Source organism: Pseudomonas sp. P4_C1 (assembly GCF_056402155.1).
Genome location: NZ_JBFUHY010000010.1, coordinates 1 through 57,671 on the forward strand (window position 1 = coordinate 1; position 57,671 = coordinate 57,671).

A 57,671-nucleotide genomic window follows, 5' to 3' on the forward strand; every position below is an offset into this window, starting at 1 on the left:
GGGATGCTGAAGGGGCATTCGGCGTCATTGCCGGTTTTTTGATTGACGGTTTCGTGGAGCCTCTATTGGTTCGCGATTTTTTTAGCAGGAAAATCACGGCGAAGAGCGGTACATATATATTCAACAGCGATCGGCCGGCGCGCACCGCCGGCCAATTGCAATAGCCTTACGCAGTCAGGTCAAAAATCCGCTGCGCCGTCCGGCCATCAATCGTATGGCGCCAGATGGCGATGTGCTCTCGACCGGCCTGTTCGTCCCGGCGCTGGGCTGAAATACCTGTTCCGCTCTGCTCGAGGGTTTTGAGATGAGCGCCCATGACCGTGAAGTTCAGTGCAGGGCTGTCCTTCCTGTCGTAGTGGAAATGAGCGTGCCACAACGGCTCTCCGGTATGGCTGTCGTTGAGTGAGTAGATGTCGAGAAAGTGTTTTTCCTTACCTTTGCCACGGGCCACTCGGTTGTGGGTTCTGACCGCGCTGATGTGCCCCACGTTGATCAGATACGCCAGACGGTCCGCACTCAGAAAGGCTTTGTCCTTGTAAAGCCGGATGCGGATATCCTCGCCTTCGGTACGCAAACGCTGACTGTCGTGCCTCAGGCGCTGGACGAGGCCGTCGATAGTCTCCCCGGTTGGATTCGGAGCGTGTTCGAGCTGTCGGGCCAGGTTGTCGAGCGCTTCGGCCTTGCCGCCGAGAAATTCGACGATATTGGTGGCGTTGCGTTTGGCCCGTTCATCCCGCCTGGCTTTGTTCAGGTGCACGTCGAACCGGTCCAGCCGCCGGGTGGCTCGTGCCATCAGCTCGGGCAGTGCACGGTTTTGCACGGGTTGTACTTGGCGCCATTCACCCTCCCGGCGCTCGTAGGTTCGCAGGACCTTTGTCGAGTGGTTAGTGTCGATCACATCAATCAGCTCTTCGCCGGTCACGGTGCGACGCGGTTGACCGACACTGATCTTGTAGACACCGTGGTGTTTGGCGCGAAACATTCGTCTGGGCATCGGTGCCGGCCCGGTTCTCGCTTGCACGGGAACAAAGTCGAAATCAATCGGTTGATCCTGTGCTGGTAACGCCGAGGTGCTTTCCCTGTCTCGGTGATAACGTCCTATCTGTTTTTCAAGGATATGTTCGAAGGCCTGGACAGCATCGACTATTTCTCGCTGGGAATTGATGTGGGCTGGGCCGGGTGGCAGCGTCAGATTTTCATAGGAGTCTCTAATCGCTGAGCACTGCTCGATCAGGCTGCCCAATACGGCAATGCGTGCGTTTTCCGGAATATTGTCGATATCCCGGAATGCGAATGTTGTTTCGATAAAAGAGAACGCGAGATTAACGGGAAAGAAGTTACCGTCGACGGGAACATCGGTCAGTAATAGACTTTTTGCCTGGATCCAGTAGGCTGTGAATTCGTGAATTTCTGTAGGGTAGTACCCGAGTTCGGCCAACTCGCTCGCCGAGGTACGCGATTTGTTCAGTATGTCGTCTGCAATATCCTGGCGTTTTTGCATAATCGCCAATCTGTTAGCCAAGTAGGTAGCCGTCGCTCGGTGGACTTCGAAGAAATCAGTATAGGACTCGATATTCAATTGTTTGCGCCGTTGGTTGACCGTCAGGAGATCGGTATAAAGTTCGACTCTCTTCTTCTGATGAGCATGCAGTTCCTCCAGGTAAATATTCTTTCCTCTATGGCGGAGGTGCGAATCTCGATTATTCAGGTAGAAATTCACGAAGTTTTCCAAAGCCGTCAGTTGCCGACGTAGCGAGACTTCGAGCAGGACAATCAAGCTCTTTTCGCCTTCGGTGCCTTCTGCTGCTCCCGCATCGGAGCGGAGTCTGTCCGTATGCGCTATAGCCTGTTCAATTGTCTCGACATGAGTATGCAAACCTCGCAAAAGATCAGCCAAAGGAAGCAGCGTCGGTCGGTCTGGCGTTGTCCGACGCATTCCGCCCGCGCCAGTGATAATGAGTCCCGACCAGCCGTTCTGCCTGTCGAAAACAATCGGCTCTGACCTTCCCGGGCGCGTCGCGACATACAGGTTGTGGTCGTCCAGGGCGACGGGATCCTCTGCCCGGACGAGGCGCATCACCGGAGCCTGCGGCGAGGAGGCCTCAAGATCATGCAGGGCTTGATAGGCGCGGTCTTCGATGACCACGTAGAGTTTGCCATCGTGCCGATACAGTCCGTCGCTGCCCGGTTCCGTGCCGGTGAAGTCCAGTCTCGTGCGAAAGGCCTCCAGGCGGGTGGCGGTCAATGGGTAGGTGGTTGACTCAAGGTCGTCCACCCGATGCCAGAGGTTGCTCTCGGGGTCGCGCACGAGCACCGGGCCTGACGCTTGCAGTTCGCTCGGCAGCTTGGCCCGGTACAGGCCGGTGTCCGGATCTGCAGTGATATGCACGATGCCACCACCCGGCACATCGACATACTGGCGTCCCTTGAACGTTCTGAAACCCAGGGCGTCGGGCGCGGGAAGCTGAGCCGCCGAGGCGAGCCAATAATGCTCCAGCGGACGCGGTGCCGACGGGAGGGCAGGCACCGGGACGGAAGGTAGCTCGCTGGCCGTTACGGGCGGTGCTGGCGTGATGGCATCGAGGTCGACATTTCCCGGTGTCCCGGTCCCTTTGGGAGGGATTCGCGGATTCGTCGTGACTGGCAAGCCGAAATCGACACGCGGCAGGGTGTCGGGCAACGGGGTGTGTCCGTCCGAGGGTGGCTTGGGATGGGGGTGGACATCGACGGTGACTATGCCTTTGGGTGGCGGTTTGGGTGACATGGGTTTTCATCCTTGAGCGGTTGCCGCATCAGCTTCCATGAACGGGATGATGATGGGGGCAGTTGGCGTCATTGCCGTTTTTGCGCTTCACGGAGCTGTAAAGCGCGTATCGTCCGGGTCAGGTGTGCGGGAGCGTTGGATCGAAGAGAAACCGACCATTGTTGTCGGAATTGGTCAAATTTTGTGCTATATTCCGCGCCCGCGATTTTTCATCTCAACACCGGTCATCGACATGCAAGCAGCCAAGCCGTTATTTGACTATCCAAAATATTGGGCCGAATGTTTCGGGCCAGCGCCGTTCCTGCCCATGAGCAGGGAGGAGATGGATCAGCTCGGCTGGGATTCCTGCGACATCATCATCGTTACCGGTGATGCCTACGTCGATCACCCGTCGTTCGGCATGGCGATTATCGGCCGGCTGCTGGAGTCCCAGGGCTTCCGCGTCGGGATCATTGCCCAGCCGAACTGGCAGTCCAAAGACGACTTCATGAAGCTCGGTGAGCCGAACCTGTTCTTCGGTGTTGCGGCCGGCAACATGGACTCGATGATCAACCGCTACACCGCGGACAAGAAGATTCGTTCCGACGACGCCTACACGCCGGGTGGCCTGGCGGGCAAGCGTCCTGACCGCGCCAGCCTGGTCTACAGCCAGCGCTGCAAGGAAGCCTACAAACACGTGCCGATCGTGCTCGGCGGCATCGAAGCTTCCCTGCGCCGTATCGCCCACTACGACTACTGGCAGGACCGTGTGCGCAACTCGATCCTGATCGATGCCAGCGCCGACATCCTGCTTTACGGCAACGCCGAGCGAGCCATCGTCGAAGTCGCCCAGCGTTTGTCCTATGGTCACAAGATCGAAGACATCACCGACGTGCGCGGTACCGCGTTCATCCGTCGTGACACGCCACAAGGCTGGTACGAAGTCGATTCCACGCGCATCGACCGTCCGGGCAAGATCGACAAGATCATCAACCCGTACGTCAACACCCAGGACACCCAGGCCTGCGCCATCGAGCAGGAAAAAGGTCCGGTCGAGGATCCGCAGGAAGCCAAGGTCGTGCAGATCCTGGCCAGCCCGCGCATGACCCGCGACAAGACCGTGATACGTCTGCCGTCGGTGGAAAAAGTCCGCAACGATGCGGTGCTCTACGCACACGCCAACCGCGTGCTGCACCTGGAAACCAACCCGGGCAACGCCCGCGCCCTGGTGCAGAAGCACGGTGAAGTGGACGTCTGGTTCAACCCGCCACCGATTCCGATGACCACCGAAGAAATGGACTACGTGTTCGGTATGCCTTACGCGCGCATTCCGCACCCGGCGTACGGCAAGGAGAAAATCCCGGCCTACGACATGATCCGTTTCTCGGTGAACATCATGCGTGGCTGCTTCGGCGGCTGCACCTTCTGTTCGATCACCGAGCACGAAGGCCGAATCATTCAGAACCGTTCCCACGAGTCGATCATTCGAGAAATCGAAGAGATTCGTGACAAGGTCCCGGGTTTTACCGGCGTGATCTCCGACCTTGGCGGGCCGACCGCGAACATGTACCGCATTGCCTGCAAGAGCCCGGAAATCGAATCCGCGTGCCGCAAGCCATCGTGCGTGTTCCCAGGCATCTGCCCGAACCTGAACACCGACCACTCGGCACTGATCCAGTTGTACCGCAGTGCGCGCGAGTTGCCGGGTGTGAAGAAGATCCTGATCGCTTCCGGCCTGCGTTATGACCTGGCGGTCGAATCGCCGGAATACGTCAAGGAGCTGGTGACCCACCACGTCGGTGGTTACCTGAAGATCGCCCCGGAACACACCGAGGAAGGCCCGCTCAACCAGATGATGAAACCGGGCATCGGCAGCTATGACAAGTTCAAGCGCATGTTCGAGAAGTACTCCAAGGAAGCGGGCAAGGAGCAGTACCTGATTCCGTACTTCATCGCCGCCCACCCGGGCACCACCGATGAAGACATGATGAACCTGGCCCTGTGGCTCAAGGGCAATGGCTTCCGTGCCGACCAGGTACAGGCGTTCTACCCGTCGCCGATGGCCACCGCCACCGCGATGTACCACTCGGGCAAGAACCCGCTGCGCAAGGTCACCTACAAGAGTGACGCAGTGACCATCGTCAAGAGCGAAGAGCAGCGTCGTCTGCACAAGGCGTTCTTGCGTTATCACGACCCGAAAGGCTGGCCAATGCTGCGTGAAGCGTTGACCCGCATGGGTCGTGCCGACCTGATCGGGCCGGGCAAGAACCAGTTGATCCCGCTGCACCAGCCGTCCACCGACAGCTACCAGAGCGCCCGTCGCAAGAACTCGACGCCAGCTGGCAGCCACAAGGTTGCAGGGGAAAAGACCACCAAGATCCTCACCCAGCACACCGGCCTGCCACCACGCGCCAGCGATGGCGGTAATCCGTGGGACAAGCGTGAACAGGCCAAGGCGGCGGCATTCGCCCGCAACCAGCAGGCGGCCAAGGAGCGCAAGGACGCGGCCAAGGGCAAGGGCCCCAAACCGACCCGCAAGCCGGTCGTACCGCGCTAAGCCTCGCTTGAGCTGAACAGAACGCCAACCTTCGGGTTGGCGTTTTGCATTCAGGGCCTGGACGAGCCTTTGTAGGAGCGGGCTTGCCCGCGAAGAGGCCGGAACTGCCAACCAATTTCTGTCTGATCGCCACATTTATGTGCACCTGCGTCAAACCATTTTCCTGCATCGCCCGATTTTGGTGCTGTACTGCCTCAGGCAACCGAAGAAAGCGCCAGCATTGCTGGATGGCATAAGTCTTGCCCGCTTTCCCATACGCTCAAGGCTCGCAGGAGGCACGCCGTGTCGATTCATGTCGCATTGCACCACGTCACGCATTACCGCTATGACCGCGCTGTTGAGCTCGGCCCGCAGATCGTTCGCCTGCGTCCCGCCGCTCACAGCCGCACGCGGATTCTGTCCTATGCGTTGAAAGTCTCGCCCGAGCAGCATTTCATCAACTGGCAGCAGGACCCTCAGGGCAATTACCTGGCGCGGCTGGTGTTCCCGGAGAAAACCGAGGAATTGCGAATCGAGGTCGATCTGCTGGCAGAAATGGCGATCTTCAATCCGTTCGACTTCTTCCTCGAGCCCTATGCGGAAAAGATCCCCTTCGCCTATGCCGCGGATGAGCGCAAGGAACTGGCGCCGTACCTGGAAACCTTGCCCCTGACGCCGAAGTTCAAGGCTTATCTGGACGGCATCGACCGCACACCGTTGCCCGCCGTGGATTTTCTCGTCGCACTCAACCAGCGCCTGAGCGAAGACATCGACTACCTGATCCGCATGGAGCCCGGTGTACAAACACCTGAGCACACCCTCGACCAAGCCTCCGGTTCGTGCCGCGACTCCGCTTGGTTGCTGGTGCAACTGCTGCGCAACCTGGGGCTGGCGGCGCGTTTCGTATCGGGTTACCTGATCCAGCTGACCGCCGACGTCAAAAGTCTCGACGGTCCGTCCGGCACCGACGTGGATTTCACCGACCTGCATGCCTGGTGCGAGGTGTACTTGCCTGGTGCCGGCTGGATCGGCCTGGATGCGACTTCCGGGCTGTTTGCCGGTGAAGGGCATATTCCGTTGGCCTGTAGTCCCGATCCGTCTTCTGCGGCCCCGATCAGTGGCCTGGTGGAACCCTGCGAGTGCGAATTCAGCCACGAAATGTCCGTGGAGCGGATTTGGGAAGCACCGCGGGTCACCAAGCCCTACACCGACGACCAGTGGCTGGCGATTCAAGCCTTGGGCCGGCAGATCGATGCCGACCTGCTGGAAGGCGATGTGCGCCTGACCATGGGCGGCGAGCCGACCTTTGTGTCCATCGATGATCCGGACGGCGCCGAGTGGAATACCGCGGCACTGGGGCCGGATAAACGGCGGTTGTCCGCCGAACTGTTCCAGCGCATGCGTAAACACTACGCGCCCAAGGGGCTGGTGCATTTCGGGCAGGGCAAGTGGTACCCCGGCGAGCAACTGCCGCGCTGGTCGCTCAATTGCTATTGGCGCCGTGACGGCGTGCCGATCTGGCACAACAGCGCGCTGATCGCCGATGAGCAGGAAGACTACGGCGCGGATGGCGCACTGGCCGGGCGTTTTCTGGCGAGCGTCGCCGAACGCCTGAAGATTCCGACACGCTTTGTGTTTGCGGCCTACGAAGATAATTTCTATTACCTCTGGCGCGAAGGGATGTTGCCGCAAAACGTCAGCGCTGAAGACTCGCGTCTGGAGGATCCGCTGGAGCGGGCCCGCCTGCGCAAAGTGTTCAGCCAAGGGCTGGACAAGGTCATCGGCCAGGTTCTGCCGCTGGCGCGCACCGCCAAGGGCGACCAGTGGCAGAGCGGGCGCTGGTATCTGCGCGACGAGCACTGCCGTCTGGTGCCGGGGGACTCGCCGCTGGGTTATCGCTTGCCGCTGGGGTCGCAGCCGTGGGTGACAGCGGCGGAATATCCGTTCATCCATCCGCAAGACCCGAATCAAGACTTCCCGTCGTTGCCCGATACCGCGCAACTGCAAAATCAAAGTGAAGCTGCCGAGGTGCAAGAGCGCGCGCCGAAGCTCGATGAATCCGCCGACTGGCTGACCCGCACCGCCTTCTGTGCCGAGGCGCGGGAAGGCCGGTTGTACTTGTTCATGCCGCCGCTGGAGCGGGTCGAGGATTACCTCGAACTGGTCGCTGCCATCGAAGCCACAGCCGAAGAGCTGATGTGCCCGGTGTTGCTGGAGGGCTACGAGCCGCCGAGCGACCCACGCCTGAGCAACTTTCGCATCACCCCGGATCCGGGGGTGATCGAGGTCAATGTGCAGCCGTCTGCGACCTGGGATGAATTGGTCGAGCGCACCGAATTTCTCTACGAAGAAGCGCGCCAGACCCGACTGACCACCGAGAAATTCATGATCGACGGCCGGCATACCGGTACGGGTGGCGGTAACCATTTCGTGCTGGGTGGCGCGACCCCGGGGGACTCACCGTTTCTGCGTCGCCCGGATCTGCTGCGCAGCCTGATCAGCTACTGGCACAACCATCCGTCGCTGTCCTACCTGTTTTCCGGATTGTTCATCGGCCCGACGTCCCAGGCGCCGCGCGTCGATGAAGCACGCAACGATGCCTTGTACGAACTGGAAATTGCTTTCGCACAAATGCCTGAAGCGGGTGAGGAATGCCCGCCATGGCTGGTGGATCGATTGCTGCGTAATCTGCTGATCGATGTGACGGGCAACACTCATCGCGCCGAGTTCTGCATCGACAAACTCTATTCGCCGGACGGTGCCACCGGGCGCCTCGGATTGCTGGAACTGCGTGCGTTCGAGATGCCGCCCCATGCCCGCATGAGCCTGGCGCAACAATTGTTGCTGCGGGCGCTGGTCGCGCGGTTCTGGCGCGAGCCCTATGCGCCGCCGAAGCTGGCGCGCTGGGGCACGGAGCTGCACGATCGCTTTCTGTTGCCGCACTTTATCGAGCAAGATTTCGCCGATGTCATCGTTGACCTCAACGCCGCCGGTTATCCGGTGCGGGCCGAATGGTTCGCCGCGCATCTGGAGTTCCGATTTCCCAAGGTTGGCGACTACGCCGTCAGTGGCATTGCACTGGAGTTGCGCCAGGCGCTCGAGCCTTGGCACGTGTTGGGCGAAGAGGGCGCCATGGGCGGCACGGTGCGTTACGTGGATTCGTCACTGGAGCGTTTGCAGGTCAAGCTCAGCGGCTTGCCGCCCCAGCGTTATCTGCTGACCTGCAACGGCATTCCGGTGCCATTGCAGCCCACCGGGCGTGTAGGCGAATTCGTCGCGGGGGTGAGATTTCGTGCCTGGCAACCGGCCAACTGTCTGCAACCGACCATCCCGGTCCACGCGCCGCTGGTGTTCGACCTGCTCGACACCTGGATGCAGCGCTCGCTGGGCGGTTGCCAGTATCACGTCGCCCATCCGGGCGGGCGCAACTACGACAGCTTGCCGGTGAACGCCAATGAAGCGGAGAGCCGGCGAATGGCGCGCTTCTTCCGCATCGGACACACGCCAGGGAAACTTCCTATGCCCAATCTGGAAATTAGCGACGAGCTGCCGATGACGCTCGATTTACGACGTTTCTAAACCGTACGCGACGCTCGGATTTTTCGTATATCCGGGCGTCACGAGCCTGCGTTAGTCTGACCGTTCATTGCTGTCTGCCGAGCTTTCCATGCCTGACCTGCTAGACCGCTACCCGCTGACGGCGGGCACCTATCACGAACTGCTCGATGACACCGGGACCGTGCGCCCGCACTGGCGCCGACTGTTCGAGCAGTTGCAACGCAGCACGCCGGCGCAACTGGTGCAGCGTCAGGCCCTGCTGACCCGGCAAATCCAGGAGAACGGCGTTACCTATAACGTTTATGCCGATCCCAAAGGCGCGGACCGGCCGTGGGAACTGGACCTGCTGCCCCATGTCATCGCGGCTGATGAGTGGCAACAGTTATCGGCCGGCATCGCTCAGCGGGCGCGATTGCTCAATGCCGTGCTGGCTGATCTTTACGGTCCGCAACGGCTGATTGCCGAAGGTCTTTTGCCCGCCGAGCTGGTGTTCGGTCACAACAACTTCCTTTGGCCCTGTCAGGGCATCAGCCCGCCTGATGGGGCCTTTCTGCATCTGTATGCCGTGGATCTGGCGCGCACATCCGATGGCCGCTGGTGGGTGACGGCGGATCGTACCCAGGCGCCTTCGGGAGCCGGGTATGCGCTGGAAAACCGCACGATTGTGTCCCGGGCCTTTCCCGAGCTGTACCGCGACCTGAAAGTGCAGCACCTGGCCGGGTTCTTTCGCACCTTGCAGGAAACCCTCGCTCGTCAGGCCCCGAACGACGGGGACGCACCGTTGGTGGTGCTGCTGACGCCAGGGCGTTTCAACGAAAGCTATTTTGAACATTTGTACCTCGCTCGCCAGCTCGGCTACCCACTGGTGGAGGGCGGCGACCTCACGGTGCGCGATGCGACGGTCTACCTGAAGACCCTGAGTGGTCTGCGCCGGGTTCACGCGATCATGCGCCGGCTCGACGATGATTTCTGCGACCCGCTGGAGCTGCGCACCGACTCAGCCCTCGGCGTGCCGGGCCTGCTGGAAGCGGTGCGGCAGGGGCGGGTGCTGGTGGCCAACGCCCTGGGCAGTGGTGTGCTGGAATCGCCGGGGTTGTTGGGGTTTCTGCCGAAGATCAATCAATTCCTGTTCGGCGAAGAGCTGATCCTGCCGTCCATCGCCACTTGGTGGTGCGGCGAAGCGTCGGTATTGGCCCAGGCCCTGGAAAAACTGCCGGAGTTGCTGATCAAACCGGCGTTTCCGTCCCAAAGCTTTGCACCGGTATTTGGCCGTGATTTGGGTGAAAAACAGCGCCAGGAACTCGCCGAGCGTATGCAGGCACGGCCTTACGCTTATGTGGCGCAAGAACTTGCGCAATTGTCCCAGGCGCCGATCTGGCAAGCCGAAGACGGTCAACTGCAGCCCCGTGCCATCGGCATGCGCGTGTATGCGGTGGCCAGCCACGAGGGTTACCGGGTGCTGCCCGGTGGCTTGACCCGGGTCGCCGCGCAAGCCGATGCCGAAGTGGTGTCGATGCAGCGCGGCGGCGCCAGTAAAGACACCTGGGTGCTGGGCGATCGTGCGCCCAGCGGCGAACAATGGAAGGCCCAGCGCAATATTGGCGTGCATGACCTGGTGCGGCGCGATCCATACCTGCCGTCGCGGGTGGTAGAAAACCTGTTCTGGTTTGGCCGTTACTGCGAGCGTTGCGACGACAGCGCCCGTTTGCTGCGCATCATGCTGGCGCGCTATGTCGATGGCGACGACCCGCAAGCCCTGCAGGCAGCGGTGGACCTCGGCGAACGACTGATGCTGTTGCCCGAGGAGGGCGAATTGCCGGAGCGCCTGTTGGCGGCGCTGCTCGGCGATGACTGGCCGTTCAGCCTGCGTTCCAACCTGCAACGCTTGCAGTGGGCTGCTTCACAGGTGCGCGGTAAACTCTCGCGGGAAAACTGGCAGGCATTGGTGGAGTTGCAGCGTGAAGCCATGGAGCTGGAGACCGAAGAGCCGGATTTCGGTGAGTTGCTGGATTTCCTCAACCGTCTGGTGATGTCCCTGGCGGCGCTGTCCGGCTTTGCCCTGGACGACATGACCCGGGACGAAGGCTGGCGTTTCCTGATGATTGGCCGGCGGATCGAGCGCCTGCAATTTCTCAGCGGCAGCCTGGCGGCGTTCCTTCGGGGCGCCGGGGCTTTCGACCAGGCCGGGCTGGAATGGCTGCTGGAACTGGGCAACAGCAGCATCACCTACCGTTCTCGATACCTGGCGGTGGCGCAGCTGATCCCGGTGCTCGACCTGTTGTTGCTCGACGAGCAGAACCCTCACGCCGTGTTGTTCCAGTTGAAACTGGTGACCCGCACCCTCAAACGGCTCAATGATGACTTTGGCGTACCGCGTGAAGCAGCGCTGCCGCAATTGGTAGAGCGTCTGGCACGATTCGATCTGGGCTGCCTGGAAAACCCGCTGTTCGGCGACGCGAGTGTTCGCGCCGCCATCGAGGGGCTGGCCGCGCTGCTGCAGGAGATCGCCGACGCTAGCGGGCAAGTTTCCGATCGTCTGGCGCTGCGGCATTTCGCCCATGTCGACGATGTCAGCCAGCGCACGGTGTCCGTCTGATGAGTGCTCACTACCAGATTTTCCACGACACCCATTATCACTATGACAGTCCGGTGTCCCTGGCCCAGCAACTGGCGCATTTGTGGCCGCGGCCTTGTGCCTGGCAACGCTGCACCGACCAGCAATTACAGATCAGTCCGTTGCCAACTTCGCGTCGCGATGAGCAGGATGTATTCGGCAATCCGCTGACCCGGCTGGCGTTCGAGCGTCCCCACGATGAATTGCTGGTCAACGCCAGCCTCACGATCGAAGTGTTGCCCCGGCCTGTGCTGGACCTCAATCGGTCTGCGGCGTGGGAAAACACTCGAAGCGCGCTGACCTACAGCAGCCAACCGCTGTCGCCCGAATTGCTCGAAGCCTGCCGATACCGGTTTGAATCGCCGTATGTGCATTTGAAGAGAAACTTTGTCGAGTTCTCGCAAAGCTGTTTTCCGCCCGGTCGACCGTTACTGCTCGGCGTGCAGGCGCTGATGGAGAAAATCTTCAGCGAGTTCACCTTCGATGCCGATGCGACCCAGGTGGCGACGCCGCTGGTGGAAGTGCTGGAGCGTCGGCGCGGGGTCTGCCAGGACTTTGCTCACCTGATGCTCGCTTGCGTGCGTTCCCGAGGGTTGGCGGCGCGCTATATCAGCGGCTACCTGCTGACCCAGCCACCGCCGGGGCAGCCACGGTTGATTGGTGCTGATGCATCCCACGCCTGGGTTTCGGTGTTTTGCCCGGTGCTGGGGTGGGTGGATTTCGATCCGACCAACAATGTGCAACCGGCACTGGAGCACATCACCCTGGCCTGGGGCCGGGATTTTTCCGATGTGTCGCCGTTGCGGGGGGTGATTCTGGGTGGGGGTAATCACGATCCGGAAGTTCGGGTAACGGTGATGCCACTGGAGTAACAGGGATCAAAATGTGGGAGCGAGCTTGCTCGCGATAACGGACTGGCAGTCAAAGAAATGTTGGATGCAGGGACGCTATCGCGAGCAAGCTCGCTCCCACAGGGAATTGCGGTGTTTTGGAGTCATTCGACTGGCCTGTGAGGGTCGGCAGCAAAGCTGCCAACCCTGGACACAGATCCTGTGGGCCTGATCAGATCAACCGGCCCGGAGGTTCTCAGGCGTCGGGCGCCGAGTCTTTTGGTGCATCAACATCGTCTTCTGCCGCCACTTCACCCTCAGGGTTCAGTGCCGCTTCTTCAGCTGTAGCTTTCTTGCGCTGAAGCTTTTCCTCTTTCTTCTGCTCCTTGGCCAAGTCTCTCTGACGTTTGGCGAAGGAATAATTGGGTTTGGCCATGGGCGATCCTCTGGGGTCGAAGGTGAGGTTGAGCGGCGCATATTCTGCCTTGTATCGGTGCCAAGCCGTTAGCTGGGTTTTTGCTCGGCCCATTTTGGCGCTATGGACGGTTGCCAGGCATCCAGGGCATCGAGCAGGGTTTGCGGTGATTCRCTCACTTGCAGCATGTCACGGTGCTGCTCGCGAACGAAGCCTTCGCCGACGATGTGATCGAGAAAAGACGTCAATTTGCTGTAGAAACCGTTCACTTCCAGCAAACCCAGCGGTTTGCCGTGGTAGCCGAGCTGGCCCCAGGTCCAGACTTCGAACAGCTCTTCCAGGGTGCCAAGGCCACCGGGCAGTGCGATAAAGGCATCGCTGAGCTCGGCCATCCGCGCCTTGCGCGCGTGCATGCCATCGACGACTTCCAGGCGAGTCAGGCCGCTGTGGCCGATTTCCTTGTCCTTGAGGCTTTGCGGGATGATGCCGATCACTTCACCACCGGCCGCCAGGGCCGCATCAGCGACGATGCCCATCAAGCCCACGGCGCCGCCGCCATAAACGAGGGTCAGCTTGCGTTCGGCCAACGCCCGGCCAAGGGCCACGGCTGCTTCGCGGTAAGCCGGGTTGGTGCCGGTGCTGGCACCACAAAACACACAAACGGATGTTAAAGACATGCCTTGCTCCATGGTCGATCAGGATCACAGAGTAAAGGCAGGCGCACGGCACTCCAAGGGCTAGACTTCGAGTTCTGGAGTTTCGTACGTACCGCTGGCGCCGCAGGCGTAGGCGGCGAGCAAACTGCACAACAGGCTGTTGATCGACATGACAGGCGTTCCATTTGAAGGGGGACGGCCTGATGATAGGCCCGGACCAGACACTTGGCCGGTAGAAATTTCGCATCGGTGTCATAGCCCGAAAGTTGTATACAATTTTTGATTCAAGTCATATGAACTTGCGAAGTTTTCAGGCAGTCTTCTGTTCATTCGCGATTTCGTTAACCCTGCCTTGGAGATTCACCATGTTTGCCAAACTTGTTGCGGTATCCCTGTTGACACTGGCCAGCAGCCAATTGATGGCTGCAGAGTGCAAAGTCACTGTCGACTCCACCGACCAGATGTCTTTCGACACGAAGGCCATTGAAATCGACAAGAGCTGCAAGACGTTTACCGTAGAACTCAAGCACTCCGGCAGCTTGCCGAAGAACGTCATGGGCCATAACTGGGTGCTGAGTAAAGAAGCCGACATGCAGCCGATCGCCACCGACGGCCTGAGCGCCGGCATCGACAAGAACTACCTGAAAGAAGGCGATGCTCGCATCATCGCTCACACCAAGATCATCGGCGCTGGAGAGACAGACTCGGTGACCTTCGATGTGTCCAAGCTGAATGCCGCTGAAAAGTATGGTTTCTTCTGCTCGTTCCCGGGCCACATCTCGATGATGAAAGGCACCGTGACCCTGAAGTAAGACTGTCCACGGCGTTATCGTTCATCGCGAGCAGGCTCGCTCCTACAGGTACTGCGCTGTCCTTGTAGGAGTGAGCCTGCTCGCGAATGGGCCATCTGCATCAATAAATGTGTTGGCCAAAGAAAAAGCCCGCTGAGGATCACTCCTCAGCGGGCTTTTTCATTCACTCACGCCTCAAGGCGCGAACGGCATCACCCGCTTGTGCTGGGTCTTGTTGTACGTATCAACAATGATCCTGAACGCCACTTCACGCACCGGGTTGCCATGCAGGAAGGCGTCGATCTCGGCGTAGGTCACGCCGTGGGAAGCTTCGTCCGGTTTGCCGGGCGACAGGTCCTCAAGGTCGGCGGTCGGGACTTTCTCCACCAGCGACTCCGGCGCACCGAAGCTGCGGGCAATCGCCCGCACCTGGTTCTTCACCAGGCCGCTGAGCGGTGCCAGGTCGCAGGCGCCGTCACCGAACTTGGTGAAGAAGCCCATCACCGCTTCCGCCGCGTGATCGGTGCCGATCACCAGGCCATGGGTTGCGCCGGCGATGGTGTACTGGGCGACCATGCGCATGCGCGCCTTGGTGTTGCCGAGCACGAAGTCCACCGACACCGCATGTTTGCCTTCGAAGGCCGCCACTTCATTGGCCAGGGCTTTGACCGCCGGGCCGATGTTCACGGTGTGGCGTTCGTCCGGCTTGATGAAATCCACCGAAGCCTGGGCGTCGTGCTCATCGAACTGGGTTTCGTAGGGCAGGCGCACGGCGATGAATTTGTAGGCGGCATCACCACTGCGCTGGCGCAGTTCACGGACGGCCTGTTGGGCCAACAGACCGGCGGTCAGGGAGTCGACCCCGCCACTGATGCCCAGCACCAGGGTCTTGAGCCCGGAATTGACCAGGCAGTCCTGAATGAAGGTCACCCGCCGGGCGACTTCGGCCTCAAGGGCGGCTTCGTCGGCGAATGGCGGCTGGACCTTGAGCTGTTCAGCAATCTCACGCTGTACGGCTTGCATGAATTCACTCCTTGCTTGATGTACTTGAAAGGGCGGCAGGAACCTGGAAAACGTGTCGCAGGTAAGCGACGAAATTCGGGTCTTTGCAGTGTGTCTTGCCTGGCTCGTCGGAGATCTTCGCCACCGGCTGGCCGTTGCAGGCGGCCATTTTAAGCACGATGCTCATCGGTTCGACACCCGGAATATCACAGGTCAGGTTGGTGCCGATGCCGAAGCTGACATTGATCCGACCGCGCAGCGCCCGGAATATCTCCAGGGACTTGGGCAGGGTCAGACTGTCGGAGAACGTCAGTGTCTTGCTCATCGGGTCGATGCCGAGCTTGTGATAGTGGGCGATGGCTTTTTCCGCCCAAACCACCGGATCGCCCGAGTCGTGGCGTAAACCGTCGAAAAGCTTGGCGAAAAACAGATCGAAATCGCCTAGGAAGGCATCAATGGTGATGCAGTCGGTCAGGGCAATCCCCAGCAGGCCACGGTATTCGCGGACCCAGCAATCGAGTGCGGCGATCTGGCTGTCGATCAGCCGCGGGCCGAGTTGCTGGTGCGCCATGATCCACTCGTGGGCCATGGTGCCCAGCGGTTTCATGTCCAGCTCCCGGGACAGGTGCACGTTGCTGGTGCCGACGAAGCGTCCGGGGAAATCGTGCTTGAGCACATTCACCACTTCTTCCTGCACCCGATACGAGAAGCGACGGCGCGTGCCGAAATCGGCCACCTGCAATTCGGACAATTCATCACTGCTGGCGTTGGCACTCAGCCAGTCGAACTTGCGGTAGAGCTGCTCGCGGGCCTGCTCCAGTACGATTTCGCGGTAGCGATAGCGGTTGCGCACCTCGCTGACCAGCGCCAGCAGCGGCACTTCGAACAGGATCACATGCAGCCAGGGGCCCCGCAGGCGGATAAACAGTTCGCCGTTTTCGAGGCCAGTGTGGATGTAGCGCAGGTTGAAGCGGAACAACCCGAGAAAACGCAGGAAATCCGGCTTCAGGAAGCTGATGCGTTCCAGGAAGCTCAATTGATCGGCACTCAGGCTCAGTTCGGCCAGGCGCTCGATCTGGAAACGGATTTCCGCCAGGTACGGGCGCAAGTCCTCACCATTACGGCAACGAAACTCCCATTCGACTTCGACGTTCGGGTAGTTGTGCAGCACCGCCTGCATCATCGTCAGTTTGTAGAAGTCGGTGTCGAGCAGGTTCTGCACGATGCGATCGGCAAACACACTCTCGCTCATAACGGGAATCTCCAGCGTTGCAGCGGTATTGATCAATGGCGCTAGTGGCGCATATCAGTAGCAAGGAATGCCAGCGATTTCTTGGAACGCGGCGGATCCCTGTGGGAGCGAGCTTGCTCGCGATAGCGGACTGACAGTCAATTGAAGCATTGAATGTGATGACGCCATCGCGAGCAAGCTCGCTCCCACAGGGATTGTGCAGGGGGCCTAATGTTGCACCGCATCCGGGCTATCGATCTGCTCCAGCATCCACTTCACGAAGTCCCGCACCTTGGGCACTTCCGCGGAATGCTCCGGGTACGCAAGGTAATAGGCATCGGTGCTGGGCATTGCATGCTGCCAGGGAATGACCAGCTTGCCGTCAGCCAGTTCCTCTTCCACCAGAAACCGTGGTAACAACGCCACGCCGCAGCCAACCTGGGCGGCGCGGATGCACATGTAAAAGGTTTCGAAACGCGGGCCGTGGTAGCTGTGCTCGGTGTGGTAGCCCTGATGCTCGAACCAGTCGTGCCAGGCCTGGGGGCGGGAGGCGTTTTGCAGCAGTACCAGATCGGACAGTTGCGTCGGATCGGTGAACGGTTGGGCAGGCAAGCTGCCCGGGGCACATACAGGAACAAGCTCTTCGCCGAACAGCTTCAGGCATTCGGTGCCCGGTCGTGAACCCTGGCCGAAATAGAACGCCAGATCGCTGCGACCTTGCAACAGGTCGTCGGCTTCCTGTTCGCTGCACAGGTCCAAGTGGATCGACGGGTGCCGCAGGCGCCAGCCTTTCAGGCGCGGCACCAGCCAGCGCGCGCCAAAGGTGGGTGGCGTCGAAACCCGCAGGACTTCTGTTTCGCCGCCGTAGGAGCGCAGGTAATGGGTCGACATCTCGACCTGCGTGAGGATTTTTCGTACCTCAACCAGGTACAGGTCGCCCGCCGGCGTCATCTGCAGGCGGCGGCGCACCCGGCGAAACAGCAGGTGCTGCAACAGCTCTTCGAGTTGCGCAACCTGTTTGCTCACGGCGCTTTGGGTCAGGTTCAACTCTTCGGCGGCCCGGGTGAAGCTCAAGTGCCGGGTGACGGCCTCGAAGCACTGCAACGCAGCGATCGATGGCAAGTAGCGTTTATTCAGCATGGGCGGTCCTTGGTTCTTGTTTCTTATTGCCAGCAATGCACAGCATGAATAAACGGAATGATATCTCTCTTAAAGGTCGTTTGTTGAGTAACCTCCGGGCAGCTAAAACTACAGGTCTGATCAGCCGTGGATTTCCGGCTGCACATGTTCTGTCTTTTGCTTGAGGAGTGACCCATGGTTGCCGCATTGCTTGATCGTCTAGGTGTGAACCCGGCCCTGTACCAGAACGGCAAAGTGCCGGTGCACTCGCCGATCGATGGCAGCAGGATCGCTGCCGTGAACTGGGAAGGCGCTGCTGAAGTCGAGCAGCACATCAGTCGCGCAGATCATGCGTTCGAACTGTGGCGCAAGGTTCCGGCACCGCGTCGCGGCGAGCTGGTGCGGCAACTGGGTGACATCCTGCGTGAATACAAGGCCGACCTCGGCGAGCTGGTGTCCTGGGAGGCTGGCAAGATCACCCAGGAAGGCCTGGGTGAAGTTCAGGAAATGATCGACATCTGCGACTTCGCCGTCGGTCTGTCGCGCCAGTTGTACGGCTTGACCATCGCCTCCGAGCGTCCTGGCCACCACATGCGCGAAACCTGGCATCCGCTGGGCGTCGTCGGCGTGATCAGTGCGTTCAACTTCCCGGTCGCAGTCTGGGCCTGGAACGCCACGCTGGCGCTGGTCTGCGGCAACCCGGTGATCTGGAAACCGTCGGAAAAAACTCCACTGACCGCACTGGCCTGCCAGGCGCTGTTCGATCGCGTACTGAAGAATTTCAGCGACGCGCCACCGCACCTGAGCCAGGTGATTATTGGCGGTCGCGATGCCGGCGAAGCCCTGGTCGATGATCCGCGTGTCGCGCTGGTCAGCGCAACCGGCAGCACCCGCATGGGCCGCGAAGTGGCGCCGAAAATCGCCGCACGTTTCGCCCGCAGCATTCTGGAACTGGGCGGCAACAACGCAATGATCCTCGGCCCGAGCGCCGACCTGGACATGGCCGTTCGCGCGATCCTGTTCAGCGCTGTCGGCACCGCCGGTCAGCGCTGCACCACCCTGCGTCGATTGATCGCCCATGAGTCGGTGAAAGAAGAAATCGTCACCCGCCTGAAAGCCGCGTACTCGAAAGTGCGTATCGGCCATCCGCTGGAAGGCAATCTGGTCGGCCCGTTGATTGACAAACAAAGCTTCGAAAACATGCAGGACGCGCTGGAGCAGGCCTTGAGTGAAGGCGGCCGGGTGTTTGGCGGTGAGCGTCAGTTGGAAGACAAGTTCCCGAATGCCTACTACGTGTCGCCAGCCATCGTCGAAATGCCGGAGCAGAGCGATGTGGTCTGCCACGAAACCTTCGCCCCGATCCTGTACGTGGTCGGTTACAGCGATTTCCAGGAAGCCCTGCGCCTGAACAACGCTGTGCCACAAGGCCTGTCCTCGTGCATCTTCACCACCGACGTGCGTGAAGCCGAGCAGTTCATGTCGGCGGTGGGCAGCGACTGTGGCATCGCCAACGTCAATATCGGCCCGAGCGGCGCTGAAATCGGTGGTGCATTTGGTGGCGAGAAAGAAACCGGCGGCGGTCGTGAGTCCGGCTCCGATGCATGGCGCGGCTACATGCGCCGCCAGACCAACACCGTGAACTATTCGCTGGAATTGCCGTTGGCGCAGGGTATTACATTTGACTAAATCTCACGTCGAACGGTGATCCCCCTGTAGGAGCGAGCCGGCTCCGGGCGGCGTTCCGACGATAGCGGTTTGTCAGTCACATCATTGTTGAATGTGCTGGTGCTATCGCGAGCAGGCTCACTCCTACATTTTGAACTGTGTGTTTGTTGGGTTTCTGTTGGAGTCTGGCAATGCCGTTACGCGAAGAGTGTCTGTGGGAAAAACTGACGCCGCAAAGGCCGGACAATTCGGCCCTCAAGGGTGAGGTCACGGTGGATGTCTGCGTCATCGGCGCCGGATTTACCGGATTGTCGGCGGCGGTGCATCTGCTGGAGCAAGGCAAGACCGTTTGTGTGCTGGAGGCCCATCGCGCCGGCCATGGTGGTTCGGGGCGTAACGTCGGGCTGGTCAACGCCGGGATGTGGATTCCGCCGGACGAGATCGAAGCCGGGTTCGGCAAGGAGGTCGGCAGCCAGCTCAACCGCATGCTGGGGGCGGCGCCATCCCTGGTGTTCAGCCTTGTGGACAAGTACAACATCGATTGCCAGTTGCGCCGCGAAGGCACGCTGCACATGGCGCATAACGCCCGTGGCGAAGCCGACTTGCGCAGTCGTGAAGAACAATGGAAACGCCGCGGGGCGCCGGTGGAGTTGTTGACAGGTCAAGCCTGCGAACAAGCGACGGGCACGAAAAAGATCGCCGCTGCGCTGCTCGATCGCCGTGCCGGCACGCTCAACCCGATGGCCTACACCACGGGGCTGGCCAAAGCGGCCATCGGTTTCGGTGGGCAGTTGTTCGATCATTCCCCGGTCACCCGCCTCGAACGTCAGGGCCAGCGCTGGTCTGTGCAAACCGCCCAGGGCTCGGTCATGGCCGAGAAAGTGGTGATTGCCTCCAATGCCTACACCGAAGGCGACTGGACGGAACTGCGGCGCAATTTCTTCCCCGGTTACTACTATCAGGTGGCCTCGGTGCCGCTGACCGAGGAAGCAGCCCGGCAAATTCTGCCCGGGGGCCAGGGTTCCTGGGACACCCGCCAAGTGCTGAGCAGCATCCGTCGGGATAAAGACGGTCGCCTGCTGCTTGGCAGTCTGGGTAATGGCAATCAGAAACCGGCCTGGTTCCTCAAGGCCTGGGCCGATCGCGTGCAGCAACATTACTTCCCTTACCTGAAACCGGTGGAATGGGAGTGCACCTGGACCGGTTGCATCGCTTTCACCCCCGATCATTTGATGCGCCTGTTCGAGCCGGCGCCCGGTTTGGTGGCAGTCACCGGCTACAACGGCCGGGGCGTGACCACGGGTACGGTGGTCGGCAAGGCCTTCGCCGATTACCTGTGTAACGGAAATCCTCAATCGCTACCGATTCCCTTTGCTCCCATGCAGCCATTGGCCGGGGTGGGGTTGCGCAGCTGTCTGTATGAGGCGGGATTCTCGCTGTATCACGCAGGCCAGTGCCTGCGGATCGTGATCTGAAGGTTGATTTTTGCAGTGGGAAGCGGCGCTTTTTCGATCTGCGGCTAGCCTGTAGTGGTGCGGGTTGTAGCAGTCCCGCACCAGCAGTGTGCACTTCGGTGACGCACGTTGTTACAGGCTGGTTGCACGTCGTTTAAAGCCGCGGTTGCAATGATGGCGCAGGCGGGTTGCGCCTCAAAAAAATAATGGTTCTACCTTCCGCGGTTTAGACGGTTGCACGCCCAATGAAAATGGGCCCGAAACAGTCGAAATAACAAGAAAGCAGCGACTTTTTTCAGAATAAAAAACCGATGGCACGGCCCTTGCTCTGAGCATTCATTGAAGTCGCAGTGCCAATTAAAAAAACCATGGAGCACCACCTCATGTCCCAGACGTTTTACAAGAAAGGCTTTCTGGCCCTCGCAGTGGCAACTGCGCTGGGTGTTTCTGCGTTTGCTCAGGCTGACATCAAGATCGGCGTAGCGGGACCAATGACGGGCGCCAACGCGGCATTTGGCGAACAGTACATGAAGGGTGCACAGGCGGCGGCCGATGCGGTCAACGCAGCGGGCGGCGTGAACGGGGAAAAAATCGTACTGGTCAAGGGCGATGACGCCTGCGAACCGAAGCAGGCTGTGACAGTCGCCAAGGACCTGACCGAAAAGAAAGTCGTTGGTGTGGTAGGTCACTTCTGCTCCTCGTCGACCATCCCTGCCTCCGAGATCTACGACGAAGCCGGCATCATCACGATCACCCCGGGTTCCACCAACCCCAAGGTGACCGAGCGCGGCCTGAGTGCCATGTTCCGCATGTGCGGGCGTGACGACCAGCAAGGTATCGTGGCTGGCGACTATGTCGTCGACGTGCTCAAGGGCAAGAAAGTCGCCGTACTGCACGACAAGGACACCTACGGTCAGGGCCTGGCGGATGCGACCAAGGCTCAGCTGGAAAAACGCGGCGTGAAACCGGTGCTGTACGAGGGTCTGACCCGCGGCGAGAAAGACTTCAGCGCCGTCGTCACCAAGATCCGTGCGGCCGGTGCCGACGTGGTCTACTTCGGCGGCTTGCACCCGGAAGCCGGTCCACTGGTTCGGCAACTGCGTGAACAGGGCCTCAAAGACGTCAAGTTCATGTCCGATGACGGCATCGTGACTGACGAACTGGTGACCACCGCCGGTGGCCCGCAGAACGTTGATGGCGTACTGATGACCTTCGGCGCCGACCCACGTCTGCTGCCAGACAGCAAGACTGTGGTAGATGCTTTCCGCAAGGCCGGCACCGAACCTGAAGGCTACACCCTGTACGCCTACGCTTCGGTCCAGACCCTGGCCGCAGCCTTCAATGGCGCCAAGTCCAACAAGGGCGAAGACGCTGCTGCCTGGCTGAAGAAAAACCCGGTCAAGACCGTCATGGGCGAGAAGACCTGGGACAGCAAGGGCGACCTGAAAATCTCCGACTACGTGGTTTACCAGTGGGACAAGGATGGCAAATACCACCAGCTGGAAAAACAGAAGTAAGGGCTGACTCAATTGGGTGAACCCCACGGGCCCCCTGTGGGAGCGAGCTTGCTCGCGATGACGGACTGGCAGACGACAACTTTGTTGAATGTTCAACGGCTATCGCAGGCAAGCCAGCTCCCACAGGGGCCGTGGTGGCCCGCCTGATCGTGGCTGACATTGCTCCGACGTAAATCTGTATTTTCCTTAGAAGAACCGCACAGCCACATGTGCAGGTTCTCATTGCGTGAGATTGCGTTATGGATGGTATTTTCCTGCAGCAACTGGTCAACGGCCTGACCCTCGGGTCGGTCTATGGCCTGATCGCCATCGGCTACACAATGGTCTATGGCATCATCGGCATGATCAACTTCGCCCACGGCGAGGTTTACATGATTTCCGCTTACCTCGCGGCAATCAGTCTGGCTCTGCTGGCATACTTCGGTATTGAATCCTTCCCTCTGTTGATGCTCGGCACGTTGATCTTCACCATCGTCGTCACGGCGGTGTATGGCTGGGTCATCGAGCGTGTTGCCTATAAACCCCTGCGTAACTCCACCCGACTGGCACCGCTGATCAGCGCCATCGGCATCTCGCTGATCCTGCAAAACTATGCACAGATCGCCCAGGGTGCCCGCCAACAAGGCGTTCCGACACTGCTGACCGGTGCATGGCGAGTAGAAGTCGGGACCGGCTTCGTGCAGCTCACTTACACCAAGATCTTCATTCTGGTTGCAGCGTTTGTCGGGATGGGCCTGCTGACCTATGTCATCAAGTACACCAAGCTCGGCCGCATGTGCCGCGCAACCCAGCAAGACCGCAAGATGGCCTCGATCCTGGGGATCAACACCGACCGCATCATTTCATACGTGTTCATCATTGGTGCAGCGATGGCGGCCCTGGCCGGCGTGCTGATCACCATGAACTACGGCACGTTCGACTTCTATGCAGGCTTCGTCATCGGCATCAAGGCGTTCACCGCCGCGGTGCTCGGCGGGATTGGCTCGCTGCCCGGTGCCATGCTCGGCGGGATCATTCTCGGCATCTCCGAGTCGCTGTTCTCCGGTCTGGTCAACTCGGACTACAAAGACGTCTTCAGCTTCTCGCTGCTGGTTCTCGTTCTGGTCTTTCGGCCCCAAGGCCTGCTCGGCCGTCCTCTTGTGTCGAAGGTGTAAGCGATGTCTTCAACCACTAAAAAAACCATTGATATCAAAAGAAGTCTGGTTGACGCGATTCTTGCCGGCCTCGTGGCCCTGATTGTGTTCGGCCCGATTGTCGGCATCGTCCTCGACGGCTACGGCTTCAACTTGCAGCCCACTCGCGTGGCGTGGATTGTCGCAATTGTCATGTCCGGTCGTTTTGCCTTGAGCCTGTTCCTGCAAACCCCAAAGGGCCTGAGAATTCTCGAAGGCTTTGAAACCACCGGCTCCGGGGTGCATGTACTGGCGCCTGATTACAAATCCCGGTTGCGCTGGATCATCCCGCTGTTGATTGTCATCGCCGTGGTGTTCCCGTTTTTCTCCAACTCCTACCTGCTGGGCGTGGTCATCCTCGGGCTGATCTACGTATTGCTGGGGCTGGGTTTGAACATTGTGGTCGGCCTGGCCGGCCTGCTCGACCTGGGTTACGTGGCGTTCTACGCCATCGGCGCCTACGGCCTGGCGCTCGGTTATCAGTATCTGGGGCTGGGTTTCTGGACGGTGTTGCCACTGGCGGCGATCACCGCCGGTCTGGCCGGTTGCATCCTCGGTTTCCCGGTGCTGCGCCTGCACGGCGACTACCTGGCGATCGTGACCCTGGGCTTCGGTGAAATCATTCGGTTGATCCTCAATAACTGGCTGTCCCTGACCGGCGGCCCGAATGGCATGGCAGCGCCGTTGCCAACCTTCTTCGGCATCGAGTTCGGAAAAAGGGCGAAAGAAGGCGGGGTGCCGTTCCATGAGTTCTTCGGTATTGCCTACAACCCTGACGTGAAGTACTACTTCATCTACGCCGTGTTGTTCCTGGTGGTCCTGGCCGTGCTGCACATCAAGCATCGCCTGACCCGCATGCCTGTCGGCCGCGCCTGGGAAGCCCTGCGCGAAGACGAAATTGCCTGCCGCTCCATGGGTCTGAACCACGTACTGGTCAAGCTTTCGGCATTCACCATCGGTGCTTCGACTGCCGGGCTGGCCGGAGTGTTCTTCGCCACTTACCAGGGCTTCGTCAATCCGACGTCGTTCACTTTCTTTGAGTCGGCACTGATCCTTGCCATCGTGGTACTCGGCGGCATGGGCTCGACCATAGGTGTCGTCATCGCGGCATTCGTGCTGACCGTGGCCCCGGAACTGCTGCGTGGCTTCGCCGAATACCGCGTGCTGCTGTTCGGCATCCTGATGGTATTGATGATGATCTGGCGACCCCGCGGCCTGATTCGGATCAGCCGTACCGGTGTGACCCCGCGTAAAGGAGTAGCGCCATGAGCGAAGTCGTACTCAGTGTCGAAAAGCTGATGATGCACTTCGGCGGCATCAAGGCGTTGAACGATGTCAGCCTGAAAGTCCACCGCAATTCGATCTTCGCCCTGATCGGGCCCAACGGCGCCGGCAAGACCACGGTGTTCAACTGCCTGACCGGGTTCTACAAGGCCTCCGGCGGCAAGATCGAACTCAACATTCGTGGGCAACAGACCAACGTCATCAAATTGCTGGGCGAATCGTTCAAGCCGACCGATTTCGTGTCGCCTAAATCGTTCGCCAGTCGGCTGTTCTACAAGGCATTCGGCGGCACCCACCTGGTGAACCGCGCCGGACTGGCGCGTACCTTCCAGAACATTCGCCTGTTCAAGGAAATGTCGGTGCTGGAAAACCTGCTGGTGGCCCAGCACATGTGGGTCAACCGCAGCATGCTGGCCGGCATCCTCAATACCAAGGGCTACCGCAAGGCCGAAAGCGATGCGCTGGACCACGCGTTCTACTGGCTGGAGGTGGTGGATCTGGTGGATTGCGCCAACCGCCTGGCCGGTGAACTGTCCTACGGCCAGCAACGCCGCCTGGAAATCGCCCGTGCCATGTGCACCCGTCCGCAGATCATCTGCCTCGACGAGCCGGCCGCCGGCCTCAACCCCCAGGAAACCGAAGCGCTGAGCGCGATGATCCGGCTGCTGCGCGACGAGCACGATCTGACCGTGGTGCTGATCGAACACGACATGGGCATGGTAATGAGCATTTCCGATCACATCGTGGTGCTGGACCACGGCATCGTCATCGCCGAGGGCGGCCCCGATGCGATTCGTAACGACCCGAAAGTGATTGCGGCCTACCTGGGCGCCGATGAAGAGGAAGTGGTGCTATGAGCAAACCCATCCTCGAACTCAAGGAGCTGGATGTGTTTTACGGGCCGATCCAGGCTCTGAAGAAAGTCTCGCTGCACATCAAGGAAGGGGAAACCGTCAGCCTGATCGGCTCCAACGGTGCCGGCAAGTCGACCCTGCTGATGTCGATCTTCGGCCAGCCGCGGGCGGCGGACGGGCAGATCCTCTATCAGGGCGTGGACATCACCCACAAGTCGTCCCACTACATCGCCTCCAACGGCATCGCGCAATCGCCGGAAGGGCGGCGGGTGTTTCCCGACATGACCGTCGAGGAGAACCTGCTGATGGGCACCATCCCTATCGGTGACAAGTACGCCAAGGAGGACATGCAACGCATGTTCGAGCTGTTCCCGCGGCTCGAAGAGCGGCGTACCCAGCGGGCGATGACCATGTCTGGCGGCGAGCAGCAAATGCTCGCCATCGCCCGGGCCCTGATGAGCCGGCCCAAGTTGTTGCTGCTGGATGAGCCGAGCCTGGGCCTGGCGCCGATTGTGGTGAAACAGATCTTCGCGACACTGCGGGAACTGGCCAAGACCGGCATGACCATCTTTCTGGTGGAGCAGAACGCCAACCACGCCCTGCGGTTGTCGGACCGGGCGTACGTGATGGTCAACGGCGAAATCCGCATGACGGGTACCGGCAAGGAGTTGCTGGTCAACGAGGACGTGCGTAACGCCTATCTCGGCGGGCACTGAGTTTCAGTGGTTATGCACAAGCCCCGGCGCGCAATCGCCGGGGCTTTTTTATATCTCCAATACCCCACTAATCCCTGTGGGAGCGAGCTTGCTCGCGATAGCGGTGAGTCAGTCGCCACGATGCAAGCTGTGCCCCGGTCATCGCGAGCAAGCTCGCTCCCACAGGGTTTTTGGCATGCCTCCGGGAAATTGTGGAAAACAATATTCCCAAGCTCGCAAAGCGCGACATAAAGCCGCTGCAAATAGTTGTTTTGTCACAGTTTTGACTTGTCCCCGTTTGCTGTGGAACCGGCTGTGAATAACGTGGGAGTAGCTGGCTGTGGGCCTTTTAAACCGTGGCTTGCAGAGGTGTGGTTGTTTTTTGATCATGAGTTTTTGCGCAGCTTGAAGACCGCTTTGTCAACCTTTTTGTTCGTGATGAAAGTGCACGGAATCACCGTGGACAAGCCTGTGGATAAGTCTGTGACTAAACTCTGGAAAGACCCGCCTGAAGGCCGTGGTTACTGGCTTGGCGCCATCGCGGGTTTGACCCGTCAGTCATGAAAATGGCCAAGGGCTACACAGCAGGCGGTTGAGGGTCAAGCAAAAAAGTTTTAAAACCCCGCGCAAAGCCTTGTGGATAGCGGCTTGCAGCTTTTCCACTTGCCCCCAAAGACTGTGGACCGGCCTGTGGATAACGTGCGCGCACATGGCTGCAGGCCACGCTGGTCGAGGGTTTGCCGGCGTTGAGTGTTTTTTGAACAGATTGAACGGTGGTTGCCGCTGTGAACAAGGCCGGGCATTCTGCCTGCTGATTTTCTATTCCAATGGCTGGCGATCAGCCGAAGCAAGGAGAACACGATGTCCAACACCCTGTTTATTACCGGCGCAACCTCCGGTTTTGGTGAAGCCTGTGCTCGTCGTTTTGCCGAGGCCGGCTGGAAACTGGTGCTGACAGGTCGTCGTGAAGAGCGCCTCAATGCGCTGTGCGCCGAGCTGTCGAAGCAGACCGAAGTCCATGGCCTGGTGCTCGATGTGCGTGATCGCAAGGCCATGGAGGAGGCGATTGCCAATCTTCCGCCATCCTTTGCCAAGCTGCGCGGGTTGATCAACAACGCCGGCCTGGCCCTGGGTGTTGATCCGGCGCCCAAGTGCGACCTGGACGATTGGGACACCATGGTCGATACCAACGTCAAAGGCCTGATGTATAGCACCCGTCTGCTGTTGCCACGCCTGATCGCCCACGGTCGTGGTGCCGGCATCGTCAACCTGGGGTCCATCGCCGGCAACTATCCGTACCCGGGCAGCCACGTGTATGGCGCGACCAAGGCGTTCGTCAAACAGTTCTCCCTGAACCTGCGCTGCGACCTGCAAGGCACGGGCGTACGGGTCAGCAACATCGAGCCGGGCCTGTGCGAGAGCGAGTTCTCGCTGGTGCGTTTTGCCGGGGACCAGGAGCGTTACAACGCCACTTATGCCGGCGCCGAGGCGATTCAGCCACAAGACATCGCCGAGACCATTTTCTGGGTTCTCAATGCGCCTGCGCACATCAACATCAACAGCCTGGAGCTGATGCCGGTGAGCCAGACCTGGGCCGGGTTTGCTATCGAGCGTAAGTCTTAAGATCGAGTCACGGCCAATCGCGAGCAGGCTCGCTCCTACAAGGGATCTGCTGACACCAGAAAACCAGTGTAGGAGCGAGCCTGCTCGCGATGGGGCCGGGCCAGACAAAACCGGACATCAGCTAGACTCCTCCCTCAAGCAGCTCGCCACACCCGGCGGTCTAGAGGTTTTAGAGGAGATCAAGTGAGTAATCGAGGCGAGCAGTCGCTGCTCAAGCAATCGACCTTCCTGATGCTCGCCGTGACATTCGCCGGGATCATCACCGGTTTTGTGTCGGGCGCCCAATCCATCCTTTTCGATGGCTTCTTTTCGTTAATCGCGGCCTTCATCAAGGTGCTGATGCTGATCACCGCCAGGCTGATCGCGAAGGAAAGCAACCAGCGCTTCCAGTTCGGTTACTGGCACCTGGAACCCATGGTGCTGGTGATCGAAGGCAGCTTCCTGTTCCTGGTTGCCATTTATGCCTTTCTCAATGGTGTGTTTGGCATCATCAGTGGTGGCCGCGAGGTCGAGCTCGGTCTGGTGATCCTCTACGCGGCGGTGTTCACTGTCGTTGAACTGATTTACTTCTTCTACGTCCGCCATCGCAATCGCACGCTCAAATCATCGCTGATCCAGTTCGACAACATCAGTTGGCTGGTGGATGCGATGCTGTCGGCGGGCCTGCTGGTGAGTTTCCTGATCGCGCTGCTGCTCAAGACACAGGGTTACGACAAGTGGGCGGTGTATGTCGACCCGATGATTCTGATTCTGCTGGCCCTGGGCATGCTTCCTCCAGCGTTCAAAATCCTCGGGCCGGCATTGCGCGATGTGTTGGGGATCGTCCCGGATCAACTGGACGACAAGGTGCGTCAGGTGATGGAGGTGGCGAAGGTCGAGCATGGTTTCGACGACTACATTTCCTACGTGCAGAAACACGGCAGGGCCTGTTTTATCGAGATTCACATCGTATTGCCGAAGGATTACTGGCTGGACGGTGTGGGGCAACTGGACAGTTTGCGCGAGGAAATTTCCGCGAACCTCGGTAAGCCGGATGCCGCGCGATGGCTGACCATCAGCTTTACCGGGGATCGCAAGTGGACTGAGTGATTGGATTTCACCTTGTGGCGAGATATTCCGCCAACCCGCGATAACAAGTCGCCAGGTGATAGGGCGTTGTCGATGGCATGTCTCGGCGGCTGACTTCACCGTGCTCGTCACGACATTCGTACCAGCCGCCGGCATGCAGCGAGCGCTGCTGCAACGCCTGCAACTGGCGCACCACATCTGCTTCGCTGTGCGGTCGCAGTGTCAACGCGCGCAGGTACTCGGCCTGCGCCCAGATACGCTGCGTGGCGTCCCGGACGCCGTGATCCGCTGCGAAGTCGAGCATTGCCCGCACGGCGCCAGTCTGCTGATCGACGCCCATTCGCTCGGTAAAGGCGAAGGCCCGCTCCAGATCGGCATGCAGCGTCGAATTACGCAGCAGCGCCGAGGATTCCAGCAGGAAATACCACTCGAACTGATGCCCCGGTTCAAACCAGTTATCCACAGACCCCAGCGGCTTTTCCATCAACACGCCGTGCTGCGGATCGATAAATCGCGCGTGCATGGCTGTGCATAACTCGACGAGCGCTTGTTGCACATCGAGGTCCTCACGCACTGACAGAGTGGCGAGGAAAGCTTCGGCCAGGTGCATCAGCGGATTTTGCAAAGGGCCGCTGTCCAGCGATGCCCAGTCGCGGTCGAGCGTGGCTTCGTACAGACCGTCGTCCGTGGCGAAACGCTGCGCAATCACTTCCAGCGAGGCATTGAGCACCGACTCCACCAGTGGCTCGCGGACCTTGTCCCAGTAATGGGCGCAGGCGAACAGGATGAAGGCGTGGGTATAGAGGTCTTTACGCTGATCCAGCGGCGCACCTTGTGCATCGACGCTGTAGAACCAGCCGCCGTGCTCGGCATCGTGGAAGTGCCGCTGCAAGGAGCGGAACAAAGCGGCGGCACGCTCTGCGGCGCCCGGCACCTGACCGATCAGGCTGGCAAACAGATACAGCTGCCGTGCACAGGCCATGGCCCGGTAGCGTTGCGGTGGCAGCGGTTGGCGTTCGGCATCCAGCGCCTCGTAGGGCAACGCCATGTCGGCATTCCAGCCCGGACCTTGCCAGAGCGGCACGATGACGTTCAGGAAGTGCTGTTGCACCGAGGCGAACAGGGCGGTCAATTCAGGATGAGAGGCGGAGCGGGAAACAGGCGGCATTGGCTGGCGTCGTCACGGCAGGGGCGATTGCGCGACATGTTAGCAGAGAGGCAGACCTGAGAGAGGCTGTGTCTGTCAGGCCGCCATCGCGGGCAAGCCCGCTCCCACAGTAGTTTGTTGTGTGGCATGGATTTCATTCACACCAGAAACCTTGTGGGAGCGGGCTTGCCCGCGAAGAGGCCAGTTCAGGCACTAGAGAGTTAGCCCGCCAGCAACCACACCCCGGTCGCCGCCGAAGCCGCACCCGCCAGTCGAACCAGTGGCGCAGCTGCTTGCGGTAACACCCGCACGACCGCATAACCCGCTGCATGCAACACCGCTGTCGCCACCACAAACCCGGCGGCATAAGCCCAAGGGCTCGACATGTCCGGCAGTTCCAGCCCATGCGCGACACCATGAAACAGTGCAAACAACGCCGTCGCACCCACCGCCATCACCAACGGTGGACGCACTGCCAGGGCAACCGCCAGCCCCAAAGCCAACACGGAAGCGGCAATCCCGCTTTCCAGTGCTGGCAGGTTCAGCCCTTCAAAACCCAGTATCCCGCCGATCAACAGGGTGCCGACGAAGGTGCACGGCAGCGCCCAACGCGCTGCACCTTGTTGCTGTGCGGCCCACAGACCGACCGCGAGCATCGCCAGCAGGTGATCGAGACCGCCAAGCGGATGGCTGATGCCGGCGATCAAGCCGTTGTCGCCGTGCCCCGGGTGGGCGAAGGCGAGGGCCGGGGTCAGCAGCAGGGCCAGGGCGCCGAGAATGCGTTTGAGTATCATGGATAAGCTTCCTTGTTGAAGTCGTGATCAGGCCGCGGTCAGCAAGCCCTGGCGTTCGATGAAGGCGATGATCTGTTCCAGACCCTGGCCGGTTTTCTGATTGCTGAAGACGAACGGCTTACCGTTGCGCATGCGCTGGGTGTCGCTGTTCATCATCTCCAGCGAGGCACCGACCAGCGGCGCGAGGTCGATCTTGTTGATCACCAGCAGGTCGGATTTGCAGATCCCCGGTCCACCCTTGCGCGGCAGCTTGTCGCCGGCCGAGACGTCGATCACGTAGATCGTCAGATCGGACAGTTCCGGGCTGAAGGTCGCGGAAAGGTTGTCGCCCCCGGACTCCACGAGAATCAGGTCCAGCCCCGGAAAGCGGCGGTTCAGTTGGTCCACGGCTTCGAGGTTGATCGAGGCGTCTTCGCGGATGGCCGTGTGCGGGCAGCCACCGGTTTCCACGCCGATGATGCGTTCCGGCGCCAGGGCTTCGTTGCGCACCAGAAAGTCGGCGTCTTCGCGGGTGTAGATGTCGTTGGTCACCACGGCCAGGTTGTAGCGCTCGCGCAGGGCCAGGCAAAGGGCCAGGGTCAGGGCGGTTTTGCCGGAGCCGACCGGGCCGCCGATGCCGACACGCAGGGGTTGTGTGTTCATGTGATTCTCCAAAATAACAGGCCCTAGGAACGGAACAGACGGCTGTACTGGCGCTCGTGGGCCATACACGCCAAGGACAGGCCGAAAGCGGCACTGCCGTAATGATCGGGATCGATTCGGGTGGCGTTCTGTTGGGCTTGTTGAAGCAGCGGCAACAGTTCGCTGGTCAGGCGCTGGGCGGCTTGCTGACCCAATGGCAAGGTCTTCATCAATACTGCCAACTGGTTTTCCAGCCAGCTCCACAGCCATGCGGCCAATGCATCTTGCGGGCTGATCTGCCAGGCGCGCGCGGCCAAGGCCCAACACAGGGCCAGATGTGGCTCGCTGCGTTGTTCGAGGAAGATGCGGGCAGGCGCGTCGAGTTCCGGCAAGCCATTGAGCAATTGCTGCAACGAGTAGCCCATCTGCCGGCTCTCCTGATGCAACTCGCGGGTTTCGCGACTGGCGCGATGCTCTTCGCAGCTCTGCAGCAATTCGTCCCAGTTTTCCTCGCTGGCGGCCACGCAATGGGCGAGCAACAAAGGCGCTTCGAAGCGTGCCAGATTCAGCAGCAACTGATCGCTGATCCAGCGTCGTGCACTGTCGGGGTCGTGAACCCGGCCGTTATCCACCGCCATTTCCAGCCCTTGGGAGTAGCTGTAGCCGCCAATCGGCAATTGCGGACTGGCCAGGCGCAACAGCGCCCAGGCCGGGTTCATGGGCGGACGCCGAACTGGTGCAGTTTCGGCGCGTAGTTGAAGTCTTCATCGCCGTGGCGCGAATGATGATGGCCTCCACCATAGGCGCCGTGTTCCGGCTGGAACGGCGCCTCGATGTTCTCGGCATTGGCGCCGAGTTGTTCGAGCATGGCCTTGAGTACGTAATCGTCGAGCAGGCGCAACCAGCCGTCGCCGACTTGCAGGGCGACATGGYGGTTGCCCAGGTGATAGGCCGCGCGGGTCAGTTCGAAGGCATTGGCGCAGGTGACGTGGAGCAATTGTTCGGGGCGGGCGCAGACACGCACGATACGCCCGTCTTCGGCTTGCAGGCATTCGCCGTCATGCAACGGCGGCTGGCCGCGCTCCAAAAACAATCCGACGTCTTCGCCCTCGGCACTGAAGCAGCGCAAACGGCTTTTGCTGCGGGCTTCGAACGTCAGGTGCAGTTCGGCGGCCCAAACGGGTTGAGGGTCGATTCTGCGATGAATCACCAGCATCGGAAGGCTTCCAGCAATGGACAATGCTCAGGCTAGAGCAAGGGGCTTGCCAATCGACATGATGCGTAGGAAATGGCTGAAGGAGACGTGGGACTGGTATCGATGGAGTGAGTTTTTTGGTTGAAGTTGGTGCGTTGATTTTGATCTGCGCACCAAGTTGAAGCGACGCGGGGCCGTGTGGGAGCGAGCTTGCTCGCGATGGCGGTGGAACTGTCACATAGATGGTGGATGTCATGCCCTCATCGCGAGCAAGCTCGCTCCCACAGGGATTTCACGCACAGAAAGTTACTCGGTGCTGCCAAGCCCTTGCCAATGCTTGAGGCCGATAAAGATAAACCGCAGTTGCTGGGTGATTTTCGCCTGGGGCGTCAGGTGCTCGGGCAAGGCTTCGGCTGGCGGATCGATGATGTCCGGCAGGGTGGCGAACACGCTTTTGACGATCAGATCCGCCATGACACTCAGGTCGGCGATGTCCAGATGCTGCAGCTTCGGCATCAGTGACAAGTCCGCCGCCAGGTCCGAACTGATGTCTTCACGCAAACGGCCGATGGCCTGGCGCACCGGCAGCGAACCGCCGTATTGCTCACGGGCGAGAAACAGGAACTGCGAGCGGTTGGCGCTGACCACGTCGAGAAAGATCCGCACCGAGGCATCGATGATGCCGCCCATCACGAATTCGTTGTGTCGTACCAGGCGAATGGTTTCGCGGAATGTCTGGCCGACTTCGCTGACCAGCACCAGGCCCAGTTCATCCATATCGGCAAAATGGCGGTAGAAACCGGTCGGTACGATGCCGGCGGTTTTCGCTACTTCACGCAGGCTCAGGCTGCCGAATCCTCGGCCTCCATCCATCAGATGCCGGGCAGCATCCATCAGAGCGTTACGGGTTTGTTGTTTCTGTTCGGCGCGGGGCAGCATCGCAAGGGTGTTTTCTGGACAGGGACGCGGCGCACTCTAGCAAATCAGCTTTGCCGGCGTCGAACGACTGTGGAGGGATCAAGCAAGGAAGTGTGGCATCTATCAAGCGGACCGCTGAAAAGTCAAAAGCCCAATCCGGTGATTGGGCTTTTTTTCAGGGCGGCCATGGGGCTTAGCTCGCGGCGCTGTTGCGTTCGATCACACGGTCACCACCGCCTTCGGCGAGGGTTTGGCCTTGTGGGGTGCGATCCGAGCCGCCTTCAGCGAGGGTTTGACCTTGTGGCGTGCGATCGGAACCGTCGGCAGCCAGGGTTTGACCTTGTGGAGTACGATCCGAACCGTCTGCAGCCAAGGTCTGGCCTTGTGGGGTGCGTTCGGAACCATCGGCAGCCAGGGTCTGGCCTTGTGGGGTGCGTTCGGAACCATCGGCAGCCAGGGTCTGGCCTTGTGGAGTACGGTCCGAGCCATCCTGAGTGATCAGGCCTTTTTCTTTCAGGCGATCATTACCGCCTTCGGCGACGGTCTGGCTGAACACCGAGTGGTTCTGTTTCACTTGTGGCGTGGCCTGGTCAGCGGCTGGCAGGGCAAAAGCAGTGCTGGCCAGCATCGAGAGGGTAAGGCTAAGCAGTAGTTGGCGTTTCATGATTGTTTTGCTCCTCGGGAGGGCGAATAAGTGGGTACGAGAGCAATGCTACTCTCGATAAGTCGATATGAAAGTTCATAAACGCAATGGTAATAATCAACGGAATTGATTGTTTGCTGCAGAGGCTCTAGGCCGGGCGTCTCCGGCAAGTTGTTTTGCACCGATGTGGGTACTTTCGACCCACCTTTGGCATGCAAAAGTGCAGGGCCGGTAACGCCGAATGACTGATGGGTCAGTATTGGACTGGGCGAAATCGGCGAAATCGGTCTATCGATTAAACCTGCCGGTTTTTTTTCAGTCGTAGACTTCATGGCGTGCCGCTTGCGGCTCACCGTTTTACATGTGCGTCGCAGTCGGGACGCTCAGTCGTATCAGGAGCCCTGTGCAATGACGCGCACTCAAAAAACGTTTGTCTGGACCCTTTCCACTTTCCTTGCCTTGTTGATGGTGCTGGTGTTGGTCATCGTGTTCTTCGACTGGAACCGGATCAAACCGCCGCTCAACGCCAAAGTTTCCGAAGAGCTGCACCGCGCTTTTGCCATCAATGGCAATCTTTCGGTGGTATGGCGGCCCGAACCCGATGAGAGCGGCTGGCGCGCCTGGGTGCCGTGGCCCCATGTAGTGGCCGAGGACCTCAGCCTGGGCAACCCGGACTGGTCGAAGCAACCGCAGATGGTCACCCTCAAGCGGGTAGAACTGCGTATTTCGCCCCTGGCGTTGCTGGCGCAGCGGGTGGTGATCCCGCGTATCGACCTCACCGAGCCGAATGCCGAGCTGCAACGCCTGGCTGACGGGCGCGCCAACTGGATCTTCAAATTCGACCCCAAAGACCCGAACGCCGAGCCTTCCAGCTGGGTGGTGGATATCGGCGCGATCGGCTTCGACAAGGGCCACGTGACCCTCGACGACCAGAACCTGAAGACTCAACTCGATGTGATGATCGATCCTTTGGGCAAGCCGGTTCCGTTCAGCGATATCGTCGGCGACAAAGCGGCGAAAGCGGCGCAGGAAAAGGGCTCGTCACCCCAGGATTATGCGTTTGCCCTCAAGGTCAACGGCCAGTACCACGGCCAGATGCTCGCGGGCCAGGGCAAGATTGGCGGGCTGTTGGCGCTGCAGGACGCGGCACGGCCGTTTCCGCTTCAGGCACAGGTGAAGATCGCCGACTCCAGCGTCGAATTGGCCGGCACCCTGACCGACCCACTCAATCTCGGCGCCCTGGACCTGCGCCTGAAACTGGCCGGCACCAGCTTGGGCAACCTCTACCCGCTGACCGGCGTGACCCTGCCGGACACGCCACCCTATGCCACCGACGGCCACCTGATTGCCAGGTTGCACGAGGCCGGTGGCGCGGTGTTCCGCTACGAAGAATTCAACGGCAAGATCGGCGAAAGCGACATCCATGGCAATCTGACTTATGTGGCCAGCCAGCCACGGCCAAAACTCAGCGGTTCGTTGTTGTCCAATCAATTGCTGTTCGCTGACCTGGCGCCGCTGATTGGTGCAGACTCCAATGCCAAACAGAAGGCCCGTGGCGGTGACAGCAAACAACCGGCGGACAAAGTGCTGCCAGTCGAAGAGTTCAAGACTGATCGCTGGCGCGACATGGACGCCGATGTCGAGTTCACCGGCAAGCGCATCGTGCACAGCGAAAAACTGCCGTTCAACGACCTCTATACCCATTTGCTACTCACCGATGGCGTGCTCAGCCTCGAGCCGCTGCGCTTCGGCGTGGCCGGCGGCAAGCTGGATGCGCAGATCCGCCTGAACGGCCACACCGATCCACTGGAGGGCCAGGCCAGGCTCACGGCGCGGGGGTTCAAGCTCAAGCAGTTGTTCCCTGGCTTTGAGCCGATGAAAACCAGTTTTGGCGAACTCAACGGCGATGCTGATATCAGCGGGCGCGGCAATTCGGTGGCCAAGCTGCTGGGCAGTGCCAATGGCAGCCTGAAAATGCTGATCAACGATGGCGCCATCAGTCGCGAATTGATGGAGCTGGCGGGCCTGAATGTCGGCAACTATGTGGTCGGCAAGATCTTTGGCGACAAGGAAGTGAAGATCAACTGCGCAGCCGCCGACTTCGGCATCCAGTCCGGCCTGGCGAGTACCCGCTTGTTTGTATTCGACACCGAGAACGCCATCGTCTACATCGACGGTACCGCGAACATGGCGACCGAACAACTGGACCTGACCATCACCCCGGAATCCAAGGGTTGGCGCCTGATTTCATTGCGTTCGCCGCTGTATGTGCGCGGCAAATTCATCAAGCCCGATGCCGGGGTCAAGGCCGTGCCGTTGATGCTGCGCGGGGCCGGGATGGTGGCGCTGGGCGTGATCGCCGCACCGGCGGCAGGTTTACTGGCGCTGGTGGCGCCGAGCGGCGGTGAAGCGAACCAGTGCGCGCCGTTGCTGGAGCAGATGAAGGCGGGCAAGGCGCCGAAGACGGTAAAAGGGACAAACTAGTGTTCGCTTCGGCAATTTATATGGATTGTTATTAGTGTTGTAGGAGTTGCACTATTGGAAGGTGTTTGTTCAGGTTTTCGGGTCTTGTTTGTGTTTGCGAAAATGAACTAGGAGAACTTGGTAATAAAGTGTCATGCTCCGGTTGTAGATGTTATAGAGGGGATTGGGTAGCTTGGCGTTGTCAGTCAAGTGGCTGATTTCGAACTTGATAGCTAATTTACAATATGGAAGTTGATATGAGTATTCTATTGCCAAGTGTTGAAGAGAGTCAGTTGTTTTTTGAAAAATCGCAGATAGCACCTCTTGCCCAAACACCGCGTATTCGCGGTTTTTCCGCAATGAAAAAAGAAGGTGTCGATCAGCAGGATCTGCTGTTGGGTAACGAAACGCCTGCTGTGATCGGGTTTTCCGATAACCTTGATGAAGATAAAAAGCAGGCGGCGGCGGACAGTATTCATTTCGCCGAGCGTTATGCCACTACCTACTCGGACATCAAGGCGGCGCCCGTCGAATGGCACGCGAAATATAGTGAGGCCATGCGGCATTGTGGTTGGACACTGACCAGTAGCAAGTACAAGGACCATGTCAACAAACAGGTCAATGTCACAATGGACTCCATTGTCCTGGATATTATTACAGCGGTTGCCGGCAGGAATGCGCCTGCCATGTTGAAGTTGTTGCAAGGCGCTTTCGATAAAATCCAGTCGGAAGAATCGCTGGTAACTTTGTTTGATAACAATAGCAATAAAGGAAAAAATGCAGAGTTTCGGATTGTTCCGTGCCTGCAATCGGCAAAGGGCACCGCGATAACGGCGTACTTGGCTGTTGACTGTGAACTTGACACGCAGGAAGGTGGTGCCTGGTTCTGGAAGTGGAAACTGTCCAACTTGAAAATGAAAAAAGTGGCGACCATGGCGGAACTCGATATGCGTACGCACGAACGCAACCGAGAGCTCATCTATGAGGTACTTGATATGAGCTCTGAAGAATTCTTCCGTGGTGTCAAGCTTAAGTAAGGCTGTTGAGCCGGGTTGCTCAGGAAGCAACCCGCTTTGGCTATTGACTTGCGGAGTGATTGAAATGATCAAGGATGATGTTTGTCTGGTGGCGGGTAATTTGCTTTTGGTTGCCGATGGATTTTCGCAACAGTTACGCGAAGATCTGGTTAACTCCGTGCTTTTCTCTCAGTTGTATGCAAATTCGAAAGCTGGGAAGTTGGCGGGTGCTGAAAGCTGGTATGCGGAATGTGCCACTGCGATGGAAAAAGCTAAATGGCAACGTAGTGTCTATCAAAGCAAAGGTATTGAACCAAAAAATAATGAAAAGTTCGTAATGAAGGACTCTGTTGTAAGCCAGATGCTTTCTATTTTTGGCACGAATCAGGCCGAGAAGTTTAAGCAATTGATAAACTGTGTTGAGCATTTTTTCGTTGGTGATAAAATTAGCCTGGCGTTGCGAGAATATACCGTGGCCACTGTAAAGACACCGGATGACTCCGATTTTTCGACTGTTGCCCTGCAGATGGGGATTTTAGGGGCAGGCCCTGTTCTTTATTCAGTATTTGTCTGCTTCAGCACCACCGAAGATGTTGAAGTCGATTTTTTGAATCAGTGTTTTTCCGGCGAGCATATCGTGGGTGAAATCAGTTTCGATTTTGCGAAGCAACTGCTGGATCAGGCGAGTTTTGAAAGAAGTCGAATGCGAGAAAAAATAATCGACCAACTCCCTGACTCAAGAGACAAACTGGTTCTTGAACTCTGCCCAGGACGCATTGGTTGATCGAATTGGATCTATACGACGGTTCAAGGGGGCGTGGGCTTTACCCGGTTTTGTAGCCAATACCCAAGACGCGGACTCAGCGCAAGGCATGGCCCGAAATCCGCGCCTCCTCCTCTAGCCATGCAAAAAACGCCCGGACCGGTGGATGACGTTCGCGTCCTGGCACGCACAGCGCGCTGTAGCCGGCGCCATCGACCTGGATTTCCCCCCGGTACGGCAACAACAGACCACTGGCCACGCTTTCCGACACCAGAATATTGCTTGCCAACACCAGACCTTGCCCGGCAATCGCTGCTTGCAGGGCGTAGTGCTCTTCGTCGTATTCGCGCACCGCTGGCCGGCCGCTCAGCCAGGTTTCGCCTGAGCGAGCGCACCAGGCTTCCCAGCCGTGGGCATAAAGCTTTGAGTTGTGCCAGCGCACGCTGATCAGCGTCGGGGCACGACTCAACGCCAGGGCCACTTGTTCGGGCGAGCCGTAGACACCGAAGGACTCATCGAACAGGCACTGGCCGTACAGGTTGGGGTAATCATCAAGGCTATAGCGCAGCACCAGATCGACACTGGCGTCCTGATGCAGATCGATGACTTCGCAGTGGGTATCGAGGCGCACATTGATGTTCGGGTGCCGAGCGTAGAAGCGTCCCAACCGCGGCACCAGCCACAGGGCAGCGAAGGCGGCGGTGGTGGAGACCGTCAGGCTGGCGCCGCTGCGTTGCGGGCGCAGGGTATCGACACTTTGCGCCACTTCCAGAAAAGCCCCGTGCAGACTCTGGAACAGCCGTTTACCGCATTCGGTCAGGCGCACCTGGCGTGGCAGGCGCTCGAACAGCGGCACACCAAGCCAGGTCTCCAGAGAGCGGATCTGATGGGACACCGCCGTCGGGGTGACTGACAGTTCTTCGGCGGCAGCCTTGAAGCTCAACAGGCGTGAGGCGGATTCGAAGGCGCGCAGGGCGGTCAAGGGCAGCGAGGCAAACATTGAAATCTCCACAGATGAAATAAACTCATCCTGACTGATTTTTGCTCATTTGAAGATGGACAGCTGCGAGCTTCAAGCTGCAAGCAACAAGCCGTTTGATTCTAGTCCGGAGGAAGTACAGATGAGTAAAATTCTTGCGATACACGCCAGTCCACGGGGTGACCGTTCCCATTCGCGTCGCCTGGCTGAAAGTTTTCTCAGCGCCTGGCAAGTTCGCCACCCGCTGGCTCAGGTCACTCGTCGCGAAGTCGGCCGGGCGATGATCCCGGCGGTCAACGAAGCGTTCGTTGCGGCGGCGTTTTACCCGGAACCCGAAACGCGGCCGCTGTCGATGCAGGCGGATCTGGCGCTCAGCGATCAACTGGTCAACGAGTTGTTCGATCACGACCTGCTGCTGATCTCTACGCCGATGTACAACTTCAACGTGCCCAGCGGCCTCAAGGCCTGGGTCGATCAGATTGTGCGGCTGGGCCTGACATTCGATCACACGCTGGACAATGGCATCGCCCAATACACGCCGCTGTTGCAGGGCAAGAAAGCGCTGATCGTCACCAGTCGCGGCGGTTTCGGTTTCGGCCCGGGTGGCGAGCTTGAAGCGCTTAACCACGCTGATCCATGGCTGCGCACGGCGTTGGGTTTCATCGGCATCAACGACGTCACGGTGGTGGCGGCCGAGGGCGAGGAATCCGCCGAACGCACCTTCGCGGTGTCAGTGGCCGAGGCCGAGCAGCGCTTGCTGGCGCTGGCCGGGGAGTTCTAGATGGCCTGGCTGTTTCTGCTGGTCGCCGCCGGGTTCGAAGTCACCTTCGCCATGGGCATGAAGTACGCCGAGGGCTTCACCCGGCCCTGGCCTTCGCTGATCACGGTGGTGGCGGCTGTGGGCGGGATCTACTTCCTGACCCTGGCCATGCGCGAGTTGCCGGTGAGCATCGCGTACCCGATCTGGACGGCCATAGGTTCGCTGGGCACGGTGTTTCTCGGTTTCGCGCTGCTGGGCGAAAGCCTGACCGTGATCAAGCTGGTCTCGGTCGGGCTGATCGTGGCGGGCGTGGTGGGGTTGAAGTAGGGCGGATGACATAGACTTGTCATCTTCGCTGGCGATGCTTGGTGGATGTCTTTCATCCCGCCTTGCGTCACCGCCCGACCACCAGGATGTCCGCCCATGTCGCAAGGTTCTGCCCCGCGCTACCCGTTGGTGTTGGTCCCGGGAATGCTCGGGTTCATCCGCCTGGTGCTTTATCCCTACTGGTACGGGATCGTCGAGGCGTTGCGCCGGGGTGGTGCGGTGGTGTTCGCGGTGCAGGTCTCGCCGCTTAATTCGAACGAAGTGCGCGGCGAGCAATTGCTGGTACGGATCGAGGACATTTTGCGGGAAACCGGGGCCGACAAGGTCAACCTGATCGGTCATAGCCAGGGTTCGCTGACTGCCCGTTATGCGGCGGCCAAGCGTCCGGACCTGATCGCCTCGGTCACTTCGGTGGCGGGGCCGAATCACGGTTCGGAGCTCGCCGATTACCTGCACAAGCATTATCCCCATGACAGCGTCCGTGGTCGTCTGCTGTGCTTTTTACTGAGGATGGTCGGCGCGCTGATGGCTGTGCTGGATACCGGTTACCGCGGGCCGAAGCTGCCGGTGGACATCCATGCGTCCCATCACTCCCTCACCAGTGCTGGCGTCACGCTGTTCAACCAGCATTATCCACAGGGCTTGCCCGAAACCTGGGGCGGTCACGGGCCGGAAGAGGTCAACGGCGTGCGCTATTACTCCTGGTCCGGCACCTTGCAGCCGGGTATTACCGATCGCGGGCGCAATCTGCTGGATGGCACCAACCGCAGTTGCCGGTTGTTCGCCAAAACCTTCATCCGCGAAGCCGGGCATTGCGACGGCATGGTCGGGCGCTACAGCTCGCACCTGGGGACGGTGATTGGCGATGAGTATCCGCTGGATCACTTCGATATCGTCAACCAGTCGCTGGGGCTGGTGGGCAAGGGGGCCGAACCGATCCGGTTGTTTGTCGAGCATGCGGCGCGGCTGAATGCGGCAGGGCTTTAGTCCGCGTTATCGTTCATCGCGGGCAAGCCACGCTCCCACAGTGATTTGTGTTGCTCACAAAAACTGTGTGCAAGCTTGCTCGCGAAGACGCCGGATCAGGCAACGCCGACCTTACGACCCAACACCGTCGTCCAACGCTCGGAAACAATCACCCCACCCAAGGTCAGCACCCCGCCCACCAGGTGATACATCGCCAGTTGCTCATGCAGCACCACCGCCGCAATCAAGGCGGTAATCAGCGGCAGCAAATTGAAAAACTGCGTGGTCCGGCTCGGCCCCAGACGCACCACGGCCTGCATCCATGCCAGCGGCGCGACCATCGAAGCCAGCAGACAGGCGTACAGCACCAGCGGAATGTTCTGCAGGGTCGGGCCGACTTTCGATGAGGCGAGGAACAGCGGAAACAGCACCAACACGGCCACCAGCACCTGCAAATACAGGAGCACCAGTGGCGGCAGCTTCAGCTGCCATTTTTTCAGCAGGGTGCTGTAGACCGCGTAGGCCAGGGTGGCGATCAGCATCATCGCGTCGCCCAGGTTGACCCCGTGTTCCAGCAACGCGCCAAGGCTGCCGGACGACACCACCACCAGGACACCGGCGAATGACAGTACCGCACCGGCCAGGGCACCCATGGTCAGGCGCTGGCCGAGGCTGATGATCGCCATGGCGAGCGACATCAGCGGCATCAGCGACAGGATGATGCCCATGTTGGTGGCCGAGGTCAGGCTCGCGGCGAAGTACGCCAGGCTTTGATAAACGGCCATGCCCAGTACACCGAGGACAAAGATCTTGCCCAGTTTCGGACGGATGAGTGGCCAATGGGCGAGCACCGGTTTGAGCATGAAGGGCGTGAACAGCAACCCGGCCAGCAGCCAGCGGTAGAAACCGATCTCGGCGGGGTAGATCGCCCCGGCAGACATTTTGGTGATCACGGTGTTGCCGGCCCAGATAAAAATGGCCAGCAGGGGATAAGCGTATTGCATCGGGAAAAACCAGAACGTTAATGAGGGGCAATTATCCACTTGTCTGGATGCAAGCCTATACTTCGATCCAGACAACCGGCCCCTGATGACGGACAGCATGAGCAGTAAACACATCGACCTGCTGGATTTCTGCGAACTGCCGTCGGCGGTGTACTTCCGCTACGCCGATTTCGACGCCCACGAATACGCCGCGCCCCACCGACATCCCTGGGGGACACTGGAATACGCCGCCCACGGCGTGCTGCACATGGACGTCGAGGGCAGCCGCTTCATGTCTCCTCCGCAATACGCGGTGTGGGTGCCGCCGCAGATCGAGCACAGTTTCTACAGCCACCAACCGGTCAACTACCGCGCGGTGTGCCTGGCACCCAAGGTCTGCGTCGACCTGCCGTCGCGAGCCTGCACCCTGGCCATCAGTGACATCCTCAAGTCGATCCTCAAGGACTTCGCCGCCCGCGACGTGAAAATCCCCGAGCAGGCCGCCGATCAGCGTCTGGCCCAGGTATTGGTGGACCAACTGCAACAGGCCCCGGTGCACGAGTGCTACCTGCCCTATGCCAGCAGTCCCGGGTTACTCGGAATTCTCGAAGCGTTGCAGGCCGAGCCTGGGGATAACCGGCCCCTGTCGGAATGGGCCGCACGCATCCATGTCAGCGAGCGCACCCTGGCGCGGCAGTTCGTGCGGGAACTGGGCATGAGTTTCGGCGAGTGGCGCCAGCGCCTGCGTTTTCTGGCGGCGATCGAAGCGCTGGATAGCCCGCGCAGCATTCAGGAGATCGCCTTCGACATGGGCTACAGCACCGGCTCGGCGTTTATCGCGATGTTCCAGCGTCAGGCCGGGTGCACGCCGGAGCAGTATCGACGCAGCCACCTGGAGAACAGGAAGGTGTAACAGGGGTTGTCTACACTCCAGTACAAGGCCGCGCCCCTCGGCGTGGCGACCAGGAGAAAACTCCATGAAGATGATGCGTGTCCCTTTGTTGATGATCGGTTTGCTGCTCTGTTCCCAAGGCTTCGCCGCCACAGCCCAACAGGAAAAGATGACTACCTGCAACGCCGACGCCACGGCCAAAAGCCTCAAGGGCGACGAGCGCAAAGCCTTCATGAGCACCTGCCTGAAGGCGACTCCGGCGGCAAACGATGCCGGTAAGGCCTTGACCCCACAACAAGAGAAGATGAAGACCTGCAACGCCGACGCCGCCACCAAAGCCCTCAAGGGTGACGAGCGCAAGGCGTTCATGAGTGATTGCCTGAAGAAAAAATAAACCTGGAAGCTTGTGGTGAATGTGCCGACCCCATCGCGAGCAAGCTCGCTCCCACATTTGTCCGGTGTACTCAGTTCCACTGTGGGAGCGAGCTTGCTCCGGGCGGCGCTCCGACGATGGGGCCGCAGAAGACGCTGCAAAAAATCCTGAACCACCACTAAGGTCGATCTACACAAACCTAGTGCTCGCACCGGATCGCTGGCAGACTGCCAATCCTTTTTACGCCGTTCGTTTTTGAGGCTGTATGCCAACGTTTTCTCAGCGTCAAGTTTTGCTGGTCATCAGCTGGGTCATCATTTTTGGCGGACTGCTGCTGGTCATCCCGCTGCGATTGCTGCCCAGCCTGCTCGCCGGGTTGCTGGTGTTCGAGCTGGTCAACATGCTCACCCCGCAACTGCAACGGTTGATCGAAGGCCGGCGCGCGCGCTGGCTGGCGGTGGCGTTGCTGGGGACTCTGATTGTCAGCGTGCTGACGCTGATCTTCGCCGGTGCCATCAGCTTCCTGCTGCACGAAGCAGAGAACCCTGGCGCTTCCCTCGACAAGTTCATGGGCGTAGTCGACCGCGCACGCGGGCAACTGCCGCCGTTCATCGACGCTTACCTGCCAGCCAGTGCCGCGGAGTTTCGTGTGGCGATTGGCGAGTGGGTGAGCAAGCACCTCAGTGATTTGCAACTGGTGGGCAAGGATGCAGCGCACATGTTCGTGACGCTGCTGATCGGCATGGTGCTCGGCGCGATCATCGCCTTGCAGCGCGTTCCGGACCTGACCAAGCGCAAACCATTGGCCGCCGCACTGTTCGAACGTCTGCACCTGTTGGTCCAGGCGTTTCGCAACATCGTGTTCGCCCAGATCAAGATCTCCTTGCTCAACACCGTCTTCACCGGGATTTTCCTGGCGGTGATCCTGCCGCTGTTCGGCATCAAGCTGCCGCTGACCAAAACCCTGATCGTGCTGACGTTCCTGCTCGGCCTGCTGCCGGTGATCGGCAACCTGATGTCGAACACCCTGATCACCATCGTCGGCCTGTCGCTGTCGATCTGGGTTGCCGTGGCGGCGCTGGGTTATCTGATTTTTATCCACAAGCTCGAATATTTCCTCAACGCGCGCATCGTCGGCGGGCAGATCAGTGCCAAGTCGTGGGAGTTGCTGCTGGCGATGCTGGTGTTCGAGGCCGCGTTCGGCCTGCCGGGGGTGGTGGCGGGGCCGATTTACTACGCGTATCTGAAGAGTGAATTGAAGCAGGTGGGGATGGTTTGATCCGAAAGATGTATTGCCTGATCTGACGCTATCGCTGGCAAGCCAGCTCCCACAAGGACAGCGCATGACCTGTGGGAGCGTGGCTTGCCCGCGATGAAGGCACCTCGGTTTCGGATCAGTCCATCGAGCCGTAACGCTTGGCTGCCTCGATCGCCAGACCGCTACCGATACTGCCAAAGATGTTGCCTTCCACATGCCGCGCATTCGGCAACATCGCCGAAACACTGTTGCGCAGCGCCGGAATCCCGCTCGAACCACCGGTGAAGAACACCGTATCGACCTGATCGACCCGCACATCTGCGTCTGCCAGCAGTTGGGTGACGCTGGCTCGCACCCGCTCCAGCAGGCTGTCGATGGCCGACTCGAACAGTGCACGGCTCAAGTCCACGCTCAGGCCAGCTTCAATGCGATCCAGTGGCACGTGACGGTTGTCGGAGTGAGTCAGCTGGATCTTGGTTTCTTCCACTTCCATGGCCAGCCAGTGTCCGGCGCGTTGCTCGATCAGCTTGAACAGGCGGTCGATACCGCCGGTGTCCTCGATGTCGTAGCGCATGCTGCCCAGGGCCAGTTGCGACTTCTGCGAGTACACCGAGTTGATGGTGTGCCAGGTCGCCAGGTTCATGTGGTGGCTGGTGGGCATGTAGGCGCCGCTCTTCATGCGGCTGCCGTAGCCGAACAGCGGCATCAGGCCTTGCAGGCTGAGCTGTTTGTCGAAGTCGGTTCCGCCGATGTGCACACCGCCGGTGGCGAGGATGTCCTCGTGACGGTTGTCCACACCCCGACGCTCCGGCGACAGGCGCACCAGGGAGAAGTCGGAGGTACCACCGCCGATGTCGACGATCAGCACCAGCTCTTCTTTCTCGATGGTCGACTCGTAGTCGAACGCTGCGGCAATCGGCTCGTACTGGAACGAGACTTCCTTGAAACCGATCTTGCGCGCCACGTCTACCAGGGTGTCTTCGGCTTCTTTGTCGGCCATCGGGTCATCGTCGACAAAAAACACCGGCCGCCCCAGTACCACTTCTTCGAATTCCCGACCGGCGGCCGCTTCGGCGCGGCTCTTGAGCTGGCCGATGAACAGCCCGAGCAGGTCCTTGAACGGCATCGCCGTGCCCAGGACGCTGGTGTCGTGCTTGATCAGCTTGGAACCCAGCAGGCTCTTGAGCGAGCGCATCAGGCGGCCTTCGTAGCCTTCCAGGTACTCGTGCAGCGCCAGCCGGCCGTACACCGGGCGACGTTCCTCGATATTGAAGAAGACCACCGACGGCAGGGTGATCTTGTCGTCCTCCAGCGCGATCAGCGTTTCCACGCCGGGGCGTAGCCAGCCGACAGTGGAGTTGGACGTGCCGAAGTCGATACCCAAGGCACGGGCTGGAGATGCGTTGTTCATGTCTTTCAGGTTCCGGTTAAAAAACGGCCGCGCAGTGTATGTCAGAGCGCGCCAGATTCGAAGGCCGGTTATCTGCTAATTCTTCGCAGACAATGCCTTGAAAGATGGGGCATCCCCCCCAAACTACCCTGCATCAACCGGACAGCCGCGGGAATGCTCGCAAGAAGCCCCGCCTGCTGCCGATAAACTTCTGCTGCGCCGCCCGGTCACAAATTTGAGATCGGTCAAACCAATGGCTGCAAACAAGCGCATGCTGTGGCCTGTGGCGCGATTCTGATAACGGATGGTGATTCCTTCGATGGACTTCAAAGACTATTACAAGATTCTCGGTGTGGAGCCGACCGCAGACGACAAGGCGATCAAGGCCGCCTATCGCAAGCTGGCGCGCAAATACCACCCCGACGTCAGCAAGGAAAAGGACGCCGAGGCCAAGTTCAAGGACGCCTCGGAAGCCTATGAAGCGCTGAAAAGCGCCGATAAACGCGCCGAATACGATGAATTGCGCCGCTATGGCCAGCACGGCCAGCCATTCCAGGGGCCACCGGGCTGGCAGAGCCGAGGCGGTTTCGGTGGTGGCGGCCAGGACACGGGCGACTTTTCGGACTTTTTCAGTTCGATATTCGGCAATCGTGGGCCAGGCTTTGGTGGTGGACAGTCGCGTCGCAGCACCGGACGCCGAGGGCAAGACGTGGAAATGGAGCTTGGAGTTTTTCTCGAAGAAACACTGTCGACCGAGTCGAAGAAGGTCACCTTCCAGGTACCGCAGTACAACGCGGCCGGGCAGCATGTGAGCAACACCAGCAAAAGCCTGAACGTGAAGATCCCCGCCGGCGTGACCGACGGCGAGCGCATTCGCCTCAAGGGGCAGGGCGCTCCGGGCGTGGGTGGCGGGGCCAATGGCGACCTGTACCTGACGATCCGTTTTGCCCCGCACCCGAAATTCGACGTCGAAGGCGAGAACCTGATCATCACCTTGCCATTGGCACCGTGGGAGCTGGCGCTGGGGGCTGAAGTCGCCGTGCCGACCCTGACCGGCAAGATCAACCTCAAGGTCCCGGCGGGCAGCCAGAACGGCCAGCGCATGCGCGCCAAGGGCCATGGCCTGATGAACAAGGCCGGTGAGCGCGGTTACCTGTTCGTACAACTGAAGGCTGTCATGCCGAAGAAGTCCGACGATGACATCAAGGCCCTGTGGCAGGAACTGGCGAAAAAAGCCGCGTTCGATCCGAGAGAACACTTCTGAACCCAGACATGGAGTAGCCCGTCATGAGCAGCCCCCTGATCGTTCAACTGGACCTGGCAGAATTCTGTGAGGCGGCCGATCTGTCGGACGTCCATGTGATCGAAATCGTCGAACACGGCATCCTCGAACCTCAGGGCAAGCAGCCCGAGGACTGGCGTTTCAATGATTATGAGTTGGCACTGGCCAAGCGTGCCGCGAAGCTGCGGCACGACCTGGAGCTGGAGTGGGAGGGGGTTGCCCTGGCGCTGGACCTGCTTGAAGAGGTCCAGCAGCTAAGGGCGGAGAACCGGATGTTGAAGCAGCGATTGGGGCGGTTGCTGGTTGAATAGCTAAATGGTTAAACACCAGGTCGCGAATGAATGGAAAGCTGGATTGTCACTGTTAGTGACCGGAACCTTGCCTCCGAACCCCAATCTCTGTACGGATTCGCCTTAACTCTGCAGGTGTCTCCCAACGTAGTGCCTCTGCTATGAATGATGGTGATGTATAACCTTGCCTTTGCAGTTGCGCACCTCTTACCCGCAACCAGGTATTGTACTCAACTCGCTCGTGCTCTGCATCACTCAGGGGGTGGCGAGACGTCGAACTCGTGCCAGCACTTGTGTTATTAACCCTCCCATCATTACCACCCCGAACCGGTTGGCGAGGGCGTGTGACGCTTACCCCATTTCTATCGATGTGCGTTATGTCATTTCTACTCACTATCTCTCTTGATAATCTTCGCCCCGACGGCTGTGTCGTCGATGGCATTACCAGTCCCCCTAGCGACGAGCTTCGAGGTCTTCCCAGTGTGGCAGCGGTCACCCCACTTGCTGCAGCGCCTGCTACGTATCCAGGAGGGCTTGGAAGGCCATAATTATAGGAGGTTTGTCGCGGAAGGCCGTTACGTGGCCCAGGTGCTCCCGAAACAATACCTAATATCACTAGTGCGTCACTTGAGCTTGCGTTTGTTACCAGAGCGGGCGTCGTCCGAGCTCCTGCAAGGGGCTGCATAGCCGCGTATCTTCCGCTGGTTGCAGCTACCGACTGAGCGTGCCGTGCATTGATGCTTAGTTGTGACGCCCCCGTGAATGACATGTTTTCTGAGTAAAAAAGTTTCATTGCTTTCCAAATACTATGCCCTGTTGGATCGGAGTGATTAATCGGATCCCCCACGCAATACATATATGCATTCAATCCGCCTCTCCCAAACGGACTCCAACTGTCCGGGCTATGAAAGCGCATCAATGTCGGGTTGTAAGCTCGGTAGCCATTGCCCAGCAAATACCAACCGAGTTGCGCCTCGCGCAATCCACCGTTAAACCCCAGGGTCGTCGCTACATCCTGCTGCGCGGATTGTTGACCATAGACGGAATAAGCGATGGGATTAGGCTCGCCCCCCGCGACTTCGGCGAGTATCGAGTTTTTGTTGTCGGTAGCCAGCAGGACAGTGCGCGACTGTTGTAAGGGCGCGGGATTATCAGCAGGTAACTGAGGCATGGCGGAGCCTTCCTTGGTGAGAGCGTTGATAGTGATCAGCGCCCCCAGTCTGATCCTGCTGCAGAGTGTTGGGAACTAGCAGAACTGATAGTCAGGTGCCTCCCTGGCGCTGGATCTGCCGGGAGAGGCCCGGCAACTGCTGGCCGAGAACCGAGCGTTCGAGCAACCACGGTTAGTAGAATAATCCTGCCTGCATTGATCCCTTGTAGGAGCTGCCGCAGGTGCTGATGAAGCGGTATTACTGCGAATAAGGTGTTATTTAATTATTTCTTCATACCGTTAATTGAATGGTTATGGCCGCTTGTTCAGGTATTGTCCGGTGGATTTTCGATTTGTTATTCCAGATCGACAATGAGTACATTGGAAGTTCAATCGATTGCATACGGATGTGCGATATGTCTGATTCTCTGATGGAAAAAACCACGCTTGATGTACCCGCTGATTTTGAAAAGGGTCGTCACTTCGACTTCATAAAAAGCACTATTCCCGAGTGCCTTGTTCAGGCCTCGCCGCTACGGCGCAAGGTGCTCAAAGACACCAAGCCCACTGTTCCACTCTGGTATGAAAATAGTTCGACGGATCAGCGCAGTGCCCTGAAAGCGTTGATGGAAATTGACTGTCATGCGCAGAACAACTGGGACAAGACACTTGCCGCCGTGGACAGTGTCACCACCTTTGCCAAGCCTTTATTGACCACTGCTTTGGCCGAAGCGGATATTGACCTGGATGTCGAGAAAACCTGGGTGCGACTCTATTACCCGGTAGATTATGAATTTTTTGGTATTGCGACGGGTGTGAGCACCGGCGATGTACGCAGTAGAACCTTTTCATTGCTGCAGGCGGCGTTGCACAATTTCGAAACGTTCGAGGCTGAGGAAGGCTACTTCGACAAAGACTCTTCGTTCATTACCGGGCCCGATACGCAGGGACGCTTCGACGTTATTGATTCCACACTGAAAATTCAGCAGTTTGTAGCGATATGTCGCGAGCTCGATATCGGCGGTCAGTACCAAAAATTCATAAACAAGTTTCTTTACGAGGGTGGAGCTGCGCATGAGCAGGCGTTGAGCCTGGCTTTCATTGACAGCAAAAAATCAGCCATGAAGGCCGCCGCCTATGCAGCCCTGCTCAAAGGTGATATCGAACTTGCGCATCACGAGTTGATAGTCGCACTGATCAATGAACAGGATGTCGTAAAGGATAAAGACAGCCGACGCCCCATCAGCTACAGCCCGCTTAGTCTGATGGGTTACGAAATAGCCGAATGCGCAGTGTTCTTTCCCACCCACGCCAACCGTTACGATGGCAGCTATGTCATTGCCTACATTCCGGACGATCCAGAGCACTCGATAAAAAAATACGCCTCATTCGCTGACTTCGAAGAGCAACTGACCCATCAACTGATGTACCGGCCTCCGGGAAGTCGAATCGATAGTGCGAAGGACGCGCTCACCGACTATCAACGCTTCTTCAGCCGGTTCATCAGCGAAAAGGACCGGGGCCATTTTTTTCTTCGTTTTACCGAGAAAGTGTTGGACGCGCCGTCCGGCACGTACTGGAAAGACCAGGTACGTGGTTATCTGAAGTATGTAAGCCCTGCTTCAAGACTGGTCGGCCCCGTAGCGGATCGGCACTGGCGACGAGACCCGGTGGAGAATATCGATTTGCATGCCAAGCTATCTCTGAATTTTCAGTGGGTCGGCATGGCTGGCATCTGGACCGAGATGTTTCGTCAGAAACGTCGGCATCTGCGAGAGGATGCGCAGGTCCTCGCCGTTTCCACCGCCACCGAGGATGCCATCACCCGTGAACGTCGGCTCGCCAATTACTTGAATATCGGCCTGTCTATCGTCGGTATCGCCGCGTTCTTTGTGCCGCCGGTAGGCGCAGCCATGCTGTTGATCACTGCGGATCAGTTGTTGTTCGAGACGATCGAGGGCGCGCGCGAGTTGAGCCAGGGCGACAAGGAGGCGGGCTGGGCACATATCACCGATGTGCTGGAAAACCTGGCGACGATGGCGGCACTGGCGCCGGTTTTTCACTACACGGTTTCGCCTTTCATCGAAGGCTTGAAGTCGGTCACCTTGCCCAGTGGCAAGACGCGGTTGTGGAAGCCAGATCTCAAACCCTACGAGCGAAATGTGAAGTTGCCAGCAAACGCCAGGCCCGACGAGTCGGGGCTGCATCGGCATGCCGGTGAGGATATTTTGCCGCTGGAGGGCAAACATTACGCATTGAAAAAGCAAGCTGGCACCGTGGAATACCGGATCCAGCATCCGACACGTACGGATGCCTACCAACCGGAACTGAACCATAATGGCAACGGGGCGTGGAATCATGAGGTGGAGGCACCGCTGGAGTGGTCGAAACAAACTTTGTTACGGCGTCTGGGACACTCGGTTGACTCCTTCACCGAAAACGAGCGCGAAAACCTGCTCAAGGTCAGCGGCACACAAGAAGAGATGCTGCGCAGGATGCATGTCGAGTCTGAGCCGCCGCCGCCGCTGCTGGCCGACACCATCACGCGGTTTCAAGCCTATTCCGATGCTGGCGAAGTGGGGGCCCAGATTCGTAGCGGGCAGCTCCAGAGTGACCTTTGCGGTTATGCTGCTTCCTTGATGGTCGAGCTGCCAGGGTGGCCTCGTACCAAAGCGATAGAGGCGTTCGAAAGCGCTGATTTGAGCGGTAAGTCCGTTCAGTATGGTGATAGCGCCGCACCGGCTTCGGACGTGATCACGGTCAGCCGAGCCGAGCTGATGGCGGGCCAATTGCCGGAGCGTGTGCTGTCCCTCCTCAGCGAGGAGCAAACCAGGCATCTGGTCGGCCAGCATGTCGCGCCGGATCAGCAGGCCCAGACGTTGAAAGCGCTTCTGGCCGACCATGCGGATAAGGCCAGAGCGCGGATATTCCAGAGTTTGTCCAAGGAACGCGAGGAACTGGGAAATCCGCGGACTCAGTTGGTCCAGCGCAGCTTTTCCTCGTTATCGACCAGGCTCGCAAAGGACCTGTTGAAGGATGCAACGCCCGACGAGCTGCGTCAGATGAAAACCGCCCGGCGTCTGCCGTTGCGATTGGCGCAAAAAGCTCGTCTGGCGCAGCAAGAGGTGCGCTTGTCACGCGCTTATGAGGGGCTTTTCCTGGGGACGCTGGCTGCACCGGACACTGAAAGCCTGGTCCTGCATACACTCAAAAAACTACTGGCCGAGTCAGGCAATTTACGCATCGAAGTGCGGGAGGGCTCTTTCACCGGAGCGATACGAGCCAGCATCGGCCCCGAAGATGCCCTTGAGCGCAAAGTGCTCGTTCGTACCGGGGATGGGCAGTACGAAGCACGCGACGCCAGCGATAATCATTTACACGGAAGGGATGACCTGTATGCCGCCCTTCAGCATGCCTTGCCGGATGCTCAACGCAGATCCCTGAGTTTGCCTCACGTGAATCAGGGCGCGGATCTCGAGGCACTGATCCAGCAACATGCACTGGCGCGTGATGAACTGCGCTCGGTCCTGAACATGCAGGCGCAACGTCAACCGTTCTTGAAGCCGCTGACGCTGTTGCCCGACGGTCGGCGCRGCTACCCGTTGAGCGGTCGCGGGGGTTATCACGGAATCGCCGACGAACCGTTGTTGCGGCAGCGGGTCAGATCCCTTTATCCAGGATTTTCCGACGAACAGATTGGCGGAGTACTGGGGCCAGTGGCCGAAGCGGCCGAGGCGCGTGTCAGCGCCCTGGAAGCCGAGTTCAATCAACTCAACAGCACGCTGCAACGCTGGATGAATTCTCCCACATTGCACAACCGCTTCGGCCCGCTGGGGGTGGCGCAATGGCAATCGCGTAACGCGCTCTACAAGGCGATCAGGCAATGCTGGCAAAGGACGGGGCCGGCAGGCATCGACGCCCCGGGCATCATCGGTGCGCAGTCTCTTGATCTGAATGGCATCTCGATGGGCCGGCACCTGGCGAGCTTTCCGGAACTGACCGCCAATTTTGATCACGTCACCAGCTTGAGCATGTGCAGTACCAATATGCTCAGTAGCCAGGGAGCATTTCTCGAGAAATTCCCTGGGCTGCGCTCACTCAACCTGAGCGATAACCTGTTAAACCGGTTACCGCCGGCCATTGGTGATCTGCGTCATTTGACCCAACTGGGGCTGGAGAACAATCAAATCGTGCTGACCGAACAGGCGGTTGCGCGATTGAGAGGATTGACTCAATTGGAGGTTCTGCAGTTGGCAAACAATCCATTGGGTCGCGTGCCTGACATCAGCCTGATGTCAAGACTGGCGGTCCTCAATCTTGAGCGGACCGGCATTGATCAATGGCCCATTGGACTGTTCGGCAAATCCCGTCCACGTCAAATCTATCTGAATCTGAGGTACAACCGATTGACCCATATTCCAGACATTGCACCAGGGTCGTTCCGTGCGGAGTTGCTGGGCCGAACCATCGTCAGTCGTGAACCTGAGTGGGTGTCTCCGAGCGTTCTGGAGAAGCTGAAACACTATCTGGAATCTGTCGGCATGGACCCGCAACGTCCTTATCCACCTCGAGGGTTGCTGGACAGCCTTAAGTGGGCGCAGGGCATGCCCGATTCATTGTTCAGGGAAAGGTTGATCATCTGGGATGAACTCGAAGATGAGATGGGCTCCGAAAAGTTCTTTGATGTCATACGACGGCTGACGCAATCGGCTGACTTCAATACGGCGGAGACGTCCTATCGCAGCGAACTGACAGCCAAGGTCTGGCGAATGCTGGAGGCGATGCACAATGATCCGGAACTGCGCGAGACGGCATTCTCCGAGTCGGTGGTAGTCACCGAATGTTCTGATGGGGCAACCCAATTGTTCAATGCACTGGGGGTCAAGGTGCTGGTCAAGGAGGCTTACGCGCTGGAAAACCCGGCCCTTATCGAGGCGGAACTGGTGGAGTTGGCCAGGGGCAAGTCTCGACTGGATGAACTGGGCGCTATTGCGCGCCGGCGAATTGCCGCACGTTACGAGAGCGGAGAGCGATTCAGACGTGTCGATGCCAATGGCGACGTTACCGGTACGATCGACGAAGTGGAGGTGCAGCTCGCCTATATGACGGAGCTGGCGGAAAAACTGGATCTGCCATGGCAATCGCGTGGCATGTTATTCCGGGCCATTAGCGGGGTGACGTCCGAGATGATAGAGGCCGCTCGTCTGCACGTACTGGGGCTTGAACAGGGTGACCTGCTCGAGGAAACCATTCTCCAACAGACTTTCTGGGACGACTATCTGGAAAACACTTATCGTGATGATATCGCCAGAAAAAAGCTCGAACTGCGCAACGAAGATGAGATGGTCCAGTTCACCGCGATCAAGGAACTGAAGAAGACCTGGACGAGTCAAGCTATCGAGCGTGCCAAGCTGCGAAGGACGGAGATACCGTTCACCGTGCAGGCTGATAGTTGATCGATGGTTTGACCAGCCCCGAATGCGATGTCGCCTTCGGGGCTTCTTTTTGAGCGACCGTCAGAACAGGAAATAACGCTGTGCCATGGGCAAGGTGTCGGCCGGTTCGCACCACAACAATACGCCGTCGGCTTTCACCTGATAGGTCTGCGGGTCGACGTCGATAGTCGGCAGGTAGTCGTTATGAATCAGGTCGGTTTTCTGCACGTCCCGACAACCTTTGACCACGGCGATTTTCTTCTTCAGGCCCAAGGCTTCCGGCAAGCCTGCCTCCTGCGCCGCCTGGCTGATAAAGGTCAGGCTGGTAGCATGCAAGGAGCCGCCGTAGCTGGCGAACATCGGACGGTAATGCACCGGTTGTGGCGTGGGAATTGACGCGTTTGCATCGCCCATCAGGCTGGCCGCAATGGCACCGCCCTTGAGAATCAGCGTCGGCTTCACACCGAAAAATGCCGGGCGCCACAGTACCAGGTCCGCCCATTTACCGACTTCCACCGAACCCACTTCATGGCTGATGCCATGGGTGATCGCCGGGTTGATGGTGTATTTGGCGATGTAGCGTTTGGCGCGGAAGTTGTCGTTGCCTGCACCGTCGCCCGGCAGCGCGCCGCGCTGTTTTTTCATCTTGTCGGCGGTCTGCCAGGTGCGGGTGATGACTTCGCCGACGCGGCCCATGGCCTGGCTGTCGGAGCTGATCATCGAGAACGCGCCGAGGTCGTGGAGGATGTCTTCGGCGGCAATTGTCTCGCGGCGGATGCGGCTTTCGGCGAACGCCACATCTTCGGCAATGCTCGGGTCGAGGTGATGACAGACCATCAGCATGTCGAGGTGTTCGTCGATGGTGTTGCGGGTGAATGGCCGGGTCGGGTTGGTCGAGCTGGGCAACACGTTGGCAAAACCGCAGGCCTTGATGATGTCCGGCGCATGACCGCCACCGGCACCTTCGGTGTGGTAGGTGTGGATGGTACGGCCCTTGAAGGCGGCGAGGGTGGTCTCGACGAAACCGGATTCGTTCAGGGTGTCGGTGTGGATGGCGACCTGCACGTCGTATTGGTCGGCGACGTTCAGGCAGTTGTCGATGCTCGCCGGCGTGGTGCCCCAGTCTTCGTGGAGCTTGAGGCCGATGGCGCCGGCCTTGACCTGTTCGATCAGGGGCTCGGGCAGGCTGGCGTTGCCCTTGCCGGTGAAACCGATGTTCATGGGGAATGCGTCGGCAGCCTGGAGCATCCGCGCCAGGTGCCACGGCCCGGAAGTGCAGGTAGTGGCATTGGTCCCGGTGGCGGGGCCGGTGCCGCCACCGATCATAGTGGTGACGCCACTCATCAACGCCTCTTCGATCTGCTGTGGGCAGATGAAGTGGATATGGGTATCGATGCCACCGGCGGTGAGGATCATGCCTTCGCCGGCGATGACTTCGGTGCTGGCACCGATGGCGATGGTCACGTTCGGCTGCACGTCCGGATTGCCCGCCTTGCCGATACCAGCGATGCGTCCGTCCTTGAGGCCGACGTCGGCCTTGACGATGCCCCAGTGATCGATGATCAGCGCGTTGGTGATCAGGGTATCGACGACCTCGGCGGCCAGCAACTGGCTCTGACCCTGGCCGTCGCGGATGACTTTGCCGCCACCGAACTTCACTTCTTCGCCGTAGGTGGTGAAGTCCTGTTCCACTTCGATCCACAGCTCGGTATCGGCCAGACGGACCTTGTCACCGACGGTGGGGCCGAACATGTCGGCGTAGGCTTGACGGGAAATCTTCATTCGTTCGCCTTGGAATTCAATTGATTTTGAGATCGCTCGCATTACTCGCTATCGCGAGCAGGCTCGCTCCTACATTTGATCGCGGTCTCATGTAGGAGCGAGCCTGCTCGCGAAGGGGGCTGAGCGGACACCGAATTACTTACAGGTCACCCATGATCCTGCCGGCAAAGCCGAACACCCGGCGATGCCCGGCCAGGTCGACCAGCTCGACCTCGCGGCTCTGCCCCGGTTCGAAGCGCACCGCGGTGCCTGCAGGAATATTCAGGCGCATGCCGCGACTGGCGGCGCGGTCGAAGGTCAGGGCGTCGTTGGTTTCGAGAAAATGGTAATGCGAGCCGACCTGGATCGGCCGATCACCACTGTTGGCCACTTTCAGACTGATCGTGCGCCGGCCGGCGTTGAGTTCGATGTCGCCGGGCTGGATCTGGTATTCACCGGGAATCATCAATGGGCTCCTTGGAGAATCTTGTAGTAGAGGGCGGTCGGCTTGTAGCGGCCGCTCGGGTCGCAGGCGTAGTCGGGAATTTCGCCGGCGCGGGTGTAGCCGAGCGATTTGTAGAAGTCTTCAGCGGGTGAACCGGCCTCGGTGTCGAGGTAAAGCATGCCGCGCTTGTGCTGCAGGGCGGCCGCCTCCAGAGCGCTCATCAGTTGCTGGCCCAGACCACGACGTCGGGCGTGTTCGCGCACCAGCAGCTTCTGCACTTCGGCGCGGTTCAGGCCATTGGCTTTCTGGCACAAACCCAACTGCACGCTGGCCTGGACCTGTTCGTCCTTGACCACCACCCACAGCAACACATTGCCCTTGTTCAGGTTGTCCTGGACCTCATCGAAATACGCGTGGGCCTGGGTAGCATTGAGGTCAGCCATGAAGCCGACACTGGCGCCATAGCCGACGGCATCGAGCAGCAGGTCGATCAGGCCCTGGCGGTAATGCGCAAAGCTTTCAACGTTGACGCGTCGCAGTTGGGCGGGGTTCATGGGCGATCACTCCTTGTTGGCTGCGGGTGGTTGCGCGCCGGGATTGAGGGTCAGCTGCATGAAGGTCAGGTCCAGCCAGCGGCCGAACTTGGTGCCGACCTGCGGCATTTGCCCGGTGGTGATAAAACCGATGCGCTCATGCAGGCGGATGGAGGCGGCGTTACCGCTTTCGATGGCGGCGACCATCACGTGCTTGCCGCAGCCTTTGGCGCGCTCGATCAGCGCTTGCATCAGTTGTGGGCCGAGGCCGTTGCCGCGCTGGTCGCTGCGTACATAGACCGAGTGCTCGACGGTGTGGCGGAAACCGTCGAAGGGTCGCCAGTCGCCGAACGAGGCGTAGCCGAGCACCGAGTTGTCGGCATCGACAATCACCAGAATCGGATAAGCCTGGGATTGCCGGGCGCTGAACCAGGCCTGGCGATTGCCGAGGTCGACCGCC

Annotated in this window: 48 protein-coding genes (1 of these 48 running past the window's edge); 27 read left to right on the forward strand and 21 right to left on the reverse strand. The window is 59.4% G+C overall.

What is annotated here, in order from left to right; translation table 11 throughout:
• Positions 1-166: 166 nt before the first annotated feature.
• The gene (locus tag AC1DU9_RS09090) at positions 167-2,764 is read right to left on the reverse strand and encodes a hypothetical protein (RefSeq protein ID WP_477810020.1); all 2,598 of its coding nucleotides are present in this window, start codon (positions 2,762-2,764) and stop codon (positions 167-169) included.
• Between the two features lie 232 nt (positions 2,765-2,996).
• Here AC1DU9_RS09090 and AC1DU9_RS09095 point away from each other — a divergent pair, with 232 nt between their 5' ends.
• The 4 genes from AC1DU9_RS09095 (at position 2,997) to AC1DU9_RS09110 (ending at position 12,323) form a co-directional block, all read left to right on the forward strand.
• Positions 2,997-5,300, forward strand: coding sequence for a YgiQ family radical SAM protein (locus AC1DU9_RS09095; protein WP_007994999.1), 2,304 nt, complete (start codon positions 2,997-2,999; stop codon positions 5,298-5,300).
• 282 nt (positions 5,301-5,582) lie between these two features.
• Complete coding sequence (locus AC1DU9_RS09100; RefSeq protein WP_477810021.1) at positions 5,583-8,858, forward strand: transglutaminase family protein; 3,276 nt, start codon at positions 5,583-5,585, stop codon at positions 8,856-8,858.
• Between the two features lie 88 nt (positions 8,859-8,946).
• Positions 8,947-11,433, forward strand: coding sequence for a circularly permuted type 2 ATP-grasp protein (locus AC1DU9_RS09105; protein ID WP_477810022.1), 2,487 nt, complete (start codon positions 8,947-8,949; stop codon positions 11,431-11,433).
• Complete coding sequence (locus AC1DU9_RS09110) at positions 11,433-12,323, forward strand: transglutaminase family protein (RefSeq protein ID WP_477810023.1); 891 nt, start codon at positions 11,433-11,435, stop codon at positions 12,321-12,323. Before AC1DU9_RS09105 ends, AC1DU9_RS09110 begins: the two co-directional genes overlap by 1 nt.
• 214 nt (positions 12,324-12,537) lie before the next feature.
• Here AC1DU9_RS09110 and AC1DU9_RS09115 read toward each other — a convergent pair whose 3' ends face one another.
• The gene (locus tag AC1DU9_RS09115; protein ID WP_007973286.1) at positions 12,538-12,717 is read right to left on the reverse strand and encodes a hypothetical protein; all 180 of its coding nucleotides are present in this window, start codon (positions 12,715-12,717) and stop codon (positions 12,538-12,540) included.
• Positions 12,718-12,785: 68 nt separating this feature from the next.
• Entirely contained in the window at positions 12,786-13,373 is a 588-nt protein-coding gene (locus tag AC1DU9_RS09120; protein ID WP_057712229.1) for an LOG family protein, read from the reverse strand.
• Positions 13,374-13,717: 344 nt separating this feature from the next.
• Between AC1DU9_RS09120 and azu the strand changes: the two genes are divergently transcribed.
• On the forward strand, positions 13,718-14,164 hold the full coding sequence (azu, locus tag AC1DU9_RS09125) for an azurin (RefSeq protein ID WP_223462537.1): 447 nt from the start codon (positions 13,718-13,720) through the stop codon (positions 14,162-14,164).
• Between the two features lie 174 nt (positions 14,165-14,338).
• Here the strand turns inward: azu and nadE are convergent, their stop codons facing one another.
• From nadE to AC1DU9_RS09140, 3 genes are all read right to left on the reverse strand, one after another.
• Complete coding sequence (nadE, locus tag AC1DU9_RS09130) at positions 14,339-15,166, reverse strand: ammonia-dependent NAD(+) synthetase (RefSeq protein WP_477810024.1); 828 nt, start codon at positions 15,164-15,166, stop codon at positions 14,339-14,341.
• Between the two features lie 4 nt (positions 15,167-15,170).
• Positions 15,171-16,397: a nicotinate phosphoribosyltransferase gene (gene pncB / locus AC1DU9_RS09135; RefSeq protein WP_223462539.1), complete on the reverse strand. Its 1,227-nt coding sequence runs from the start codon at positions 16,395-16,397 to the stop codon at positions 15,171-15,173.
• Positions 16,398-16,604: 207 nt separating this feature from the next.
• A complete protein-coding gene (locus AC1DU9_RS09140; RefSeq protein WP_223462540.1) occupies positions 16,605-17,516 on the reverse strand; it encodes a LysR family transcriptional regulator in 912 nt (303 codons plus the stop codon).
• 174 nt (positions 17,517-17,690) lie between these two features.
• Here AC1DU9_RS09140 and amaB point away from each other — a divergent pair, with 174 nt between their 5' ends.
• The 10 genes from amaB to AC1DU9_RS09190 all read left to right on the forward strand — a co-directional run bounded on the left by amaB (position 17,691) and on the right by AC1DU9_RS09190 (position 28,848).
• Positions 17,691-19,181 carry an L-piperidine-6-carboxylate dehydrogenase gene (gene amaB / locus AC1DU9_RS09145; RefSeq protein ID WP_223462541.1) on the forward strand — a complete coding sequence of 497 codons (1,491 nt, stop codon included), beginning with the start codon at positions 17,691-17,693 and terminating at the stop codon, positions 19,179-19,181.
• Positions 19,182-19,351: 170 nt separating this feature from the next.
• Complete coding sequence (amaA, locus tag AC1DU9_RS09150; protein WP_477810025.1) at positions 19,352-20,635, forward strand: L-pipecolate oxidase; 1,284 nt, start codon at positions 19,352-19,354, stop codon at positions 20,633-20,635.
• A 362-nt stretch (positions 20,636-20,997) separates the two neighbouring features.
• Positions 20,998-22,131 carry a branched-chain amino acid ABC transporter substrate-binding protein gene (locus tag AC1DU9_RS09155; RefSeq protein WP_223462543.1) on the forward strand — a complete coding sequence of 378 codons (1,134 nt, stop codon included), beginning with the start codon at positions 20,998-21,000 and terminating at the stop codon, positions 22,129-22,131.
• Positions 22,132-22,370: 239 nt separating this feature from the next.
• Complete coding sequence (locus tag AC1DU9_RS09160) at positions 22,371-23,285, forward strand: ABC transporter permease subunit (protein WP_008001868.1); 915 nt, start codon at positions 22,371-22,373, stop codon at positions 23,283-23,285.
• A 3-nt stretch (positions 23,286-23,288) separates the two neighbouring features.
• Positions 23,289-24,572, forward strand: a complete 1,284-nt coding sequence (gene livM / locus AC1DU9_RS09165) for a high-affinity branched-chain amino acid ABC transporter permease LivM (protein ID WP_223462545.1) — start codon at positions 23,289-23,291, stop codon at positions 24,570-24,572.
• Positions 24,569-25,444, forward strand: a complete 876-nt coding sequence (locus AC1DU9_RS09170; RefSeq protein ID WP_223462546.1) for an ABC transporter ATP-binding protein — start codon at positions 24,569-24,571, stop codon at positions 25,442-25,444. Before livM ends, AC1DU9_RS09170 begins: the two co-directional genes overlap by 4 nt.
• Positions 25,441-26,157, forward strand: coding sequence for an ABC transporter ATP-binding protein (locus tag AC1DU9_RS09175; RefSeq protein WP_007991194.1), 717 nt, complete (start codon positions 25,441-25,443; stop codon positions 26,155-26,157). Before AC1DU9_RS09170 ends, AC1DU9_RS09175 begins: the two co-directional genes overlap by 4 nt.
• Before the next feature lie 294 nt (positions 26,158-26,451).
• Entirely contained in the window at positions 26,452-26,700 is a 249-nt protein-coding gene (locus tag AC1DU9_RS09180; protein WP_223462547.1) for a hypothetical protein, read from the forward strand.
• Positions 26,701-26,997: 297 nt separating this feature from the next.
• The gene (locus AC1DU9_RS09185; RefSeq protein ID WP_223462548.1) at positions 26,998-27,759 is read left to right on the forward strand and encodes an SDR family oxidoreductase; all 762 of its coding nucleotides are present in this window, start codon (positions 26,998-27,000) and stop codon (positions 27,757-27,759) included.
• Positions 27,760-27,942: 183 nt separating this feature from the next.
• Complete coding sequence (locus AC1DU9_RS09190) at positions 27,943-28,848, forward strand: cation diffusion facilitator family transporter (RefSeq protein WP_477810026.1); 906 nt, start codon at positions 27,943-27,945, stop codon at positions 28,846-28,848.
• 7 nt (positions 28,849-28,855) lie between these two features.
• Here AC1DU9_RS09190 and AC1DU9_RS09195 read toward each other — a convergent pair whose 3' ends face one another.
• The 7 genes from AC1DU9_RS09195 to AC1DU9_RS09225 all read right to left on the reverse strand — a co-directional run bounded on the left by AC1DU9_RS09195 (position 28,856) and on the right by AC1DU9_RS09225 (position 34,166).
• A complete protein-coding gene (locus AC1DU9_RS09195) occupies positions 28,856-29,995 on the reverse strand; it encodes an AGE family epimerase/isomerase (RefSeq protein WP_477810027.1) in 1,140 nt (379 codons plus the stop codon).
• A 200-nt stretch (positions 29,996-30,195) separates the two neighbouring features.
• Positions 30,196-30,768: a HupE/UreJ family protein gene (locus AC1DU9_RS09200; RefSeq protein WP_477810028.1), complete on the reverse strand. Its 573-nt coding sequence runs from the start codon at positions 30,766-30,768 to the stop codon at positions 30,196-30,198.
• 27 nt (positions 30,769-30,795) lie between these two features.
• Positions 30,796-31,410 (reverse strand): urease accessory protein UreG, encoded by a 615-nt coding sequence (gene ureG, locus AC1DU9_RS09205; RefSeq protein WP_007979691.1) that lies wholly within the window; start codon positions 31,408-31,410, stop codon positions 30,796-30,798.
• 23 nt (positions 31,411-31,433) lie between these two features.
• On the reverse strand, positions 31,434-32,108 hold the full coding sequence (locus AC1DU9_RS09210; protein ID WP_477810029.1) for an urease accessory protein UreF: 675 nt from the start codon (positions 32,106-32,108) through the stop codon (positions 31,434-31,436).
• Positions 32,105-32,605 carry an urease accessory protein UreE gene (gene ureE, locus AC1DU9_RS09215; RefSeq protein ID WP_477810030.1) on the reverse strand — a complete coding sequence of 167 codons (501 nt, stop codon included), beginning with the start codon at positions 32,603-32,605 and terminating at the stop codon, positions 32,105-32,107. Before ureE ends, AC1DU9_RS09210 begins: the two co-directional genes overlap by 4 nt.
• Positions 32,606-32,890: 285 nt before the next feature.
• Positions 32,891-33,523 carry a TetR family transcriptional regulator gene (locus AC1DU9_RS09220; protein ID WP_223462554.1) on the reverse strand — a complete coding sequence of 211 codons (633 nt, stop codon included), beginning with the start codon at positions 33,521-33,523 and terminating at the stop codon, positions 32,891-32,893.
• Positions 33,524-33,695: 172 nt separating this feature from the next.
• Positions 33,696-34,166: a hypothetical protein gene (locus AC1DU9_RS09225; protein ID WP_223462555.1), complete on the reverse strand. Its 471-nt coding sequence runs from the start codon at positions 34,164-34,166 to the stop codon at positions 33,696-33,698.
• A gap of 387 nt (positions 34,167-34,553) precedes the next feature.
• On the opposite strand from AC1DU9_RS09225, the gene AC1DU9_RS09230 reads away from it, so the two are divergent.
• From AC1DU9_RS09230 to AC1DU9_RS09240, 3 genes are all read left to right on the forward strand, one after another.
• The gene (locus AC1DU9_RS09230; RefSeq protein WP_477810031.1) at positions 34,554-36,629 is read left to right on the forward strand and encodes an AsmA family protein; all 2,076 of its coding nucleotides are present in this window, start codon (positions 34,554-34,556) and stop codon (positions 36,627-36,629) included.
• A 236-nt stretch (positions 36,630-36,865) separates the two neighbouring features.
• A complete protein-coding gene (locus tag AC1DU9_RS09235) occupies positions 36,866-37,645 on the forward strand; it encodes a hypothetical protein (protein WP_223462557.1) in 780 nt (259 codons plus the stop codon).
• Positions 37,646-37,709: 64 nt separating this feature from the next.
• Positions 37,710-38,408 (forward strand): hypothetical protein, encoded by a 699-nt coding sequence (locus tag AC1DU9_RS09240; protein WP_477810032.1) that lies wholly within the window; start codon positions 37,710-37,712, stop codon positions 38,406-38,408.
• Positions 38,409-38,484: 76 nt separating this feature from the next.
• On the opposite strand, the gene AC1DU9_RS09245 is transcribed toward AC1DU9_RS09240, so the two are convergent.
• Positions 38,485-39,399 (reverse strand): LysR substrate-binding domain-containing protein, encoded by a 915-nt coding sequence (locus AC1DU9_RS09245; RefSeq protein WP_223462559.1) that lies wholly within the window; start codon positions 39,397-39,399, stop codon positions 38,485-38,487.
• Positions 39,400-39,508: 109 nt separating this feature from the next.
• Here AC1DU9_RS09245 and AC1DU9_RS09250 point away from each other — a divergent pair, with 109 nt between their 5' ends.
• From AC1DU9_RS09250 to AC1DU9_RS09260, 3 genes are all read left to right on the forward strand, one after another.
• Positions 39,509-40,147, forward strand: coding sequence for an FMN-dependent NADH-azoreductase (locus AC1DU9_RS09250; RefSeq protein ID WP_223462560.1), 639 nt, complete (start codon positions 39,509-39,511; stop codon positions 40,145-40,147).
• Positions 40,148-40,453, forward strand: coding sequence for a DMT family transporter (locus AC1DU9_RS09255; RefSeq protein ID WP_223462561.1), 306 nt, complete (start codon positions 40,148-40,150; stop codon positions 40,451-40,453).
• Between the two features lie 96 nt (positions 40,454-40,549).
• The gene (locus AC1DU9_RS09260) at positions 40,550-41,440 is read left to right on the forward strand and encodes an esterase/lipase family protein (RefSeq protein ID WP_223462562.1); all 891 of its coding nucleotides are present in this window, start codon (positions 40,550-40,552) and stop codon (positions 41,438-41,440) included.
• Positions 41,441-41,535: 95 nt separating this feature from the next.
• Here AC1DU9_RS09260 and AC1DU9_RS09265 read toward each other — a convergent pair whose 3' ends face one another.
• Complete coding sequence (locus AC1DU9_RS09265; protein WP_457266117.1) at positions 41,536-42,423, reverse strand: DMT family transporter; 888 nt, start codon at positions 42,421-42,423, stop codon at positions 41,536-41,538.
• A gap of 97 nt (positions 42,424-42,520) precedes the next feature.
• Here AC1DU9_RS09265 and AC1DU9_RS09270 point away from each other — a divergent pair, with 97 nt between their 5' ends.
• From AC1DU9_RS09270 to AC1DU9_RS09280, 3 genes are all read left to right on the forward strand, one after another.
• Positions 42,521-43,315 (forward strand): AraC family transcriptional regulator, encoded by a 795-nt coding sequence (locus AC1DU9_RS09270; RefSeq protein ID WP_477810033.1) that lies wholly within the window; start codon positions 42,521-42,523, stop codon positions 43,313-43,315.
• A gap of 64 nt (positions 43,316-43,379) precedes the next feature.
• Positions 43,380-43,688 (forward strand): PsiF family protein, encoded by a 309-nt coding sequence (locus AC1DU9_RS09275; protein WP_223463634.1) that lies wholly within the window; start codon positions 43,380-43,382, stop codon positions 43,686-43,688.
• Between the two features lie 244 nt (positions 43,689-43,932).
• Positions 43,933-44,946, forward strand: a complete 1,014-nt coding sequence (locus AC1DU9_RS09280) for an AI-2E family transporter (RefSeq protein WP_223463633.1) — start codon at positions 43,933-43,935, stop codon at positions 44,944-44,946.
• A gap of 115 nt (positions 44,947-45,061) precedes the next feature.
• On the opposite strand, the gene AC1DU9_RS09285 is transcribed toward AC1DU9_RS09280, so the two are convergent.
• Positions 45,062-46,336 (reverse strand): Hsp70 family protein, encoded by a 1,275-nt coding sequence (locus AC1DU9_RS09285; protein ID WP_223463632.1) that lies wholly within the window; start codon positions 46,334-46,336, stop codon positions 45,062-45,064.
• Positions 46,337-46,634: 298 nt separating this feature from the next.
• On the opposite strand from AC1DU9_RS09285, the gene AC1DU9_RS09290 reads away from it, so the two are divergent.
• A complete protein-coding gene (locus tag AC1DU9_RS09290) occupies positions 46,635-47,579 on the forward strand; it encodes a DnaJ C-terminal domain-containing protein (protein ID WP_223463631.1) in 945 nt (314 codons plus the stop codon).
• Between the two features lie 23 nt (positions 47,580-47,602).
• Entirely contained in the window at positions 47,603-47,908 is a 306-nt protein-coding gene (locus AC1DU9_RS09295; RefSeq protein ID WP_477810034.1) for a chaperone modulator CbpM, read from the forward strand.
• Between the two features lie 52 nt (positions 47,909-47,960).
• Here AC1DU9_RS09295 and AC1DU9_RS09300 read toward each other — a convergent pair whose 3' ends face one another.
• Entirely contained in the window at positions 47,961-49,058 is a 1,098-nt protein-coding gene (locus AC1DU9_RS09300) for an RHS repeat-associated core domain-containing protein (protein WP_477810035.1), read from the reverse strand.
• A 395-nt stretch (positions 49,059-49,453) separates the two neighbouring features.
• Between AC1DU9_RS09300 and AC1DU9_RS09305 the strand changes: the two genes are divergently transcribed.
• A complete protein-coding gene (locus AC1DU9_RS09305; RefSeq protein ID WP_477810036.1) occupies positions 49,454-54,493 on the forward strand; it encodes an NEL-type E3 ubiquitin ligase domain-containing protein in 5,040 nt (1,679 codons plus the stop codon).
• 60 nt (positions 54,494-54,553) lie between these two features.
• Here the strand turns inward: AC1DU9_RS09305 and ureC are convergent, their stop codons facing one another.
• The 4 genes from ureC to AC1DU9_RS09325 form a co-directional block, all read right to left on the reverse strand.
• Positions 54,554-56,254 carry an urease subunit alpha gene (ureC, locus tag AC1DU9_RS09310; RefSeq protein ID WP_477810037.1) on the reverse strand — a complete coding sequence of 567 codons (1,701 nt, stop codon included), beginning with the start codon at positions 56,252-56,254 and terminating at the stop codon, positions 54,554-54,556.
• Positions 56,255-56,393: 139 nt separating this feature from the next.
• Positions 56,394-56,699: an urease subunit beta gene (locus AC1DU9_RS09315; RefSeq protein WP_223463626.1), complete on the reverse strand. Its 306-nt coding sequence runs from the start codon at positions 56,697-56,699 to the stop codon at positions 56,394-56,396.
• Positions 56,699-57,232 carry a GNAT family N-acetyltransferase gene (locus tag AC1DU9_RS09320; protein ID WP_477810038.1) on the reverse strand — a complete coding sequence of 178 codons (534 nt, stop codon included), beginning with the start codon at positions 57,230-57,232 and terminating at the stop codon, positions 56,699-56,701. The genes AC1DU9_RS09315 and AC1DU9_RS09320 overlap by 1 nt, the downstream gene beginning before the upstream one ends.
• Positions 57,233-57,238: 6 nt before the next feature.
• Positions 57,239-57,671: the 3' portion of an N-acetyltransferase family protein gene (locus AC1DU9_RS09325; protein ID WP_477810039.1), read on the reverse strand. 101 nt of this gene lie beyond the right edge of the window; the window shows 433 of its 534 coding nt (coding positions 102-534); the start codon falls outside the window, past its right edge; its stop codon occupies positions 57,239-57,241.

Bases quoted from the DNA above. Each gene is read 5' to 3' on its own strand.
- ureC (WP_477810037.1), bottom strand. From the start codon at position 56,254: ATGAAGATTTCCCGTCAAGCCTACGCCGACATGTTCGGCCCCACCGTC.
- AC1DU9_RS09185 (WP_223462548.1), top strand. From the start codon at position 26,998: ATGTCCAACACCCTGTTTATTACCGGCGCAACCTCCGGTTTTGGTGAA.
- AC1DU9_RS09250 (WP_223462560.1), top strand. From the start codon at position 39,509: ATGAGTAAAATTCTTGCGATACACGCCAGTCCACGGGGTGACCGTTCC.
- AC1DU9_RS09290 (WP_223463631.1), top strand. From the start codon at position 46,635: ATGGACTTCAAAGACTATTACAAGATTCTCGGTGTGGAGCCGACCGCA.
- AC1DU9_RS09230 (WP_477810031.1), top strand. From the start codon at position 34,554: ATGACGCGCACTCAAAAAACGTTTGTCTGGACCCTTTCCACTTTCCTT.
- livM (WP_223462545.1), top strand. From the start codon at position 23,289: ATGTCTTCAACCACTAAAAAAACCATTGATATCAAAAGAAGTCTGGTT.
- AC1DU9_RS09270 (WP_477810033.1), top strand. From the start codon at position 42,521: ATGAGCAGTAAACACATCGACCTGCTGGATTTCTGCGAACTGCCGTCG.
- nadE (WP_477810024.1), bottom strand. From the start codon at position 15,166: ATGCAAGCCGTACAGCGTGAGATTGCTGAACAGCTCAAGGTCCAGCCG.
- AC1DU9_RS09155 (WP_223462543.1), top strand. From the start codon at position 20,998: ATGTCCCAGACGTTTTACAAGAAAGGCTTTCTGGCCCTCGCAGTGGCA.
- azu (WP_223462537.1), top strand. From the start codon at position 13,718: ATGTTTGCCAAACTTGTTGCGGTATCCCTGTTGACACTGGCCAGCAGC.
- AC1DU9_RS09235 (WP_223462557.1), top strand. From the start codon at position 36,866: ATGAGTATTCTATTGCCAAGTGTTGAAGAGAGTCAGTTGTTTTTTGAA.
- AC1DU9_RS09140 (WP_223462540.1), bottom strand. From the start codon at position 17,516: ATGCTGAATAAACGCTACTTGCCATCGATCGCTGCGTTGCAGTGCTTC.
- AC1DU9_RS09090 (WP_477810020.1), bottom strand. From the start codon at position 2,764: ATGTCACCCAAACCGCCACCCAAAGGCATAGTCACCGTCGATGTCCAC.
- AC1DU9_RS09240 (WP_477810032.1), top strand. From the start codon at position 37,710: ATGATCAAGGATGATGTTTGTCTGGTGGCGGGTAATTTGCTTTTGGTT.
- AC1DU9_RS09255 (WP_223462561.1), top strand. From the start codon at position 40,148: ATGGCCTGGCTGTTTCTGCTGGTCGCCGCCGGGTTCGAAGTCACCTTC.
- AC1DU9_RS09315 (WP_223463626.1), bottom strand. From the start codon at position 56,699: ATGATTCCCGGTGAATACCAGATCCAGCCCGGCGACATCGAACTCAAC.
- AC1DU9_RS09265 (WP_457266117.1), bottom strand. From the start codon at position 42,423: ATGCAATACGCTTATCCCCTGCTGGCCATTTTTATCTGGGCCGGCAAC.
- AC1DU9_RS09300 (WP_477810035.1), bottom strand. From the start codon at position 49,058: ATGCCTCAGTTACCTGCTGATAATCCCGCGCCCTTACAACAGTCGCGC.
- AC1DU9_RS09115 (WP_007973286.1), bottom strand. From the start codon at position 12,717: ATGGCCAAACCCAATTATTCCTTCGCCAAACGTCAGAGAGACTTGGCC.
- AC1DU9_RS09170 (WP_223462546.1), top strand. From the start codon at position 24,569: ATGAGCGAAGTCGTACTCAGTGTCGAAAAGCTGATGATGCACTTCGGC.
- AC1DU9_RS09160 (WP_008001868.1), top strand. From the start codon at position 22,371: ATGGATGGTATTTTCCTGCAGCAACTGGTCAACGGCCTGACCCTCGGG.
- AC1DU9_RS09095 (WP_007994999.1), top strand. From the start codon at position 2,997: ATGCAAGCAGCCAAGCCGTTATTTGACTATCCAAAATATTGGGCCGAA.
- AC1DU9_RS09285 (WP_223463632.1), bottom strand. From the start codon at position 46,336: ATGAACAACGCATCTCCAGCCCGTGCCTTGGGTATCGACTTCGGCACG.
- AC1DU9_RS09320 (WP_477810038.1), bottom strand. From the start codon at position 57,232: ATGAACCCCGCCCAACTGCGACGCGTCAACGTTGAAAGCTTTGCGCAT.
- AC1DU9_RS09110 (WP_477810023.1), top strand. From the start codon at position 11,433: ATGAGTGCTCACTACCAGATTTTCCACGACACCCATTATCACTATGAC.
- ureG (WP_007979691.1), bottom strand. From the start codon at position 31,410: ATGAACACACAACCCCTGCGTGTCGGCATCGGCGGCCCGGTCGGCTCC.
- amaB (WP_223462541.1), top strand. From the start codon at position 17,691: ATGGTTGCCGCATTGCTTGATCGTCTAGGTGTGAACCCGGCCCTGTAC.
- AC1DU9_RS09105 (WP_477810022.1), top strand. From the start codon at position 8,947: ATGCCTGACCTGCTAGACCGCTACCCGCTGACGGCGGGCACCTATCAC.
- pncB (WP_223462539.1), bottom strand. From the start codon at position 16,397: ATGAGCGAGAGTGTGTTTGCCGATCGCATCGTGCAGAACCTGCTCGAC.
- AC1DU9_RS09200 (WP_477810028.1), bottom strand. From the start codon at position 30,768: ATGATACTCAAACGCATTCTCGGCGCCCTGGCCCTGCTGCTGACCCCG.
- AC1DU9_RS09275 (WP_223463634.1), top strand. From the start codon at position 43,380: ATGAAGATGATGCGTGTCCCTTTGTTGATGATCGGTTTGCTGCTCTGT.
- AC1DU9_RS09175 (WP_007991194.1), top strand. From the start codon at position 25,441: ATGAGCAAACCCATCCTCGAACTCAAGGAGCTGGATGTGTTTTACGGG.
- AC1DU9_RS09220 (WP_223462554.1), bottom strand. From the start codon at position 33,523: ATGCTGCCCCGCGCCGAACAGAAACAACAAACCCGTAACGCTCTGATG.
- amaA (WP_477810025.1), top strand. From the start codon at position 19,352: ATGCCGTTACGCGAAGAGTGTCTGTGGGAAAAACTGACGCCGCAAAGG.
- AC1DU9_RS09195 (WP_477810027.1), bottom strand. From the start codon at position 29,995: ATGCCGCCTGTTTCCCGCTCCGCCTCTCATCCTGAATTGACCGCCCTG.
- AC1DU9_RS09210 (WP_477810029.1), bottom strand. From the start codon at position 32,108: ATGAACCCGGCCTGGGCGCTGTTGCGCCTGGCCAGTCCGCAATTGCCG.
- AC1DU9_RS09280 (WP_223463633.1), top strand. From the start codon at position 43,933: ATGCCAACGTTTTCTCAGCGTCAAGTTTTGCTGGTCATCAGCTGGGTC.
- AC1DU9_RS09295 (WP_477810034.1), top strand. From the start codon at position 47,603: ATGAGCAGCCCCCTGATCGTTCAACTGGACCTGGCAGAATTCTGTGAG.
- AC1DU9_RS09260 (WP_223462562.1), top strand. From the start codon at position 40,550: ATGTCGCAAGGTTCTGCCCCGCGCTACCCGTTGGTGTTGGTCCCGGGA.
- AC1DU9_RS09225 (WP_223462555.1), bottom strand. From the start codon at position 34,166: ATGAAACGCCAACTACTGCTTAGCCTTACCCTCTCGATGCTGGCCAGC.